Annotated in this window: 47 protein-coding genes (1 of these 47 running past the window's edge); 23 read left to right on the top strand and 24 right to left on the bottom strand. The window is 54.0% G+C overall.

All coding sequences use genetic code 11. From position 1 onward, the window contains the following. Together B2R48_RS09055 and B2R48_RS09050 are read left to right on the top strand one after the other, a co-directional pair. A protein-coding gene (locus B2R48_RS09055) for a TetR/AcrR family transcriptional regulator (protein WP_296999456.1) crosses the window boundary here: on the top strand, nt 1–513 show its 3' portion. 129 nt of this gene lie to the left of the window's left edge; 513 of the gene's 642 nt are visible here — the last part of the coding sequence; its start codon lies off the left edge, out of view; it ends in the stop codon at nt 511–513. A gap of 164 nt (nt 514–677) precedes the next feature. After that, on the top strand, nt 678–1,889 hold the full coding sequence (locus B2R48_RS09050; RefSeq protein WP_296999455.1) for a diaminopropionate ammonia-lyase: 1,212 nt from the start codon (nt 678–680) through the stop codon (nt 1,887–1,889). Here B2R48_RS09050 and B2R48_RS09045 read toward each other — a convergent pair. After that, nucleotides 1,886–2,371: an Lrp/AsnC family transcriptional regulator gene (locus B2R48_RS09045; RefSeq protein ID WP_296999454.1), complete on the bottom strand. Its 486-nt coding sequence runs from the start codon at nt 2,369–2,371 to the stop codon at nt 1,886–1,888. The genes B2R48_RS09050 and B2R48_RS09045 overlap by 4 nt on opposite strands. A gap of 238 nt (nt 2,372–2,609) precedes the next feature. Between B2R48_RS09045 and B2R48_RS09040 the strand changes: the two genes are divergently transcribed. The 3 genes from B2R48_RS09040 to B2R48_RS09030 are packed head-to-tail and all read left to right on the top strand — an operon-like array spanning nt 2,610 to nt 5,779. Then, on the top strand, nt 2,610–3,395 hold the full coding sequence (locus B2R48_RS09040; RefSeq protein ID WP_296999453.1) for a maleate cis-trans isomerase family protein: 786 nt from the start codon (nt 2,610–2,612) through the stop codon (nt 3,393–3,395). Between the two features lie 15 nt (nt 3,396–3,410). Beyond that, nucleotides 3,411–4,571, top strand: coding sequence for a M20 aminoacylase family protein (locus tag B2R48_RS09035; RefSeq protein WP_296999452.1), 1,161 nt, complete (start codon nt 3,411–3,413; stop codon nt 4,569–4,571). Between the two features lie 26 nt (nt 4,572–4,597). Further along, nucleotides 4,598–5,779, top strand: coding sequence for a M24 family metallopeptidase (locus B2R48_RS09030; RefSeq protein ID WP_296999451.1), 1,182 nt, complete (start codon nt 4,598–4,600; stop codon nt 5,777–5,779). Nucleotides 5,780–5,873: 94 nt separating this feature from the next. Here B2R48_RS09030 and B2R48_RS09025 read toward each other — a convergent pair whose 3' ends face one another. From B2R48_RS09025 to B2R48_RS09015, 3 genes are all read right to left on the bottom strand, one after another. Beyond that, nucleotides 5,874–7,049, bottom strand: coding sequence for a CmpA/NrtA family ABC transporter substrate-binding protein (locus B2R48_RS09025; RefSeq protein ID WP_296999450.1), 1,176 nt, complete (start codon nt 7,047–7,049; stop codon nt 5,874–5,876). Between the two features lie 3 nt (nt 7,050–7,052). After that, a complete protein-coding gene (locus tag B2R48_RS09020; protein WP_062956321.1) occupies nt 7,053–7,643 on the bottom strand; it encodes an ANTAR domain-containing response regulator in 591 nt (196 codons plus the stop codon). Nucleotides 7,644–7,784: 141 nt separating this feature from the next. Next, a complete protein-coding gene (locus B2R48_RS09015) occupies nt 7,785–9,092 on the bottom strand; it encodes a NarK family nitrate/nitrite MFS transporter (RefSeq protein ID WP_232310658.1) in 1,308 nt (435 codons plus the stop codon). A gap of 136 nt (nt 9,093–9,228) precedes the next feature. Between B2R48_RS09015 and B2R48_RS09010 the strand changes: the two genes are divergently transcribed. The 5 genes from B2R48_RS09010 (at nt 9,229) to B2R48_RS08990 (ending at nt 16,346) form a co-directional block, all read left to right on the top strand. Next, nucleotides 9,229–9,564, top strand: a complete 336-nt coding sequence (locus B2R48_RS09010; protein WP_213473817.1) for a hypothetical protein — start codon at nt 9,229–9,231, stop codon at nt 9,562–9,564. Between the two features lie 304 nt (nt 9,565–9,868). Continuing rightward, nucleotides 9,869–12,340 carry a nitrite reductase large subunit NirB gene (nirB, locus tag B2R48_RS09005; protein WP_296999449.1) on the top strand — a complete coding sequence of 824 codons (2,472 nt, stop codon included), beginning with the start codon at nt 9,869–9,871 and terminating at the stop codon, nt 12,338–12,340. Nucleotides 12,341–12,345: 5 nt separating this feature from the next. Continuing rightward, complete coding sequence (gene nirD, locus B2R48_RS09000) at nt 12,346–12,696, top strand: nitrite reductase small subunit NirD (protein WP_008889535.1); 351 nt, start codon at nt 12,346–12,348, stop codon at nt 12,694–12,696. Then, a complete protein-coding gene (locus B2R48_RS08995; protein ID WP_296999448.1) occupies nt 12,686–15,394 on the top strand; it encodes a nitrate reductase in 2,709 nt (902 codons plus the stop codon). Before nirD ends, B2R48_RS08995 begins: the two co-directional genes overlap by 11 nt. Further along, complete coding sequence (locus tag B2R48_RS08990; protein WP_296999447.1) at nt 15,366–16,346, top strand: precorrin-2 dehydrogenase/sirohydrochlorin ferrochelatase family protein; 981 nt, start codon at nt 15,366–15,368, stop codon at nt 16,344–16,346. The genes B2R48_RS08995 and B2R48_RS08990 overlap by 29 nt, the downstream gene beginning before the upstream one ends. A 75-nt stretch (nt 16,347–16,421) precedes the next feature. Here the strand turns inward: B2R48_RS08990 and B2R48_RS08985 are convergent, their stop codons facing one another. The 13 genes from B2R48_RS08985 to B2R48_RS08925 form a co-directional block, all read right to left on the bottom strand. Further along, nucleotides 16,422–19,895 carry a tectonin domain-containing protein gene (locus B2R48_RS08985; protein ID WP_296999446.1) on the bottom strand — a complete coding sequence of 1,158 codons (3,474 nt, stop codon included), beginning with the start codon at nt 19,893–19,895 and terminating at the stop codon, nt 16,422–16,424. 10 nt (nt 19,896–19,905) lie between these two features. Next, a complete protein-coding gene (locus tag B2R48_RS08980) occupies nt 19,906–22,512 on the bottom strand; it encodes a tectonin domain-containing protein (RefSeq protein WP_296999445.1) in 2,607 nt (868 codons plus the stop codon). Nucleotides 22,513–22,541: 29 nt separating this feature from the next. Continuing rightward, nucleotides 22,542–24,461, bottom strand: a complete 1,920-nt coding sequence (locus B2R48_RS08975) for a hypothetical protein (protein WP_296999444.1) — start codon at nt 24,459–24,461, stop codon at nt 22,542–22,544. A 227-nt stretch (nt 24,462–24,688) separates the two neighbouring features. Then, nucleotides 24,689–25,744 carry a helix-turn-helix domain-containing protein gene (locus B2R48_RS08970; RefSeq protein ID WP_296999443.1) on the bottom strand — a complete coding sequence of 352 codons (1,056 nt, stop codon included), beginning with the start codon at nt 25,742–25,744 and terminating at the stop codon, nt 24,689–24,691. Nucleotides 25,745–26,031: 287 nt separating this feature from the next. Continuing rightward, a complete protein-coding gene (locus tag B2R48_RS08965) occupies nt 26,032–26,550 on the bottom strand; it encodes a DUF2478 domain-containing protein (RefSeq protein ID WP_296999442.1) in 519 nt (172 codons plus the stop codon). Nucleotides 26,551–26,578: 28 nt separating this feature from the next. Beyond that, nucleotides 26,579–27,220, bottom strand: coding sequence for a carbonic anhydrase (locus B2R48_RS08960; RefSeq protein ID WP_062956332.1), 642 nt, complete (start codon nt 27,218–27,220; stop codon nt 26,579–26,581). 46 nt (nt 27,221–27,266) lie between these two features. Continuing rightward, nucleotides 27,267–28,082, bottom strand: coding sequence for a peptidylprolyl isomerase (locus B2R48_RS08955; RefSeq protein WP_296999441.1), 816 nt, complete (start codon nt 28,080–28,082; stop codon nt 27,267–27,269). 57 nt (nt 28,083–28,139) lie between these two features. Next, on the bottom strand, nt 28,140–28,835 hold the full coding sequence (gene narI, locus B2R48_RS08950) for a respiratory nitrate reductase subunit gamma (protein WP_296999440.1): 696 nt from the start codon (nt 28,833–28,835) through the stop codon (nt 28,140–28,142). A gap of 11 nt (nt 28,836–28,846) precedes the next feature. Continuing rightward, entirely contained in the window at nt 28,847–29,551 is a 705-nt protein-coding gene (gene narJ / locus B2R48_RS08945; RefSeq protein ID WP_296999439.1) for a nitrate reductase molybdenum cofactor assembly chaperone, read from the bottom strand. Next, on the bottom strand, nt 29,551–31,074 hold the full coding sequence (narH, locus tag B2R48_RS08940) for a nitrate reductase subunit beta (protein WP_296999438.1): 1,524 nt from the start codon (nt 31,072–31,074) through the stop codon (nt 29,551–29,553). The genes narJ and narH overlap by 1 nt, the downstream gene beginning before the upstream one ends. Further along, a complete protein-coding gene (locus B2R48_RS08935) occupies nt 31,071–34,811 on the bottom strand; it encodes a nitrate reductase subunit alpha (protein ID WP_296999437.1) in 3,741 nt (1,246 codons plus the stop codon). Before B2R48_RS08935 ends, narH begins: the two co-directional genes overlap by 4 nt. 68 nt (nt 34,812–34,879) lie before the next feature. Further along, nucleotides 34,880–36,274, bottom strand: a complete 1,395-nt coding sequence (locus B2R48_RS08930; RefSeq protein ID WP_296999436.1) for a NarK family nitrate/nitrite MFS transporter — start codon at nt 36,272–36,274, stop codon at nt 34,880–34,882. Nucleotides 36,275–36,336: 62 nt separating this feature from the next. Next, nucleotides 36,337–37,698, bottom strand: coding sequence for an MFS transporter (locus B2R48_RS08925; protein WP_062956339.1), 1,362 nt, complete (start codon nt 37,696–37,698; stop codon nt 36,337–36,339). Between the two features lie 257 nt (nt 37,699–37,955). Here B2R48_RS08925 and B2R48_RS08920 point away from each other — a divergent pair, with 257 nt between their 5' ends. The 9 genes from B2R48_RS08920 (at nt 37,956) to B2R48_RS08880 (ending at nt 48,129) form a co-directional block, all read left to right on the top strand. After that, nucleotides 37,956–38,654, top strand: coding sequence for a helix-turn-helix domain-containing protein (locus tag B2R48_RS08920; RefSeq protein ID WP_062957248.1), 699 nt, complete (start codon nt 37,956–37,958; stop codon nt 38,652–38,654). A gap of 354 nt (nt 38,655–39,008) precedes the next feature. Next, the gene (locus tag B2R48_RS08915; protein ID WP_296999435.1) at nt 39,009–39,362 is read left to right on the top strand and encodes a hypothetical protein; all 354 of its coding nucleotides are present in this window, start codon (nt 39,009–39,011) and stop codon (nt 39,360–39,362) included. 4 nt (nt 39,363–39,366) lie between these two features. Beyond that, entirely contained in the window at nt 39,367–41,634 is a 2,268-nt protein-coding gene (locus tag B2R48_RS08910; protein WP_296999434.1) for a NosR/NirI family protein, read from the top strand. Beyond that, entirely contained in the window at nt 41,634–43,580 is a 1,947-nt protein-coding gene (gene nosZ / locus B2R48_RS08905; protein ID WP_296999433.1) for a TAT-dependent nitrous-oxide reductase, read from the top strand. The genes B2R48_RS08910 and nosZ overlap by 1 nt, the downstream gene beginning before the upstream one ends. 6 nt (nt 43,581–43,586) lie before the next feature. Next, nucleotides 43,587–44,924, top strand: coding sequence for a nitrous oxide reductase family maturation protein NosD (locus B2R48_RS08900; protein ID WP_296999465.1), 1,338 nt, complete (start codon nt 43,587–43,589; stop codon nt 44,922–44,924). Beyond that, nucleotides 44,896–45,786 (top strand): ABC transporter ATP-binding protein, encoded by an 891-nt coding sequence (locus B2R48_RS08895; protein ID WP_296999432.1) that lies wholly within the window; start codon nt 44,896–44,898, stop codon nt 45,784–45,786. Before B2R48_RS08900 ends, B2R48_RS08895 begins: the two co-directional genes overlap by 29 nt. Continuing rightward, nucleotides 45,783–46,604, top strand: a complete 822-nt coding sequence (locus B2R48_RS08890) for an ABC transporter permease (protein ID WP_296999431.1) — start codon at nt 45,783–45,785, stop codon at nt 46,602–46,604. Before B2R48_RS08895 ends, B2R48_RS08890 begins: the two co-directional genes overlap by 4 nt. Continuing rightward, on the top strand, nt 46,601–47,194 hold the full coding sequence (locus B2R48_RS08885) for a nitrous oxide reductase accessory protein NosL (RefSeq protein ID WP_296999430.1): 594 nt from the start codon (nt 46,601–46,603) through the stop codon (nt 47,192–47,194). The genes B2R48_RS08890 and B2R48_RS08885 overlap by 4 nt, the downstream gene beginning before the upstream one ends. 8 nt (nt 47,195–47,202) lie before the next feature. Further along, on the top strand, nt 47,203–48,129 hold the full coding sequence (locus B2R48_RS08880) for an FAD:protein FMN transferase (RefSeq protein WP_296999429.1): 927 nt from the start codon (nt 47,203–47,205) through the stop codon (nt 48,127–48,129). 54 nt (nt 48,130–48,183) lie between these two features. On the opposite strand, the gene B2R48_RS08875 is transcribed toward B2R48_RS08880, so the two are convergent. From B2R48_RS08875 to B2R48_RS08865, 3 genes are all read right to left on the bottom strand, one after another. Next, entirely contained in the window at nt 48,184–48,879 is a 696-nt protein-coding gene (locus B2R48_RS08875) for a Crp/Fnr family transcriptional regulator (protein WP_064779667.1), read from the bottom strand. After that, nucleotides 48,857–49,651 (bottom strand): Crp/Fnr family transcriptional regulator, encoded by a 795-nt coding sequence (locus tag B2R48_RS08870; protein WP_296999428.1) that lies wholly within the window; start codon nt 49,649–49,651, stop codon nt 48,857–48,859. Before B2R48_RS08870 ends, B2R48_RS08875 begins: the two co-directional genes overlap by 23 nt. Before the next feature lie 148 nt (nt 49,652–49,799). After that, nucleotides 49,800–50,540, bottom strand: a complete 741-nt coding sequence (locus B2R48_RS08865) for a DUF542 domain-containing protein (protein WP_296999427.1) — start codon at nt 50,538–50,540, stop codon at nt 49,800–49,802. Between the two features lie 239 nt (nt 50,541–50,779). Here B2R48_RS08865 and ubiT point away from each other — a divergent pair, with 239 nt between their 5' ends. From ubiT to ubiV, 3 genes are read left to right on the top strand one after another with little or no spacing between them, the layout of a single operon-like run. Continuing rightward, the gene (gene ubiT, locus B2R48_RS08860; RefSeq protein WP_296999426.1) at nt 50,780–51,490 is read left to right on the top strand and encodes a ubiquinone anaerobic biosynthesis accessory factor UbiT; all 711 of its coding nucleotides are present in this window, start codon (nt 50,780–50,782) and stop codon (nt 51,488–51,490) included. Between the two features lie 24 nt (nt 51,491–51,514). Next, on the top strand, nt 51,515–52,492 hold the full coding sequence (gene ubiU / locus B2R48_RS08855; RefSeq protein WP_120224410.1) for a ubiquinone anaerobic biosynthesis protein UbiU: 978 nt from the start codon (nt 51,515–51,517) through the stop codon (nt 52,490–52,492). Beyond that, on the top strand, nt 52,489–53,406 hold the full coding sequence (ubiV, locus tag B2R48_RS08850) for a ubiquinone anaerobic biosynthesis protein UbiV (RefSeq protein ID WP_296999425.1): 918 nt from the start codon (nt 52,489–52,491) through the stop codon (nt 53,404–53,406). Before ubiU ends, ubiV begins: the two co-directional genes overlap by 4 nt. Nucleotides 53,407–53,691: 285 nt before the next feature. Here ubiV and B2R48_RS08845 read toward each other — a convergent pair whose 3' ends face one another. After that, nucleotides 53,692–54,426 (bottom strand): Crp/Fnr family transcriptional regulator, encoded by a 735-nt coding sequence (locus tag B2R48_RS08845; protein ID WP_296999424.1) that lies wholly within the window; start codon nt 54,424–54,426, stop codon nt 53,692–53,694. 171 nt (nt 54,427–54,597) lie between these two features. Between B2R48_RS08845 and B2R48_RS08840 the strand changes: the two genes are divergently transcribed. Then, the gene (locus tag B2R48_RS08840; RefSeq protein WP_296999423.1) at nt 54,598–54,834 is read left to right on the top strand and encodes a hypothetical protein; all 237 of its coding nucleotides are present in this window, start codon (nt 54,598–54,600) and stop codon (nt 54,832–54,834) included. Nucleotides 54,835–54,922: 88 nt separating this feature from the next. Here B2R48_RS08840 and B2R48_RS08835 read toward each other — a convergent pair whose 3' ends face one another. From B2R48_RS08835 to B2R48_RS08825, 3 genes are all read right to left on the bottom strand, one after another. Further along, entirely contained in the window at nt 54,923–55,789 is an 867-nt protein-coding gene (locus tag B2R48_RS08835) for a transglutaminase family protein (protein ID WP_213473788.1), read from the bottom strand. A gap of 54 nt (nt 55,790–55,843) precedes the next feature. Further along, nucleotides 55,844–56,647, bottom strand: coding sequence for a transglutaminase-like domain-containing protein (locus B2R48_RS08830; protein ID WP_296999422.1), 804 nt, complete (start codon nt 56,645–56,647; stop codon nt 55,844–55,846). Between the two features lie 314 nt (nt 56,648–56,961). Beyond that, nucleotides 56,962–57,312 (bottom strand): hypothetical protein, encoded by a 351-nt coding sequence (locus B2R48_RS08825; protein ID WP_062956355.1) that lies wholly within the window; start codon nt 57,310–57,312, stop codon nt 56,962–56,964. Nucleotides 57,313–57,671 lie beyond the last annotated feature (359 nt).

Here is a 57,671-nt window from a genome sequence, read left to right as displayed (position 1 = left end):
GCAAAGCGCCTGAACCTGTCGCGCACCAGCTTCTATTGGTTCTTCAAGGACCGGAGGGAGTTGCTTGGTGCCCTGCTTGATCTGTGGCGCGAAAAAAACACCGGCAACCTGATCAAACAGACAGAGGCCTATGCCGAAAGCGTCTCGGAAGCGATGCTGAACATCATCGATTGCTGGCTGATGCCCGACCTGTTTGACGCGCGCCTTGAATTCGCCGTGCGCAGCTGGTCGGTGCAGTCCGACGATGTCATGGCCGAGATTGAAAAGGCCGATCAGCAACGTCTTGATGCGCTCGCAAAACTATTCATCCGCTTCGGGCAGGATGAACGCATGGCCGATGTCCGTGCACGCACCATCTATCTGGTGCAGATCGGCTATATTTCCATGCAATCAAACGAAGACCTTGCCGTCCGCATGGCGCGCATTCCGGGCTATGTCGAAACATTCTGTGGACAGGCACCCACGCCAAATGAACTCAACCGGTTCTATGCGCGACACAATTTCGAACCCTGATCCTGCACCACCCTTTTGATGGCTTGCCTCAGATTCACCCGAAATCTGATGGCGCGCGTCGGATTTGATCGCAATTCAAAGGAAAATCCGCATGCCGAGCCAATAAAATGTCACGTATCGGGCCATCGGTGATGGTTGCGTGTCTTGAACATTTAAGGGCAGTGATGAGCATGATTAACGCCAAAGGGTCGATGACCCATTTTGCAAATCCGTTGGCAAACCGGGAAACCGCCTATTCCGACGCCCAAAAGGCTGTCATCAGCGTTGCAAGATCACGTGAAGCCATTGCGAATATCACCGCGTGGCCGTCTTATCAGCCAACCCCGCTTCACAGCCTTACCAACCTTGCGCGCGACTGCGGGCTTGGTAAGATCTGGTACAAGGACGAAGCAACCCGGTTCGGCCTGAAAAGCTTCAAGGCACTTGGCGGCGCCTATGCCGTTGCAAGGCAACTTCAGGCCATCATCGAAGATAAAGCCGGCATCCACCCCAGCGTCTCGGACATTATTGCGGGCAAACACAAGGACACAGTCTCAGAAATCGTTGTTACCTGCGCCACCGATGGCAATCACGGGCGCTCTGTTGCCTGGGGTGCACAGATGTTTGGCTGCGGCTGTGTAATCTACATTCATCGCGATGTTTCCGAAGGCCGCAAACAAGCCATGGAGGCCTTTGGCGCCGAAGTCATCCGCATTACTGGCAACTATGACGAATCTGTCCGGCTCGCCGATAGCGAAGCCAAGGCCAAGGGACGCATCATCGTTTCGGACACCAGTTATGAAGGCTACATGGAGGTCCCCAAGGACGTCGCCCTTGGCTATACCGTCATGCTGGCTGAGGCGGTCGAGCAGCTTCACGGCGACATCCCGACCCATGTCTTCATTCAGGGCGGTGTTGGCGGATTGGCCTCGGCCGTAACGGGCTATTTCTGGGACCTCTGGGGCGAAAAGCGGCCACGCATCGTCGTGGTCGAACCCGAACAGGCCAACTGCCTGCAGCAAAGTGCGAAGGTCGGTCATCCGGTCGCGGTTGAGGGCGATCTTGAAACCCTGATGGCGGGCCTGGCCTGTGGCGAGGTATCCCTTCTCGGCTGGCAGATCCTGTCAAACGGGGCGGATGACTTCATGACGCTGAGCGAGGACATGGTCGCACCAGTAATGCAACTTCTTGCCCGGGGCTACGAAACTGACCCCAAGGCAGAGGCAGGAGAATCCGCTGTTGCCGGTCTGGGGGCAGCCATTCTGGCATCACAAAACCCGACCTTTGCCAAGGCATTGGGCCTTGACCCAACCAGCAAGGTTTTCGTCATCGGGACAGAGGGGGCGACGGATCCGGAAATGTATGACCGCCTCGTTGGACAAACAGCGCAGGATTAATCGACATCAACCGGCACCGACAGGCCGACCTTCACATTGTCCATGACAATGCTGGTCTGGAAGCCTTTAACATTGTTGTTTTCAAAGAAGACCTCACGGGTGAAGTCTTCATACTCGTCCATGTCGCGTGCCGTCACGACAAGCACGAAATCGGCACTGCCTGTTACGTAATAGCATTGCTGAACAGACGGGTGGTTCTTTGCCGTTTTCTTGAATTCATCAAGGAGATGAAGCTGTTCGCGCTCCATCGTCACCTGCACGATGGCGGTGACATTGCGATCAACCGCCTTGGCATTTACTACGGCGACTTCGGCGCTGATGATATTCTGTTCTCGCATTTTCTTGATGCGCCGCTGAACGGCCGCCGGGGACAGGCACACCTGCTCGGCGACCTGATCGGAGGTTGCCCGGCTTGATTTCTGGATGATCTCAAGGATTTTCGCATCAAAGCCGTCGATCTTGCCAATGGGGGCGTTGCTCATTGAAAACACCTGAAAAATCGGGCCGGTCGATCCGGCACATTGTACTCAGTGTGCGGGCTTTGATTGCAATGTAAACCCCTTTTGCCGATCATATTCCGGCAAATAATGCGGCGTTTCGACGCCATGGATGCCCGAATGTCGGAATTCCCGCATCAGATTGCGCTACGCTTTTCGTTCTGCATCCATGTCAGGGGCGCTCATTACATCTTGGCATCCCTTTTTGGGGTTTTCATCAGCAATGACCAGTTTTGCGACGATCAATCCTTTGAAACCACTGGACCATCTGGCCCCGGCTGGACGGGTTGGCTTGATATCGTTGGCGACTGATTTCAATATCGAAACCGATCTCAAACAGCTCTATCCATCAGATGTCAGCTTCTTTACCAGTCGGGTACGCAATCACAATCCGCTGACAATTGAAAATCTTCGCCGCATGACGCCGGGCATCCGCGATGCTGCCGATAAAATCCTGCCTGGCACCGGTCTTGATGCGGTGATTTATGCCTGCACATCGGGTGCCATTGCCATTGGTGTTGATGAAGTCACCCGCCTTGTTCAAGACGTGCATCCGGGTGTGCCGGTGACGAACCCCGCCACCGCCGCCATAACGGCGTTTAAAACCCTATCGGCCAAACAAATCTCGATCCTCACCCCGTATACCGAACCGGTAAACCGCGATGTTGCGGCCCTTTTTGAATCCTTTGGGGTAGAGGTCATCAACATGACCGGCTTCGGGTTTGAAGACGACACCGCCATGACCTTCATCGCGCCCGAAGACATCAAAACCGCAGCCCTTCAAACCTGCGCCAAACAGGCTGATCTTTTGTTCATTTCCTGCACCGCCCTTCGGGCCTCTGGCCTGATCGCGGATCTCGAAGACCAACTGAATATCCCGGTCATCAGTTCCAATCAGGCTCTTGCGTGGCACAGCCTGAAACTGATGAACTATCCGAACCCGATATCGGGTTTCGGCACCCTGATGCGTGATCATCTGGGGACCGCAGCACTCCAATCGCGCGCCTGAAACAAAGGACATTAAATGCCCCTTGATATGCCCCTGATCAAAGACATGACCGCATGGCGTCAGCACCTTCATCGCCATCCGGAATGCGGTTTTGACTTGCCCATGACATCAAACTTCATTGCCGAAAAGCTTGAAAGCTTCGGGATTGAGACCGTGCGCGGCGTCGGGCAAAGCGGTATTGTCGGCATTCTGCGCAATGGCAGCTCAGACCGATCCGTGGGTCTGCGTGCCGATATGGATGCGCTTTTCATTGCCGAGGAAAACACAACACCCTACCGCTCCGCACATGATGGCAAGATGCATGCCTGCGGCCATGACGGCCATTCGGCGATGCTTTTGGGGGCGGCCGCCCATTTGGCAAAAACCAGAAACTTTGATGGTACGGTGCATTTCATTTTCCAGCCTGACGAAGAACATGGTGCTGGCGCGCAGGCAATGATTGATGATGGCCTGTTTGAACGCTTTGCCATTGATGAAGTTTATGGCCTGCACAACATGCCCGGTTTGGCAGAGGGCACCTTCACCGTCCGGCCCGGTTCCCTTATGGCGAGTGAAAGCAGCTTTGAAATCAGGATCAAGGGCATTGGCGGTCATGCCGCCATGCCCCATCGCGGTGTCGACCCGATCGTGGTGGGCTCGCAGATCATCATGGCCCTTCAAACCATTACGTCACGCAATCTCAGCGCGGTCGAGGAAACTGCTGTTGTCTCTGCAACCGAATTCATCACCAATGGCACAGTCAATGTGATCCCGTCCGAAGTCACCATCAAGGGTGATTGCCGCTGCTTTACCGATGCCAGCCTGAACAAAATCAAAACCGCCATGGAACGCATCGTTGCCGGTACTTGTCAGGCGGCTGGTGCCAGCTATGAATTCAGTTTCAAAAACACCTTTCATTCCACCATCAACAATCCCGACCAAACCACCAAGGCGATCAAGGCGGCACAGGCTGTCTTTGGGGCCGAAAATGTTGTTGCCGATTGTGTTCCCCTGACAATTTCCGAAGATTTTTCCAGCATGCTACGCGTCAAACCCGGTTGTTACGCCCTGATCGGTAACGGCACCGGGACGGTTGGTGGCTGTGCGCTTCATAATCCGAAGTACGATTTCAATGACCGCATCCTCTCCAAAGGCGCAGAGTACTGGGTGCAATTGGCCGAAGACATTCTGGGCTGATCGCCCATCGCAGGAGCCCCGCAAAGATGGAAACCGTTAAATTGATTCCCCCTTCCCGCGGGTTTGCAACCGCCGAATTTGAAAACCGCACCAATCGCCTTCAGGCACTCATGGCTGCGCAGGATATAGGCGCGCTCTTTGTCACGACCGAACCGGAATTTCGTTACTTCAGCGGATTCAAGTCGCAATTCTGGGAAAGCCCAACGCGGCCATGGTTTCTGGTGATCCCGGCAAACGGCAAACCAATTGCCGTTGTGCCCGAAATCGGTGTCGTCGGGTTTGACCAAACATGGATTGAAAATGTCCGAAGCTGGCCCTCGCCCCGCCCGGAAGATGATGGCATCAGTCTTCTGACTGACACGCTTAAAATTGCGGCTGGCAGCCGTCAGAAAATCGGCATCATGATGGGGCCGGAAACCCATTTACGTATGCCCGCCGCCAATTTCAGGCAGCTCTGTGAAAACCTGAACAATCATGAAATTGTTGATATCAGCCCCCTTTTGCGCAGCATTCGTGCAGTGAAATCGGCAGCCGAAATCGCCAAAATCCGTTTTGCCTGCGAAGTCACCGCCGCCGGGTTCGATTTCCTGCGCAATACCATTCAACCCGGCATAACCGAACGCGAAGCCTGCAAGGCCATGCAGATCGAAATGTTGCGTTTGGGTGCAGACAGTTGCCCTTATCTGATCGCGGCATCCGGTCCGGGCGGCTATGACAACATCATCATGGGGCCGACAGATCGGGCGTTAGGTGATGGCGACGTTTTGATTATCGATGCCGGTGCCAATTTCGACGGATATTTCAGTGACTTCGACCGAAACTTCGCCTTTGGCGAAGTCGATCCGCAAACCCTGACTGCCTATGACGCTGTCTTTGCAGCCACAGAGGCGGGGCTAAAAGCTGCCAAGCCCGGACATACCACCGGCGACGTATGGCGTGCCATGTCAGACGAATTGACCAAGGCAGGTGCACTTGGCAATTCAGTCGGGCGCATGGGTCATGGCCTTGGCATGCAACTCACCGAATGGCCATCACTTCAGGAAGGCGGTGATGTACCGCTCAAACCCGGGATGGTCATAACCCTCGAACCGGGCATGAGCTTCTTACCGGGTAAGATGATGGTTCATGAAGAAAACATCGTGATCACCGAACAAGGCTGTGAATTCTTGCATGCACGAACATGGCCGACGCTTCCTTCTGTTAGATGACAGAAGGTGGGATCGATTTCTCCTGCGCCAGTCGGCGCGCCTTTGATACCCAGAACAACACCTTGCAGCAAAAGTCTGAGAACGGTATGCGCCCTTAACACTCGACTTCAAAGACACTGTGATCAAGAAACTGATCGCGGCCGACAAGTGCTTGATCCGCTGAATTCGCGGCACCTTCAACACGCCAGTCATCTTGCGGCACCAGAACATCAAGCCCGTCGACCGCTGTCCGATACAGATCCGGGCGATAGACCTCCCGGATGACAGTCTTAAGGTCAGAATCCTCTGGGATTTGCCGCCAGCGTTTCATTTGTTCACCAAGCCAGCGCCCCTGTGAAAGCCAGGGGAAGGTTGCGGTGTAACGATAAAATACGTGGCGGTCGGGCAGATCAAGTGGCGGTTCACCAGGGCGCAAGACCGGTTTGCCACTAAGCGATGCATTGAGCACTTCAAACGGGGCGCCGACATTGGCTTCCTCTGACAGAATGTGCGCAAGTTCAACCCGGTTTCCCGGCTGATCTGCCCATTCTGCCGCACAAACCAATGCACGCACCAGCGATGAAACAAGTTCCGGGTTGGAGTTCGCCCAGTCTTCGCGCAATCCCAAAACTTTTTCAGGGCTGCGGGACCAGATATCGTCCTTCAGGGCGACGATGACGCCATCGCCATGAAAGACAGCGCGCTGGTTCCATGGCTCCCCGACGCAATAGCCGTCAACCCAGCCATTTCGCAGGCTGTCAAACATTCTGGGCGGCGCAATGACACCGATATTCACATCCGCGTCCGGGTCAATTCCGGCAGCTGCCATCCAGTAGCGGAGCTCATAGTTATGGCTTGAAAACGGAAACACCGTGGCAAAGGACATGATCGGACGACCTTCAGCCTTGTCCTCATCAATGACCTTTTTAAGCGCCCTGGCGGACAAGCCACGCGGCCCGTGCATCGCATCAGGATCGGCTTCGAGCATACGTTGATACAGCTTTGTTGAAACCGTAATCGCATTGCCGCCACGGCCCAAGGCCATCGGTACGACAATGTTTTGAACCGGCAGCCCGCCAAGCCCAAGGCGCGCGGCAATCGGGATGCCCGCAAGCAAGTGTGCCGCATCCAGCATGCCAAAAGCCAGTTTATCGCGAATGGCGGCCCATGACATTTCCCGCACAAGTTCCAGTTCGATGTTCTCGCGCGCGGCAAATCCCATCGCGCGCGCCACGACTGGAATGGCACAGTCGACAAGCGGTACAAATCCGAGACGAACCTTATTTGCCATCAATTAAAACTCCAACTGAAACGCCGTGATGACACTTTGCGCAATCTCATAGATCTTGCGGTTCTGCTTCATGGCATTCTTGCGCAAAAGGTTATAGGATTCTTCCTCGGACAAACCTTTTTCTTTCATCAGCAATCCCTTGGCCCGCTCAATCATTTTGCGCTCATTAAGCTTGGCCTGCGCCTCGTCGCGCTCACGGCGCAGCTGATCGAAAACGTTGAAACGTGAAATCGCCATCTCGACAATCGGGCGAATGCGGTCCTGACGTAAACCGTCAACGACATACGCACTGACACCGGCTGAAACAGCCTCCTGAATCATCGAGGCATCGCTCTGGTCGACAAACATGGCAATCGGGCGCGCGATCGCGCGTGACACTTGAAACATCTGTTCAAGAGTATCACGGTCCGGATTCTCAAGATCAATAATGATAATGTCCGGGGCAAGCGCCTGAATGCGTTCAACCAAATTGTGTGACGTCCCAATTCGCGAAACGCGCGCATAACCGCTTTCGACCAGACCACGTTCGACAATAGCCGCGCGGTCGGGATCTTCGTCGATCACCAGAATATTGTATTCTTCCAGCCTTACCAAATTACCCCTTAACTCCCTTGCAGCCTCTTTTGGCCTGATCTCTCATAACTCTTTTTATCTTTCCGCCCGTTATCGGATACGGATTAATGGTTCGGGATGCGACACTGGCCGCATCCCGAATAGATTTTGTCAAACGCGCGGTTATTCAGCCGGAACCGGCTGCGTTGAGCCGGAAGTACCCATACGTTCCGCCTGAGCAGATTCAAACCGTGCTTTTTCTTCGGCCTGCGTTTCCACCGAGAACCGCACAGCCAGTGCTGCGAACGAGCAAATTAGCACTGCAACACCAAGATAAAGAAGACCCTCTTCATAGGTAAGCGCTTCGGACTTGAACAGGAAGCCCGCAGCAACCGCACCGGCGTTACCACCCGCACCGACAATGCCCGCAACCGAGCCAAGCGCCTTGCGGTTAACAAACGGAACAATCCCGAAGGTTGCCCCTTCTGACATCTGAACGAACAGCGAGAAGACGATCATCACGGCAACCGCAACAACCAGTGCTTCCATCTGCGAGAAGGCAATCAGGGCGATGCCTTCGATGAACAGTGCCATGAACAGAAACTTCACGCGACCCGAAAGACCGCCCTTGGCAGCAAACTTGTCAGAAAACACACCGCCCAGCGTACGGGCAAAGATGTTCATCAAGCCAAACAGACCAGCGATCATACCGGCAGTTGCCAAAGACAGGTCAAACTTGTCGAAGAAATAGATTGCAGCAATGTTGTTGATGGTCAGCTCTACACCAAAGCACGCCGCATAAACCAGGAACAATGCCCAGACACGGTAATCCGATACTGCAGCCAACATTCCTTTGGTCGCACCAGCGGTGTCATCTTCAGGTTTCAGCGCACCGCTTTTGCGCAGATCGCTATAGTTGCCATCCGGGCAATCCGTGGTGAAGACCCAGTAAAGCACTGCAACCACCAGCATGATCACGCCCGGAAATACCATCGCCAGACGCCAGCCCATGGTTTCAGCTACACCGAAACCAAGAACCATGGCGAGGATCGCCGGCATGACCATCTGCGTCACGCCACCGCCAAGGTTACCCCAGCCAGCGGTCGTGGCATTTGCCGTCCCAACCACGTTCGGCGCGAACATCATCGACGTGTGATACTGCGTGATCACAAACGATGCCCCGATCGAGCCGATAGCCAAACGGGCAAGCAGGAAGGTTTCATAGCTGTCAGCAAGACCAATCAGCATGACCGGAAGCGAGCCCAGCACCAGAAGACCGGTATAGGTCTTGCGCGGCCCGATCTTGTCGCAAAGCGGCCCGATCAAAAGTCTGACCAGAACCGTGATGGCGACAGAGGCAATGATGGTACTGCCGATTTCGCTTTTGGTAAGCCCCAGGTCATCGCGCACCAGCGGCATCAGCGGTGCAATACCGAACCAACCAAAGAAGCACAGGAAGAATGAAAGCCAGGTAAGGTGGAAAGTACGCATCTGGACAGTCTTGAGACTGAATAGATTTATGCGTGTAGCCTTGTTCTTGATTTCCATGATCAGAAGCCCTTCGTTTAGGCCGCACAGCACTGAATGTCTGTTGTAAGCGACCGACGGTTTTTCCCCATGGGCCTAAATGCTTCATCTGGAAGATGTCTGCAGGCGGCCCGTCATTCGTATCGGAAAGGCTGCGCGGTCATCGCGCTGCAATTCCAAACGTCTGATCGTCCGCCGTTGGACGAAGAACTGTGAGCCACCCGTCATTGGGCCTGCTTTCGTCAAAGCTGCTCACACGAACCCTACATTGCAAACACCGCGCCAATTTTTCCGCGATGCGGGAAAAACGCACCAAACAGCTGATTTATGGGAATTTTATCTCACTGCATCTGCACAGAGAAATTTCGCAGAACTCAAAATACCCGAAAAATGCACAAAAAAAGATCACACTGATTTTGCAGTGTTCATATTTTAATCATTCACGACATTCCCATAGATCACTGATAAAACAGGAAGGTAAAAATATCAGATATTTTTCAAATACTTATCAGATATTTTTCCGAACTATAATTTTTGGCATGCCACTTGAATATAGAGAGGCATGAGCGCGGGCAGTGTCGCCTGCGGCTCCGGAGAAATGCCGATCTCATATATATAGAATCCAACGACGGGTTCACCGGATAATGACGTCCGTTGCGAAATGCCTCTTTTGGGAGCAGGCCGCATCGGGCGTTTTTTTTGTGCCAACTTCGCATCCCGCGACGAGGAGCCAGAGACAAATGAACCACGTCACTGCAGCATTAAGAACCGCAAAATCCCGCCTGGTTGTCATCGGCAACGGTATGGCTGGCATGCGCACCGTCGAAGAAATCCTGTCACGCGCACCAGACAAATACGACATTACGGTTTTCGGTGCCGAACCGCGCGTGAACTATAACCGCATCATGCTCTCGCCATTGCTTTCGGGTGAAAAGGACTTCGACGAAATCGTCATCAACACGCCCGAGTGGTACACGGAAAACAATATCTATCTTTATTCCGGCGACCCGGTGGTCAAGATTGACCGCGACCGCAAGGTGGTAATTTCCAAGAGCGGTACGGAAACCGAATATGACGAACTGCTGCTTGCCACCGGTTCCGATCCGATCATTATCCCGGTTCCGGGCCATAAGCTTGATGGTGTTGTGACATTCCGCGATGTCGATGATGTCGAGACCATGCTTGGTGCCGCGGCAAAAGGCGGCCCGGCGGTTGTGATTGGCGGCGGGCTTTTGGGCCTCGAAGCCGCCGTCGGCCTGCAAGCACAAGGCATGGACGTCACGGTTCTTCATCTGGCAGGGCACGTGATGGAGCGTCAGCTCGATCCATCTGCGGGCTATCTTCTGGCGCAGGAACTCGAACAACGCGGTATCAAGGTCATCACCGAGGCCGATACAGCAGAAATCGTTGGTACAGACCACGTAACCGGCGTCCGCCTTAAGGACGGGCGCATGATCCCGGCTGATCTGGTGGTCATGGCTGTTGGCATCCGACCAAACGGTCGCCTTGCCACAGAAGCAGGCCTCAACGTTGAACGCGGCATCGTCGTTGACGATGTCATGACCACCAGTGATCCGGCAATCTTTGCGGTTGGCGAATGTGTACAGCATCGTGGCCAATGTTACGGCCTTGTCGCGCCGCTATTTGAAATGGCGAAGTCGCTGGCCGATCACATGGCCGAGATCGACACTGATGGCTACACAGGTTCCATCACATCGACCAAACTCAAGGTTACCGGCGTCGATGTGTTTTCTGCCGGTGACTTCAGCGGCGGCAACGAAACAGAGGAAATTGTTTTCCGCGATGCCGGACGTGGTGTCTACAAACGCATCGTTCTTGAAGACGGCAAAATCAAGGGCACGGTCCTGTATGGGGACACGTCCGATGGCGGTTGGTATTTCCAACTGATGAAGGACGGCGAAGACGTCACCGAACTGCGTGACACACTTGCCTTCGGTCAGGCATTCGCCGGAGGTAGCGCCGGAAACCCTCTTGATGCCGTTGCAGCCCTGCCAGACGATGCAGAGATTTGCGGCTGTAACGGCATTTGCAAAGGCTCCATTGTTGCCGCCATCAATGAAAAAGATCTGACCACCCTTGATGAGGTTAAGGGTCACACCAAGGCATCGGCATCCTGCGGATCATGTTCGGGCCTTGTTGAAAACCTTTTGGCAGCAACCCTTGGCGGGGATTATGAGGCGGCAACGGTCAAGCCAATCTGCACCTGCACCGATCATGACCATGACAGTGTCCGTCGCCTGATCGTTGCCAAAAACCTGAAATCCATGCCTGCTGTCATGCAGGAACTGGAATGGAAGTCATCCGATGGCTGCCATGTCTGTCGCCCGGCTTTGAACTATTATCTGCTGGCTGCATGGCCGGGGGAGTATGTTGATCATGGTGCATCGCGTTTTATCAACGAACGTGTACACGCCAACATCCAGAAAGACGGGACTTATTCGGTCATTCCGCGCATGTGGGGTGGCTTGACCAACCCGCGCGAACTGCGCGCCATTGCAGATGTCGCCGATAAATTCGAAATCCCGACCGTCAAGGTCACAGGTGGTCAGCGTATTGACCTTCTTGGGGTCAAGAAAGAAGACCTGCCGGCGGTATGGGCCGACCTGAATTCGGCGGGCATGGTATCGGGTCATGCCTATGGCAAATCGCTTCGAACCGTCAAAAGCTGTGTTGGGCAGGAATGGTGTCGCTTTGGCACCCAGATGTCGATGGGAATGGCTGTCGAGCTGGAAAAAATGACCTGGGGATCATGGATGCCCCACAAGTTCAAAATGGCTGTTTCGGGGTGCCCACGTAACTGCGCGGAAGCCACGATCAAGGATTTTGGTGTTGTGGCAACCGATGGTGGCTGGGACCTTCATGTCGGCGGCAATGGCGGCATTCATGTCCGCGCAACCGACCTTCTGTGCAAGGTAACAACCGACGAAGAGGTCAAGGAATATTGCGGCGCCTTCATCCAGCTATACCGTGAAGAGGCCCGCTATCTTGAACGCACCGCCCCCTGGATCGAGCGAGTTGGCCTGAAACATGTTCAGGAACGGGTTGTCGATGATGAAGCCAATCGCAAAGCATTGTTTGATCGCTTCATGATCAGTCAGAAAACAGCGCAGATTGATCCGTGGGCAGAGCGCGCCTCCGAAGGCGTTGATGCGCATGAATTCAATCCCCTTTCCATGATTGCAGCGGAGTAAGACAGATGAGCGATAATCTGACATGGGTAGAAGTTGGCCCTGCCTCTGCCATCCCGCAGCAGGGGGCCCGAACCTTGCAAACCGAAACCGATCGCATCGCGATTTTCCGAACACTTGATGATCAGGTCTTTGCCCTGCTCGACCGCTGCCCGCACAAACAGGGACCGCTGGCACAGGGCATCGTCCATGGTCATTTCGTGACCTGCCCGCTTCATAACATGGTGTTTTCACTTGAAACGGGTGAAGCCCAGGGCCCCGATGACGGGTGTGCCGCCAAAGTCGAATGTCAGGTCGTGAACGGCGTTGTACGTGTTGGCCTGACAGAACTGCAAGCTGGATTGCGCCATGCAGGATGAGGTCAAAACAACCTGCCCTTATTGCGGTGTTGGCTGTGGCTTGATCATTTCCCCAACCCGCGATGGATGGGCTGTCGGCGGCGATCCGGATCATCCGGCCAACTTTGGGCGGACATGTTCCAAGGGGGCGGCACTTATCGACACCATCATGGCCGAGGAAAAGCGAGACATCCGTCTGCTGGAACCCGAAGTCGATGGCAAGCAGGTCTCGTGGAATGACGCCATTGGCGAAACGGCAAAGCGCCTGCGCGACACCATCGATAAGCACGGCCCCAAATCAGTGGCGTTCTATGTCTCTGGTCAGCTCCTGACCGAGGACTACTATGTCGCCAACAAGCTGATCAAGGGCTTCATCGGGTCCCCCCATATCGATACCAATTCGCGGCTTTGCATGGCATCAACCGTGGTCGGCCACAAGCGTGCCTTTGGTGCCGATGTGGTACCGGGCTGCTATGAAGATCTTGAAATTGCGGATCTGGTGATTCTCACCGGGTCGAACCTGGCATGGTGTCACCCGGTACTCAACCAGCGCCTGCGCACCGCCAAGGAAAAACATGGCACAAAGATCGTTGTTATTGATCCGCGCAGGACTGCAACTTGTGATATCGCGGATCTGCATTTGCCAATCAAACCGGGCAGCGACGTTGCCCTGTTTAACGGCTTGCTGGCGTGGCTGGACCAAACCGGCAATACCGACCTTAAATATGTTGCCCGTCATGTAAGTGGCTATGACGGTGCAGTGGCAGAGGCACGCGCCGACTGCCCTGATATTGAGACAACCGCAGAAAAATGCGGGCTCAACACCCACGAAAGTGCCGATGAAAACGGCTCAGGTCTGGGGAAACTGGAAACGTTGTTTAACTGGTTTGCCGCCTTTGAACGCACCGTAACGGTGTTTTCTCAGGGGGTTAATCAGTCTTCTAGCGGATCGGATAAAGTGAATTCGATCCTTAATTGCCATCTGGCAACCGGGCGGGTCGGAAAACCGGGTTCCAGCCCGTTTTCGGTAACCGGCCAACCCAATGCCATGGGCGGCCGTGAAGTTGGCGGCCTTGCCAACCAGCTTGCTGCCCACATGAATCCCAATGACGCCATTGATGTCGACCGCGTCCGGCGTTTCTGGAAATCAGATGTCCTCGAACCGGGCGAGGGCCACAAGGCAATCGACATGTTCCGCGCGATTGAAAGCGGGGAAATCAAGGCCGTCTGGATCATGGCGACCAATCCCGCGGTCAGTCTACCGGATGCGGACCGTGTGCGCCTTGCGCTGTCGCGATGCCCGCTTGTGATTGTATCGGACACAGTCAAGGACACCGACACTCTGCGTCATGCCAATATAAAACTTCCTGCTGCTGGCTGGGCCGAGAAATCCGGTACCGTTACAAATTCCGAACGCCGAATTTCGCGCCAACGTCCATTCCGCAAAGCCCAGGGCAGCGCCAAGCCCGACTGGTGGATCATGTCCGAAGTCGCCAAAGCCATGGGCTATACCAAGGCGTTCAAATACAAGAACCCAAGCGATATATTCGCCGAACATGCCGCTCTGTCAGAATTTGAAAATGATGGTTTGCGCGCCTTTGATATCGGCATATGGCACAAGGCCCGCAAATCGGCATATGACAACATGGCCCCCTTCCAATGGCCGGCATCGCGTAAACATCAGCCAGCGCATGGCGCAACCCGCCTTTACGGGGATGGCATCTTTACGACCTCAAGTGGACGGGCAAAGATGCTTGGCCTCAGCCATCGTGACCCACAATCGAAAACCAGCCGGGATTACCCGTTAATTGCCAATAGTGGTCGCTATCGCGATCAATGGCACACAATGACCCGGACGGGCACAGCAGCACGACTTAGCGCACATCGCCCGGAACCATTGCTTGAAATTCATCCTGATGATGCCGGGCTGTACAACCTGACTGATGGCGGGATCGCCTGGATCAAAAGTCAAAACGGTACAGCGCTGATGCGTGTTGCAGTCACCGATGCGCAAATGCCCGGACAAGTTTTCATTCCAATGCATTGGAGTGATTCATTTTCGGCCGCGGGTGGGATTGGTCGACTTCTCCCCCCCAATGTTGACCACCACTCCGGCCAACCCGAAAGCAAACATATTCCCATTGCCGTCGAGCCCTTCGTCGCCAAATGGCAGGGACTTCTGTTTTCAAGCACACCTCTTGATTTATCCGGGCTGCCATACTGGGTCAGCGCAACCGGTGTCGGCAGCATGGTCTACGAGATCGCCGGAAATACACCAATGATATTCAAATCCCTGCTGCCGATCGCGGCCAACAAGGATGACGAACAAATCATTGAATATTCGGACGCCAAAAAGGGTATTCATCGCGTCGCCCGCCTTGAGGGTGACCGCATTACAGGGGCGCTTTTTGTCGGCCCTGAACGGCCGGCACTCGGTCGCGACTGGGTTTCAAAACTGTTCGGGGCGGATGCCATTGCACCGATGGAACGCAATGCACTTCTGGCCGGGCGCATGCCCGATGCCGGTGCCATCAATGATCGTTTGATCTGTTCATGCTTCTCGGTCGGTTTGGCTGCGATCACCACTGCCATTTCAGAACAGAAAGCCGTTACTGCAGCCGATATTGGCCGCGTGCTACAGGCCGGAACAGGCTGTGGGTCCTGTTTGCCGGAGATAAAGGAGATTCTCGATGACGTATTACCGCGCGCCGCAGAATAAAGCTCTTGGCTCTCCGGCAATTGCCGATCAGCCGGACGAAAAGTTCGCCTATTTCCCGGCATTTGTGAAAGTGCAGGGCAAGAAGGTTGTTGTGCTTGGGGGTGGCGATGTCGCTGCGGGCAAGCTCCGCCTTCTGATGCGCAGCCACGCCGACATAACAGTCATCGCCCCCGAACTCTGCGATGACATCGCCCGAATGCATGCGAACGGAAAGATCAGGTGGGAAAGCAGCCCGTTTGTCGACACCATGATCAACGGTGCCGCAATGGTGTTCGATGCATCGGACAATCCGCATTTGACCGCACGGGTCGAGGCGGCAGCAAAGCGGCGCAACATTCTGCTAAATGTCGTCGACAAGACAGCGCATTGTGATTTCATCGTGCCTGCCATCCTTGACCGTGCCCCTGTGATGATCACGATCTCCACCGGGGCTTGCGCTCCGGCACTTGCGCGCATCTTGCGTCAACGGCTTGAAACGGCGTTCCCCGCAACCCTGTCAAACATTGCCAAAATTGCCCGCGATGCCCGCGAAACGGTGGCAACACATCTGTCCGACGGGCTATCGCGCCAGCGCTTCTGGACCCGGTTCTTTCAGAAGGCCTTGCGCGCCGATAGCGCCGAAAAAATTACGCAAGACGACCTCAGCCGCGAGCTGCGCAGTTTTGTCCCGCAAGGTAGCAGTGCCACCGTCCCCTCAGGACAATCCTTGCGGCTGGATGTTGACGCAAACAATGCGTACGACATTCCCCATGGCATCGCGCGTCATGTTGAAACCGCCGATATCATTTTTCACAATGATGATATCGCCCCCGACATCCTTGCACTGGCACGCCGTGATGCAACGCTTGTAGACCTCACGGCCGCGACGTTTGACAGCGAAGAAACGCTTGGGAAACAGATACAATTCTTCACACAACAAGGGATGAACGTCTTGCAGCTGTGTCGAACTTGATTGATGCGTCTTGTGCCTTTGACTGAAAACAGTTCGGGTTGGAAGCCGATCTGGGCTTCCAACCCTTTTTGCTTATCAGTCGTAGGCCGTCATTGAGCCATCCGGGCGGGCAACCCAGATTTCTCCAGCAGCACTTACTGACACAGTCTGCGCTTTGGTTTCATCAATGACCTTCCAGCTCTTGGCATTTTCATCCCACTGGTAAAGTGTGTTTCCGTTGGGACCGCCCAGATGCCAGACCGACCCGTCCCGGCCAACAGCAACATCACGTGCCTGCCCCGGAACCTGGTTCCATTGATTGTTTTCCAGTCGATAGATTTCGCCTTGCCTGCCAACAGACCAGACTTTGCCATCGGCACCCGCCGCAATTTTCGCGACATTGCCCGGAACCCTGATCCAGCCACTATCCCCCATGCGATAGACGCTGCCATTACCACCAATATGCCACTGGGTTCCGACATCATCGACGGCGATGTCTGATGCCCAACCCGAAATCGGCGTTTTCTTGCCCAGGGAATCAATATTCCACATTTTGCCGTCCGTGGTCAGAATGAAGGCATTGTTCTTAAGTCGTCCGGCTTCGACCCGTGCAACCCCGGAAGCAAGAACCTGCTTCCAGCCCAGTTGCCCCAGGGGCTGGATATACAGCGAACCACTACCACCGATATGCCAGACATCACCACTCTTACCGATACTGACCTGACTTGCCCGGCCAGCAACATTGCGCCATTTCTTCGGACCAGAAATTACAGCATAGGTAACCGTCGGCTCATCGACCTCGATCTGTGTGATGGTAATTCCGTTATCCTGAACAACGGTTTTTGTCGAATCCACCAAATTGCCGGGATCGGCCATCGCTGGGCGCGGCGTGGATTTGTGGCGATATAGGACAATCGCATTATCCGGACGCAATGCCCACAGCGCACCCGAAGGTCCGGCGTCAATCTGGCTGATCGTGCCACCGCGTCCTTCTTTCCAACTGCCATTGTACGACAGTCGGAAAACTTCATTTTCAAGACTGGTAATCCACACCGCACCATACGGGCTGACGCTGACATCCTTTGCTTTTCGGCCGAAGTCCTTCCATTGGCCATTCAGCAAATAATGCAGTTTGTCATTGGTATCGATGACCCACAGCATGCCCCCCTGCCCTGCAGATATCTTTTTGGCCTTCGGGCCATTGATACGTTGCCAGTTGAAATCATCGGGGTCGGCAACATACAGGCTATTGCTGCCACCAATGTGCCATTTGCGTCCGTCAGGCCCAACGGATACCGCATGGCCAATTCCGGGCACATTACGCCAGGAACGACCATCATACATCTTCATGGCCCCACCCTCTGCCAGCGCGAAGGCCGCTTTTCGACCTGGCATTGCCGCGATATCGACGAAATTGTCACCGCCGCCAATTTCAGACCATTTGTGATCATTTGCCGGATCAGCCCAATAGACCTTGCCGCCGCCAATGTGCCAGACGTCACCGGAAGGACCTGCTGAAATGGCCGTCGCACTACCGTCAAAATTATGCCAGCGACCCTCGTCATACACGAAATAAAGCGGATCCGAGCTGAAGCGGGACTCCTCATAGTGCGCCATCGCCGCTGCTTCGATCTGCTTCAGGTCGCTTGCAGAAGGCCGCACTTCGTTACTTGTTGCCAAGGCCCAGTATGAATAGACCTTTGCCGCCTGATCCTTGTTTTGCAGCCAGACTTTCAGACTGGGCTTGTAGGATTTCGCATGTTCAAGCGCCCGCATCAGAGCCGGACGCGCATCTGCTTTGGCGAGGTTCTTGTTAAGCTCGGCCTCAAAAATGGCAACCGCCAGCTCGATCACGATCTGCGGTCCGCTTATGGAAAGCATCTTTGTGACCAGTTTTTTTGATGCCTTAAAGGCCGTTTTTACCGCGGCACGCGCTGCGTCATCGGCCACGTCACCGATTTCCCGGCCTACTTTTGATGCAACCTTTCCGATATCATCGCTCGACCCCAGTATGTCATCGACGTTATCACCAAGTTCTTGCGAGACGAGCTTCATCTTGTCGTCGATATCGTAAATCTCATCAACGAGATCATCAGCAAGATCAATTTTGGTCCTGTTTGGATAGGCTTTCCGAATAATCGCATCTGCGACCGTTTCATCCTTAAGCGGGATAAGAGCGGTAGAGAACATACCCAGCGTTGGAACAGCTGCCACTGTATTCACCATCGCCGCACGGTTCGTGATCTGCTTAAAGTTTGGCGGCACGGGTAGCTGATCGCTGATCAAAAACTGCAGGTTCGAACGTCCCGCCTTTGAGTCGGCGGTCTGCTTTTCTTTCAGCTTCAAGGTCTGTGCAGCATGCCACACGTCGTATGCTTTGACGGCCTCTGTCGCCAGATAGACACGATACCCGTTGGCGAACTGTTCAATTTCACGGATCAGGCGCCCCTCCGGGCTACTCGAAGAGACTGAACCGCTCATCACTGCATTGACCAGGTGATTAAGCACCGCATACCGCAGAGCAAGGCTTTCTTCGGGATAGTGTGCAATTTCCTGCCAAAGAGCTTCAATCGCACGGGTCCGGTCCACACCTTCGGCACGCCCCATATTGACTGCAATCCGCTCAAGCTCCGCACGTTCCTCGATCACTTTCAGAATGACGCCCGTAGCGCCATCCATCTGCATGAAGCCCTTGCTAGGATAAGGATCCATTTTCCATTCGATACTTGGCGCAAGGCAGCCGCGCGGGGAATCAACTGATTCCTCAGAGCGGGTGTAACCTGCCGGGCAGCTGTAGCAGCTGCCGAAATTCTTCGGGTCCCAGAACGCGTTGCTGCCATATTGCTTGCAACCTGCTTCGCCTTTTTTCTCTGCCGAAGCGGTCTCAAACACGGGACGCCCGCATGCCTGAGCACTTTTTACCGAATTGATGGTGCGAACATACCCATCCGGGCAGGACCAGCAGCTTCCACCGTCGATCAGGTCAAAGACGGCATTATCATCACCACATTCAGGTCCCTTGAATTCGGCGTTGCGCCAACTGAACTGCAAAAGCCCCGCAACCCGTTCACACGCCTTGTCGGAATTGATCGGATCGAACAAAGTGCGGTTATAGCCCGTTGGGCAACGCCAGCAGGTACCGCCATTATACATGTCAAAGAAGCTGCCCGGCGGGCACTGCGATACGCCTTCAAGTAGCTGTGCCGGGACAGCATCATTGAACACATCTTTGCTCGTAATCTTGTGACACGCGGAGTTCGTCGTTACCGCATCACCAGACCGGCTATAACCTGTTGGGCAGGACCAGCACGCTTCAAGATCATAGAACTGACCATCCGGACATGTCGTGGCAGGTTTTCCTTCATATTTTGCCGGCCGCCCCTGGCAGCTTTGTTGCAGCTGGCCGCGTTCATCCAGACCACCGCAAAGCGCCTCGGCCCGGGCTGGCGCGTTGACGATCATCATCCCCGCCAGACCAATCAGCACACCGACAAAAGCAAACATCAGATGTCGAAGCGTTTGATCAACCAAGTGTATTTCCCGGACCCGGGATTGGGTTTCGTCTGTCATGTCCTTGCTCCTAGTCGCGTGCCCGCTTGATGGTCGGTGTGTTGTTCACACTCAGCCACAGACGTCCATCTTCCTCGACGTCAAAATTTTCAGCTGTGGAATTTTTGATGAGATCAAAGCTCTTGTTCGTCGCATTCCAGCGATACACGCCATTATCGGAAGTCAGGATAAAGACCTCGCCGTTGCGTGACACCCGGACTGCTTCGGCCTTTTGCCCTTGACTGGGACGCTTTTCAAATGACGTGCCTGTCCATTGCCGGACATAAAGACTGCGATCAATAATCCAGACGTCGTTACCGGCACCCACCGAAACGTCGTACAAGGAATTGAAGTCGTCAAAGCGCGTAAAGCTGTTGCTGCCCGGACCTTTGGAATACAGCCAGTAATCGCCGCCGGTATAGAATATCGCGTAAACTGTATCGTCTGGTGCAACCGCGACGCCTGCGGGTGTCAGGCCGCTAACCTTGAATTCTTGCTGGCTTCTGTTGCGTTCACGGAAAAGCCCTACAGACGGGGACAAGGTCGAACCCCAGATATCCCCGTTACTTGCGACATCGTAATCCTGAATATTGGCATTCTGGTCGCCAAATGCGGTGGCCTCTGCCACGAACTTTCTGCGCCGTTCGTCATAAACAAACATGGAGCCTGATTGGCTTGGGCTGTTGGTATAGGAATAGCCATAGACAATGCCATCATTGCCGGTAGCAATCTCGATATCAGCCCCGGCAGGTGCCGCATCTGTTTCGACGGTTTCAAAGCTAATATTTTTGGTAAAGGTGAAGCCTTCTACGATGTTCGAGGTGACGGAGGCCGTATCACCGCTGCCCTCCATGTCTTCGGACGTTCGCGCCGCAATGCGCAAGTCCCCACTTTCATCGCGTTCAAAGAACTGACTTGCCAGAACCGTCCCGTCCGAAGCGACTACCCACGGATATCCTTGCGGCCCGGCCGCAACTCTTTTGGGCGTTTTGCGCGCAAGGCGGACGGTTTCAAAATCACCGATATCATCGTTATACCGGCGCAAAACATTGTCGGGTGTCACGATCCAAAGGGTACCGTCAATGCCAGTGGCAAGGCTTGTTGCCTTCTGACGAACGGTTTTGCATCCCGTATCACCGCAATATTGCAAAAAGCCGTTTTCCAGAATGGTCCACGGACTTCCATCGGGCATCAGGGCAATCGAAACGCCTTGTCCATCTATTGGTGTAAAGCCCGTGCCATTGCGATCAATGCGGTAAAGTTGCCCTTGCGCATTTACCGTCACAACATCGCCATTTGCGGCAATGGCGATGTCTGCTGCAGTTTGACCAACAACCTGTTGCCAATCATTCCCGGTGTGGCGAAACACACGGCCAAGCGCAGAAACGCCCCACGGATTGCCATCCGGATCAACTGCAATACGAACCACACTGCCGGGGAAACCGTTAAACCGCCCTTGGCTGTTCGACCAACGCAGGATATCGCCACCTCGAATGGCAAAAACACTGCCATCCCGGCCAATCGCCAAACGGTCGGCACTGTCACGCGTATCGGTAAAAGTCAGGTTGCCGTCATAGGTCCGGCTTGCCGGATCATCGGCAAGATTGTCCGAAAAAGGTCGTTCAGTTTTATCGCCGCTCCCCGCACGAGTATCATCATTTGATACCGTTTGCGTTTCTGACGGCGGCGGCGAAATTGGCTCTGCACGTGACGGGTCCGCACGCGAGACCGGTGCTTTGGGCGGACTTGCGGATGGATAGGCCGACGAAATTTCATCTGCCGTTATCTCGTCGGCCTTTATGTCATCCGGGCGCGCTTCCGGCGCGCTAAGGCCCTCTGCACCAGTTTCCTGATCTTGCGGATCAATACCGGATGACAAGGCAATCCGAACCTTGGCCAGAATGCTATTGTCTCGTAATACGACCCAAGGCGCCCCGGAACGTGTCACCGCAATGTCGGTTGCCGTATCTACCCCCTGAAGAACGAACCAACGCTGGTCGCGCATCCGCCACAGCATCACCCGACCATCCGGGTGGACCATTGCCACACGTTGATTTACACCCGCAGCAATATCACGTGCCAGACCGGGAAGCGTGTGCCATCCCGCATCATCGCGCATGCGAATTTCATTTGTCGGGGTAACCGCCCATAGCCTTCCATCCGGATCGACTGCCAACCGCTTCGCGATACCGGTTATGGTTTCCCAGCTATGGCGCAGTTCCAACCACCGATGAACAGAGCCATCCGTCTTGGCGATATAGATTTCGCCACGTGCGTTGCCTGCTACATCAACGACGTTACTGCCTTTGTGCTCCCACCACAGACCATTATAGCGATAGACATCCCCATCACCGTCAATGACCCAGGGACGGCGTTCAGCCGCCCCCGTGATCCGAGCAAAGGAGCCCGACATGGTGCGCCAGCGTTCTTCCCGTGGATCCCAGCGAAGCGGGGTTCCGTCCACCGAGATGGCATAGGCCTCGCCAATTTCTGTTACCGAAATATCCTGCGCCTGCCCCGGCAAGGTGAACCACACCCCGTCATCAAGCACCTGGGCTGCATGGCTTCCACCGGCCATGGCCTGCAAGGCGCCTGCAAGCAAGATCACCAAAACAATGCGGTATGAAAGTCTTGTCATAATCAAGCCTTTCTGTTGTCGGATCCGGTTCAGGACTGTGCAAGAAGATGTTTGCGAAGGGCCGTCAGGTTTTCTTCGACACTGGTGTCCTCAAACGATGAATTGAGATCCATGTCGCCGCTGCGGAATTCGTCAAAGAACGCCTTGCCTTGCAGCTTGTCCAGAATGCTCTCGAACGTGGGGCGCGGCGTGAACCAGTCACTGTGGCGGCGTTCCAGCCGGGACGTTTCCTTTTCGAGCGCAGACAACTGGCCGATGATCCGGTCGCGATCTTCAGCAGACTGGCGCACATAGTGCGGCCGTCGCGGTGTCAGCAGGATCAGGATCGATTTTTCGAAATTGCGTTCCGTGCGTTCGGAAAACAGATAATTCAGGATCGGCATATCCTTGAGAATCGGCACCCCGTCAGAAACCTTTGATGTCTCACGCTCACTCAATCCACCCAGAATCAGCGTTTCACCAAACTTCATCGTTACGGTCGAATTGACGTTTGTCTTTGTCGTATCAAGACGAAACTCAAAGACGACGGAGTTCGATGGATCGGTCAGGAAGGTCCGTTCGGCAACAACATGCAGTCTGATTTCATCGTTTTGAAGAACCTCTGGCGTGACGGCAAGTTTCACACCGACTTCTTTCTGAACAGAAACACTGTCCCCGTTGCCGCCCGAAACGGCTGCTGCAAGAATTTCCGTGCCAGAGAAAAATTCAGACGTTTTACCACTCTGTGCAACCAAACTGGGTTTGGCCAGAACCTGATTGTCCGCATTCAGTGAGTTGGCAATATTCAGTGAATAGTTGACCGCCGGAATGCTGATCTGCGAGGTGATGGTCTTGGTGCTTTCCTCAAGCCCGGTGCCCAGAAAATCCCGTGTTCTGGTACGCGTAATTCCGGCTGCCGGCGCGCCCGTCAGAGGGTCACCAAACTGAAGCTGCAAACCATTTAAAAGGTTTACCCCGCGCGAATCACGCAAGTCTTCCTGTGTACCGATCAGGACAACATCGACCACAACCATCGATGCGTCCGTCGAATTTGCCCCGACCTCATCGCCATAGGCATTTGCCGGACTGTCACCATACGCATCAAAGGGATCAGAGGACCCGCCGCCATATGGATCGCCATACGGATCGCTTTGATAGGTGGTGCCACCGCCTGCATATGGATCATAGCCGCCCTGCGCCAAAATGATCTTTGCGTCGCTTTCGTAGAACGACCGCCAGTTATCAACACGCCGATGTAAAAATGGCAGTTCACCGTGATCGGCAGCCACATCGGCATATCGCGCCATCAAGCGATCCACACCAGCACGATCATCCATCGCCGCAAGCGCCATCATCCGGGCTTTCAGGATTTCTGGTCGGCTCTCGGCATCGGGATGAATGTTTGAAAGGCGCGAGAGTGCGGCATCAGCTGTTTGCGCATCATGGGAAAAGTAGGATGCCACCGCAAGATTATACAGAACATCCGGACTGTCAGAACGGTAAATCGCGACATATGAGAAATGCTCTTTGGCTTCCTGATAGCGCCGCTGACTTTTATAAAGAAGACCCAAGTGATAGTGCGCAGCAAGATTGCCTGAATCAAACTTCAGAGCCTGACGGTATCCTTGTTCGGCAAGGGTGTATTTGGCCGTATCACCGTCGTCACCAAGTTGATGATAAACATAGCCGTTTAAAAACTGCAGATGCGGATTTGTGATATCAAGCTTCAGCGCAAGGTTGGCTGCACGTGATGCCAATTCCAGCTCGCCACGTCCAAGTGCGTTAAACGCCTCTGTGACCAGAAGCTGTACCTGATTTACACTTCCTGACTTGTTTTCTTGTGACGACGTTGTTAGCTCGCCTGACAGCAATTGCGAAGGTCCACCACTGTCAAGCGTCTGACAGGCGCCCACCGCAAGCAAGGCCGAAAAGGCCACGGCCCGGCTTAGCCGTAACGGGAAATTCTGCATCCAATCCTACTCGATCTGTCCCCGACGCGTCTTTGCGCATCCCCTCCATGTCCGAACTGATTGCTTTTGCGGTACAATCTTCGCAGGCACGAACATGTTTTCGACAGATTACTCAAGCTTTAGGCACAGTTACAGGCAATGGATGTATGGGAAACGGACGAACTTGTATGACCAACGGACCACCAGAACCTGCGCCGCGAAAACGAAATTGCGGCATTGTTTATGGCTTAGGCGTTCTTGACCAGAAGCAAGGTCGTTGATCTGGCGTTTTTGGCGTATTCCGCCGGGGAGACACCATATTTCTGGTTAAAGGCGGTTGAGAAGTTGGTTGAATGGTTATACCCGACTTCCCAGGCGACCTCCTTGATCGCCATGTCGGTGTTTTCAAGAAGGTCTCTGGCCGTTTCAAGACGAATGCCGCGCAAAACCTCAAAAACGGTATCAGAATACAGCTCTCGAAAGGCCTGATTAAGACGCTTTTCGGTTGTTGCAAGCTGCTCTGCAAGGTCCGCAAGACAGGGTGGTTCGCGCAGATTGCTCTGCAACAGCTGATAAGCACGCTGCGCATTATCGACATCAGAGTTCTTCAATACAATGCGCTGGTCTGCACTGTTTGTGCGCAAAGACTCATCAATCAGTGCTAGATACAAAAGTCCGATGCCTTCCATCTTGATTTGCTGCAATGACGGGGCAGCATCAATATTCAGGTTCTTGAGCAATGTATCGCGCATTGCGCTGGTCACAACGAACGTGACGGGTTGGATATCGTTCGTATTGGGCTGGAAAAGCGGTTGCAATGCTTCTGGCACACGATTGTCGAAGTAACGTTTGAAAATATCCGTGGGAAGACTTAACCCCAAAGATTGCACATTCTGTCCCGCTGGCAATTTGAAGGTCGTGCTAAGGCCATCATGTACAAACAGATGTCCTTGCATGGGGGAAAAAACGAATTCAGCGCCATCTTCAGGGCGGATCATCGAATACTCCCCCTCAAGCGCAACCATCGCGATGATAAGCCGTCTTCCCGAGATACTTTCGGCCTTGATGACCATGTCATCATCGACAGGGAACTGTTGAAAATCGACGCTACCGCCGTTCGACAATAAAACACGCTGATGATGACGGTCGATAACCCGGTCCGTCAGGTCACGCTCTTCATCCACCAGAATTTTGTCTTGCTCGCCCGTCGAAAGCTCAAGCGTCATTTCATAACGTGTACCAACAACTGTCGCCCCGGACCCATTGCCCTTGGCAACATCTTCTGTTTCCCGATGCGACGTCATCAACCAATCTCGTTCTGGATAAGGCACTATTCTTGAGCAACTATACTTATGATTACTCCAAGAACACTATGAAACAATAATTGCAGCACTTGCATATGCACTTTGAAGAACAAGAACTAAAGCCGCACTGCAAATCGCTCTTGGGAACGTTTGTCATCTATCCTTATCAGGGCTAAACACAATATGCACCAATGTCTGATGCTTGCGCGTCAGCCAGAGAATATTACCGCCTCCCAAGTTACCATGACATCCAGAAAAAGTAGCTGTTCGCATATAACTCGCTGGTATCAGACCAATTCACCGCAGGAACAGTTGTCTTCCAGCCATTCGAATAGCTTATGCTCCTCGGGCCTCAATTCTGTTTCAAGCCCGCCAGCAAACTCCTTGAACGCAGCAAGGTTTAGCTGGTTAAGTCCCACCAGAACCGGGATGTCATTGACCAGTGCGTCGGCGATGACATCGCGAAAGCCATGCCCCTCGGCCTCGTGTTTGCCAAACTTGTTGATCACCAGCACATCCGCACCTTTGCGGATTTCACGTGTCACATGCCCGACAGCTTCTTCGAGGGCACTTGTGTCCAGTCGGCACCCACGAGAATGGGCGCCCAATGTTTGGGAAATGCGAATGATCGGACCATCTGGCAGAACCTGAACATCCATATCGCAAGGGCCGTCGGTCTCGCGCTCTGAATTGATTTGCACAGTGCCGCAAACGCGCAATCCCATTTTGGCAATGCGCCGCGCCACACGCGAAAGAAGCAAGTCGGTATCTCCCCTGCCAGGCGCCATCGTATAAGCGATTTTCATCTCAATGTTCCTTTGTCTTCCGCTGATGTTACTGCTGCGCTCTGCCTTGGAACGCGGCTTTATCAGATGTCTGAATGTCAGACGGCCGGATCGTGCATTCCAGATCACGCAAAAGCCCGTCTTTAAGGCTATAGATCAGGCCGTGAATCTTGATGTCTGCCCCCGCCCGCCACGCACGTCTCATGATCGGCGTTTCAGCAACCCGTCCAACACCTTCGATGACATTGAGTTCAGCCAGCCTGTCGCGGCGGCCCTCGATATCGTTGTGCCGTGCAAGTTCACTGGCGTGGAAACGGGCCTGGCGTCGGATGGGTTCAAGCCAGTGGTCGGCCAGGCCATGGGGAAGGTCTTCGGTTGCGGCTTTCACCCCGCCACAGCCATAATGACCACAGACAATGATCTCCCGGACTTTCAGGCTTTCGACGGCAAATTCCAGTGCAGAAAGCAGGTTCAAATCCGATGAATGCACCACATTGGCAACATTGCGGTGAACAAAGACTTCCCCGGGATCAAGCCCGGCAACAACATTGGCTGGTACACGGCTGTCCGAACATCCGATCCAGAAAAACTCTGGCGCCTGGTGGCTTGCCAGTCTGGAAAAGTATCCGGGCTCTTCGTCTTGCCGTGATCGCGACCAGACCCTGTTTCGTTCCAAAAGGTTTTCAAGCATGCAAACCTCACACCTTTTGTGGGTTATATGCGCTATAACCGCGCGTCTAATTCGGTTTCGTATTTCTGGCCGTGCCAAGATCGGCGCCGGTAATAGAGGCTGAGGCAATAAGGCCATCGACAAACAGCTTGGCCTTGCGTGCCCACTGTGCTTTTTCCATCGCTTCGGAGATTTTTGGTTTCACGGCCTCGAACGGCAGTGGCTGCCCCTCTGCCAGTGCATCTAGCCGGAGGACGTGATAGCCATATCTGCTCAGCACAGGCTCGGGCGCGATTTCACCCTCAGAAAGCTGACGAAGTGCGGCTTCAAATTCTGGCACCGTATCGCCGGGGCGCAACTGACCAAGCGATCCGCCTTCTGACCGCGATCCACAGTCGCTTTGCGCGCGTGCAATCTTTTCAAACGTTTGGCCACCTTTGCGAAGGTCGCTCAGGATGTCGGTTGCCCGTCGCAGGGCAAGCGCTGTCTCTACGGCATCATTCGGGTCGCATTTGCAAAGAATGTGGGAAACTTCCCACAAAGGCATGGTGCGAAACCGTTCGGGATCCTTCTGCCATTCGGTGCGAATATCTTCCTCAGTCGGGCGCGCGATGTCGATTTCGCTTTCCAAAAGGGCGCGGATCTTGGCCTCGTCCTCTGTTTCGAAGCGGTTTGGCGAGACTTCCTGTGGGGTGGCCTCGATACCGTTTTTACGCGCCTGCTGAAGCAACAGGGTGCGAATAACAAGTGCATTTGCCGCGTTACGCAGGGCGTCTGCAAAATTGTCTTTTGACGCCGTATGGTTCTGCAATTCCGCAGCTACCGCTGTTTGCGGGATGGTTTCGCCATTAATGACGAGATCGGGAAACATTTGCGTATTCATAGCGCTTTGTCCTTTGTTTGCAGGAGGTCGTCGGCGCACGAATGCGCCGACTGTCCATTATCTATGTGACAAAGGTTTGGTGCGGCGTGACCGGACAATCTGATACCCCGGACGCAAGAAATACCTCACTGGCGCCGAGAGCATGTGCACAAGACGCGTGAACGGGAACACAAGGAAGATCGTCAGACCCAGAACAAGATGCAGTTTGAATATCCAGGCCACATCGGCAATGTGGCTGGCCGCATCAGACTGGAAGGTGAAAATCCCCTGTGCCCAGGCCATGAACTTGGTCATTTCATACCCGTCAAGATGTTCAAGCGACACAAAGATCGTGCCGATCCCAAGAACAAGCTGTGCCAGCAGAAGTGCCAGAATGCCAATATCGGCAAAGCTTGACGTTTTGCGGATCCGCGGATCGGTTATCCGGCGATGAAATAGCATCAGACCGCCAACCAGTGCCATGACACCGGCGATACCACCCGCAACAACGGCCAGTGTTTGCTTGGCACCGTGACTGATACCCATGGCATCAAAGATCCAGATCGGTGTCAGCAGTCCGACCAAATGACCAAAGAAGATCACCAGAACGCCAACATGGAACAAAACCGAGCCCACCATCAGTTGCTTGCGCCGCAAAAGCTGGCTTGAGGATGTTTTCCACGTGAACGGATCGCGTTCATATCGGGCGATAGAGCCGATAATCAGGACCGATAGCGCGATATAGGGATAGATCCCGAAAAGGAAGTTATGCATGAGAGCCTCCTTTACTCTGCTGCTTCCGGCGGTACCGGTCCAGCGGGTTGATCAATACGCGACAGGATGTCACGCACCTGCGGGCAACCGGCATTCGGGTCCGGTCCAAACGTGACCTCGCTTTCCTCCCAGACCTCGTCAAGCGCTTCGAGGTCATCGGGATCGTCTTCGGGCTGTTCAAGAAGTTCGGCAACCGCATTGGCATCTGCCGTAACGTTCGACAGCTGCTGCAAGGCGGCAAACACCGCCTGATAGGGACTTTCGCGATTTTCCAGACGCGCGCGAATGGCCTCAAAGATATGTGCGGCATCAGCAAGTGTGTCTTGTGCCTCTGCACGCGGTTGCGTTGCCAAAAATTCCAGCAGGACAGGAAGATGGTCCGGTAGTTCCGTGGTGGCCGGTTCAAACCCGCCAGCCCGGTATGTTTCAAGCAAGCTGACCATGGCGCCACCACGGTCACGGCTTTCACCGTGGACATGCTCGAACAGGTTAAGAGACAGGCTGCGCGAACGATCAAACAGCATGACGAAACGTTCCTGAAGATCGTAAATGTCATCGTTTGACAGCGCCTCGACCAGCGGTCGCAAATCGCGACGTGCCGCCGCCGTAAGGCGGGTGTCCGATGCCAGAACGCCGCCAATTTCGGGCATGGCTTCTTGCAGTTCTGTTGTCGGATAACTCAGCAGAAGCGAGAGCGATTTGAGTGTGCGGTCCATCAGCGTACCTCCTCGGGCATTTTCAGCGGCTTCTTGCTGCCACCAAACAGGGAACCCTGGCTGATGCCAGACGAACAGCCGTTGCAGTTGGTGAACCCTTCGCCGCCACGCAGGTCATAGGCTTCCTCAACCTGTTCGCGATGGGTGGTCGGAATGACGAACCGGTCTTCGTAATCGGCAAGCGCCATGATTTTGTACATGTCCTCGATGGTTGCACCATCAAGACCGACACGCTTGGCGACCGACTCATCAATGACACCTTCGACGGTTTTCGAACGCATATAGGCCCGCATTGCCAACATCCGCTCAAGCGCATGTGCCACAGGCTCTTCGTCGCCAGCCGTCAGCATATTGGCAAGGTATTTCAAAGGAATGCGAAGGTTGCGGACATCGGGCATCGCCCCGTCCATGCCGATTGCACCGGCTTCGGCAGCATTCTGGATCGGGGAAAGCGGCGGGATATACCAGACCATCGGAAGGGTGCGGTATTCCGGATGCAGCGGGAAGGCAACTTTCCACTCCATCGCCATTTTCCAGATCGGGCTGTCCTGGGCTGCCTTGATCCAGTCTTCCGGAATGCCGTCGGCACGTGCCGCCGCGATAACTTCCGGATCTTTGGGATCAAGGAACACACCAAGCTGGGCATCATAAAGATCGGTGGTTTCTTCGGCATTGGCCGCCGCTTCGATCTTGTCGGCATCATAAAGCATGACACCGATATAGCGGATGCGCCCAACACAGGTTTCCGAACAGACCGTCGGATTGCCTGACTCAATGCGCGGATAACACAGCGTGCATTTTTCCGATTTGCCAGTTGACCAGTTGTAATAAACCTTTTTGTACGGGCAGCCCGATACGCACATGCGCCATCCCCGGCATTTTTCCTGATCAATCAGGACAATGCCGTCTTCTTCACGCTTATAAATCGCCCCGGAAGGGCAACTTGCCGCACATGCCGGGTTAAGGCAGTGTTCACACAGACGCGGCAAATACATCATGAATGTATTTTCGTATTCGCCGTAAATGTCTTTCTGGATGCCCTCGAAGTTGTAGTCTTCCGAGCGTTTGGAAAACTCACCGCCAAGAATTTCTTCCCAGTTCGGGCCTTTTTCGATTTTTTCCATCCGTTCGCCAGAAATGCGCGAACGCGGACGCGCCGTTGGAAAGGCTTTCATTTCCGGTGCGGATTTCAGGTGATCGTAATCGAAATCAAATGGCTCGTAATAGTCATCGATTTCCGGCAGATCCGGGTTGGCAAAGATGTTTGCCAAGATACGCCATTTCGATCCCTGTTTGGGCTGCAGCTTGCCCGACTTCGTGCGTTCCCAACCACCATTCCAGCGGTTCTGGTTTTCCCAGTCGGTCGGATAGCCGGTGCCGGGTTTGGTTTCGACGTTGTTGAACCAGGCGTATTCAACACCATCCCGGCTGGTCCAGACGTTTTTGCAGGTTACCGAACAGGTATGGCACCCAATGCATTTGTCGAGGTTCAGCACCATGCCGATTTGTGCGCGGACTCTCATTTCCCGACCTCCTTGTCGTTTGCTTCTTCGTCGAGCCAGTCGACTTTCTGCATTTTGCGGACAATGACGAACTCATCACGGTTGGCACCCACGGTTCCGTAGTAGTTGAAACCGTATGATTGCTGGGCGTAGCCCCCGATCATGTGTGTGGGTTTAAGTGTCGTGCGGGTGACAGAGTTATGAATACCGCCGCGATGGCCAGTCTTTTCGGAACCGGGGGTATTCACGATTTTTTCCTGCGCGTGGTACATGAAGGTCGTACCATCCTTGATGCGCTGGGAAACGACCGCACGTGCCGTCAAAGCACCATTGGTGTTGTACAGCTCCACCCAGTCGTTATCGACGATCCCCGCACGCTGTGCGTCGTTTTCACTGATCCAGATCACCGGACCGCCACGGTTTAGCGTCAGCATCAACAGGTTGTCGCTATAGGTCGAATGGATGCCCCATTTCTGGTGCGGTGTGATGAAGTTCAGCACCACATGCGGCACACCCTCGCGGGCCTCGTCGTTGATTTCCTCTGTCACGGTCTTGAGATCGACCGGCGGACGATAGGAAACAAACCCTTCGCCAAAGGCCCGCATCCACAGGTGATCCTGATAAAGCTGCTGACGTCCTGTCAGGGTACGCCACGGGATCAGCTCGTGAACGTTGGTATAACCCGCGTTGTAACAGACATGCTCGGACTCAAGGCCCGACCAGGTCGGCGAAGAAATGATCTTGCGCGGTTGGGCAGCAATGTCGCGGAAGCGGATTTTTTCATCTTCCTTGGGCAGGGCAAGATGCTTGTGATCACGTCCGGTAATCTTGCCAAGTGCATCCCATGCCTTGACGGCAACCTCACCGTTGGTTTCCGGTGCCAGCATCAGAACCACTTCGGTGGCATCGATATCGGTATCGATCTTCGCACAGCCCTTGGCAGACCCTTCCTGCCACACGCCGTTCAGGTCGCGAAGATGTTGAACCTCGTCCTCGGTTTTCCAATTGATGCCCTTGCCGCCATTGCCGAGCTTGTCAAGCAACGGACCAAGTGCCGTAAAGCGATCATGGATTGCGGTGTAATCACGTTCGACCGCGATATAGTTCGGCGCGGTTTTGCCCGGAATGAGGTCGCATTCACCTTTCTTCCAGTCCTTGACCTGATCCTGGGCGACTTCACCGGGTGTGTCGTGCAGGATCGGCAGGGCAACGATATCGGTTTCCTTGCCCAGATAACCCGGTACGATTTCCTGAAACTTCTTGGCGATCGCCTTGAAGATTTCCCAATCCGATTTGCTTTCATAGGCCGGGTTGACAGCCGCCTGAAGCGGATGGATGAACGGATGCATATCCGACGTGTTCAGGTCGTTCTTTTCATACCAGCTTGCGGTTGGCAGAACGACGTCGGAATAGACCGCCGTGGTGCTCATGCGGAAATCAATACAGACCAAAAGATCAAGTTTTCCGCGCGGGCCTTCCTCATGCCATTTGGCTTCCTTGGGCAATTGTCGGCCTTCTTCGCCGAGGTCCTTGCCCATAACACCATGATCGGTGCCAAGAAGGTGTTTCAGGAAATATTCGTGGCCCTTGCCCGACGACCCCAACAGGTTGGACCGCCAGACAAACAGGTTGCGTGGCCAGTTCTTGGGATCATCCGGATCTTCACACGACATTTCCAGATCGCCAGATTTCAGTTTTTCGGCAACATAGGCCGGGATTTCCTTACCGGCTTCCTTTGCCGCCTTTGCGACATCCAGCGGATTGGTCTTCAGCTGTGGCGCTGATGGCAACCAGCCCATCCGTTCAGCGCGGATGTTGTAGTCGATCATTGAAACATCCCAGTCCCCGTCCGGTGCGGTCGGCGACAGGATTTCATCGGCCCGAAGGGTTTCGTAACGCCACTGATCGGTATGGGCATACCACGCACTGGTAGAATTCATGTGCCGGGGCGGACGTCCCCAATCAAGGCCAAAGGCCAGCGGCAGCCACCCGGTCTGCGGACGGAGCTTTTCCTGCCCGACATAGTGTGCCCAACCGCCGCCAGATTGGCCAACACAGCCACACATGACCAGCATGTTGATCACACCACGATAGTTCATATCCATGTGGTACCAATGGTTCATCGCAGCCCCGATGATGACCATCGACTTGCCTTTGGTCTTCTCGGCGTTCAGGGCAAACTCACGGGCAACATGAATGATCTTGTCGGCCGGAACCCCGGTGATCTTTTCGGCCCATGCCGGGGTGCCCGGCATGCCATCGGCATAGTCACTGGTAACCCATTCGCCACCCAGCCCACGATCCAGACCATAGTTGGCACAAAACAGGTCAAAGACAGTCGCCACCATGATCTCGCCATCGGCGGTCTGGATGCGTTTAACCGGAATGTTGCGGGTCAGGACATCGGGGTGTTGCGCGTCGGTCGCAAAGTGTTCCGAGGCATCCCCCCCGAAATACGGGAAATCGACCCCGGCAATCTCGTCATGATCTTCTTCAAGGACCAAAGACATTTTGAGATTGGTGTCAGCACCAGCAGCACGTTCTTCAAGGTTCCACTCTCCTGCTTCGCCCCAGCGATACCCGATGGATCCGTTCGGTGCGACCATGCTGCCCGACTTTTCGTCAAGTGCGATGGTTTTCCATTCCGGATTGTTTTCTTCACCAAGTTTGTTACTCAGGTCTGCGGCACGCAGGAACCGTCCCGGAATAAGGGAACCGTTCTTTTCATCAAGTTTCACCAGCATCGGGAAGTCCGAATACTTGCGGCAATACTCTTCGAAATAGTCTGTCTGACGGTCGAGATGGAATTCGCGCAGGATCACGTGACCAAAGGCCATTGCCAATGCAGCATCCGTACCCTGCTTGACGTTCAACCAGACATCGCCAAATTTCGCGGCTTCGGAATAATCCGGGCAAATAACGGCCGATTTGGTCCCGCGATAGCGGGCCTCGGTATAGAAATGCGCATCCGGGGTACGGGTTTGCGGGACGTTTGAACCCCACAAGATCAGATAACCAGCATTGTACCAGTCAGCCGATTCCGGGACGTCGGTCTGTTCGCCCCAGGTCATTGGCGATGCCGGTGGCAAATCGCAATACCAGTCATAGAATGACATGCACACGCCGCCCAGAAGGCTGAGATAGCGTGAACCTGCCGCATAACTGATCATCGACATTGCCGGAATTGGCGAGAAACCAAATACCCGGTCCGGACCATATGTTTTTGCGGTAAAGGCGTTTGAAGCTGCAACCAGTTCGGTGGCTTCGTCCCAGGTCGCACGGACAAAGCCGCCCTTACCCCGGCTTGCCACATAGCTTTCCCGAAGAACGGGATCATTTTGAATTGCCGTCCATGCCTCGATCGGGTTCATCGTCGAGCGCATCCGACGCCACAGCTTCAAAAGCTTGCCACGGATCAGCGGATTTTTAACGCGGTTGGCAGAATACAGATACCAGCTATAGCTGGCGCCTCGGGCACAGCCCCGCGGTTCATGGTTTGGCAGTCCGGCACGGGTGCGCGGGTAATCTGTCTGCTGCGTTTCCCAGGTGACAATCCCGGATTTCACATAGATTTTCCAGCTGCATGAACCGGTACAGTTCACACCGTGCGTCGAACGAACGATTTTGTCATGGCGCCAGCGGTTGCGATAGGTGTCTTCCCAGTCGCGGTTTTCGCGGGTGACCTGACCGTGGTTGTTTGAAAACCTTTCCAGTTCTTTGTTCTGAAAAAAGTTCAGTCTGTCTAACAGTTGACTCATGGCGTTTCTCCTGAAGGCTGTAGGCCCTGCCCGAACCGATCAGATCGGGCAGGGAGAATTTTGGGTGATCAGCACGGAACCGGTGCGCTTTTGCGGCTGTAGTAGAACCAGGTGATGGCAACACAGACCGCATAGAAGACTGCAAAGCACCAAAGCGCGCCGGCAGGACCGCCGGTCAGTGCGATGGAGGTGCCATAGGCTTTGGGAATGAAGAATGCCCCATACGCCGCAATCGCACTGGTAAAGGCGATGATGGCTGAACTTTCGAGTTCGGATTGTTTGAGTTGGGCAGCTTGATCTGCATCGGGCATCAGGCGCGGGATTTCCTGACGCATGATTGACGGGATCATCTGGAAGGTCGATGCGTTGCCAACACCGGTCAGGAAGAACAGCGCCATAAAGCAGGCAAAGAAGCCCCAGAAATGACCGCTCGTTCCGCCAAGCGGCAGGAATTGAAGCACACCAACAACCGCGGCAATCATGCCGATAAAGGTCCAGAAGGTAACCCGGCCCCCACCAAGCCTGTCAGAAATCCAGCCCGTGCCGGCACGGCTCAGCGCACCGACCAGCGGGCCGAGAAACGCATATTGCAATGCATCGACTTCCGGGAACTGCGTCTTCATCAGCAGCGGGAACCCTGCGGAATAACCGATAAAGCTGCCAAATGTGCCGGTATAAAGGATGCACATGATCCAGTTGTGTTTGCGGCTAAAGATGATGGACTGCTTTTTGAAGCTGGCTTTGGCATCAGCGATGCTGTTCATGCCAAACCAGGCTGCAATGGTCGAAACCACGATAAACGGTACCCAGATGAAACCGGCATTTTGCAAGAATATCTCGCCACCACCTGCGACGCTCTGGGCTTCTCCACCAAAGGCGCCAAAGACACCGGCAGTGATCACAAGCGGCACGACAAATTGCATGACCGAAACCCCAAGATTGCCAAGTCCGGCATTCAGGGCCAGGGCATTGCCTTTGGCTCTTTTCGGGTAGAAATAAGCGATGTTTGCCATCGATGAGGCAAAGTTGCCGCCCCCGAACCCGCACAACAGTGCAAGAATAAGGAACCAGCTATAGGACGTATTGGGGTCCTGTACGGCAAAGCCGATCCCAAGGGCTGGCAGCAACAGGGATGCTGTGCTCAGCGTCGTCCAGACGCGGCCGCCAAAGATTGGCACCATAAAGCTATAGAAAATACGAAGCGTTGCCCCCGACAGGCCCGGAAGTGCGGCCAGCCAGAACAGTTCCCCGGTGGTGTAGGTAAAGCCGATAACCGGCAGTTTGGCGACAACAACCGACCAAACCATCCAGACCGAAAACGCCAACAAAAGGCACGGAATGGAGATCCAGAGATTGCGGGTGGCAATTGCGCTGCCCTTGTTTGACCAGAACTCTGTGTCTTCTGGTCGCCATTCGGTCAGGACAGCGCCTTTTTGACCATTGTTTGCATGCGTGGTTTCCAAGGGAACCTCCCGATGAAACTGTATGGGAGGCAGAGCGCAACCTTGCGCTCTGCCGGCTTGTATTACTGAGCAGGTTTGGTAACGCCCGATGTCTTGCCAGCTTCAGGTGCTGGCTTTTCCAGTGGTTTCTCGGGCACATCCGAAAGGTATCTCTCGTCGGCCAGTGCCGGATGACGTGCACGTTCCATGCGACGGATCACGACATGCATCCAGATGGTGGAGACCGCGACCAGAATGAACAGCAGCATGAAAGGCGCGGTCCAGACATTGGTCAGGTCCAGAAGCATTCCGAATGCAATTGGCAGGAAGAAGCCCCCGAGGCCGCCAATCATGCCGACCAGACCGCCGACAGAACCGACATGATGGGGATAATAGACCGGGATATGTTTATAGACGGCGGCCTTGCCGAGGCTCATGACGAACCCAAGAACAACCGTCAGCGCCACAAACATGCCAAGCGACACACCGAAATTAAATTCGATCGGGCCGTTGATACCCGCGACCTGATAGGTTGTTTGCGGGTAGCTCATGATAAACAGGACGATCAGGGAGACGATGAAGGTCAGATACATGACCGCACGTGCGCCCCATTTATCCGACATCCAGCCCCCCAGTGCCCGAAAGACCGAGCCGGGCAGCGAATAGAGTCCGGCAAACACGCCCGCCGTCGTCAGTTCCAGCCCATAGGCGCCGACATAGTAGCGTGGCAAGAAGCTTGCGAGTGCAACAAAGGCGCCGAAGACAAAGAAGTAGTAGGTGGCAAACCGCCAGACCTGCATGTTCTTGAGAGGCTCCAGCTGCGAACTGGCTGATACCGGACCTTCGCCCGATTCCTTGCGGTGTTGCTGGACAGGGTCGGTTTTCGCCAGCAGATAAAACAGGATCGCAGTTGCGACAAGAACGACGGCGTAAACACGCGCTGTGCCTTCCCAGCCAAGAGCAACCACAAGAAACGGTGCGGCAAAGTTCGTGACAGCCGCGCCAACGTTACCTGCGCCGAAAATGCCAAGTGCTGTGCCCTGGCGGTCCTTTTCAAACCAGCGGGATGTATAGGCGACACCAACGATGAAGGATCCGCCGGCAAGACCAAGACCAAGGGCAGCAACAAGAAAGATTTCGTAGGTGTGGACAGATGTCAGGAGCCAAACACAAACGGCTGTGATCAGCATCTGCAGCGGAAACATGATCCGGCCGCCAAATTGCTCTGTCCATACGCCGAGAAAGATACGGCTGACAGAACCGGTCAGAACCGGTGTCGCAACCAAAAGCCCGAATTGCGTATCACTCAGCCCGAGTTCCTGTTTGATCTTGACCCCGATAATGGAAAAAATTGTCCATACCGCGAAACATACCGTGAAGGCGAAAGTACTCAGGCCAAGTGCACGATACTGATCAGTTTGAGAAACCCCTTTTAACGTGTGCATGGTAAATCCCCTCAAGCATCTGTCGTTACGTTGGAGCGCGTTCGAAGTGCCTGATCATTGGTTGAGGGGGTGCGCGTCAGGCTTGATCTAAATCAGAAAACGTGGAACGCTTTGGTGAAATAAACGGGCTCGTAAAGTATTTCATGCGGCGAATTGCCGAACTTGTCACCAGAGAGAGAACTAAGACAAATACCCACTTGATAAATATCAAGTGATGACAAGACATGAATCTGCGCGAGTTAAGAAGTGAGGAAGAAATGCCCGATTCGACCTTCCCGGAGGTGCGTAGTCTGGATCTCTTCGCTGATATGAGCGACGAGAACTATGCCAAGCTCATGCGTGGCGCTTATTTGCAGACATTTCCGCCGCACGTCGATCTCATTGGCGAAGGAGAAGATGCCGATTTTCTCCATGTCCTGGTATCGGGCGCAGTTGATCTGTTTTCCAGTTGGAGCAACCGGGAGACAAGCGTCATGATCGTCAAGCCGGTCTCAACATTCATTCTTGCCGCCACCATTCGCGATGCGCGCTATCTGATGTCGGCCAGGACAATGGAAAAAAGCCGGATTGTCATGATCCCCAGTCAGGATGTCCGCGCGATCTTTGATCTTGATGCAGGCTTTGCCCGTGCGGTTGTTGTTGAATTGGCCGCTTGTTACCGGTCCGTGATCAAAACCACCAAAAATCTCAAATTGCGCACAGCACTTGAACGGTTGGCAAACTATCTGCTCAGTCGCTCCCAGGATCACGATGGTGCACTGAATTTCGTGCTGGATCTTGAGAAACGGCAGCTGGCATCCGTTCTGGGAATGACACCCGAAAACCTGAGCCGGGCTTTCAAGGCTTTGCAAGCATATGGCGTGCAGGTTAATGGCGAAAATGTCGTCATTAATAATATGGATGACCTCCAGACCTTCGCCAAACCAACATCACTTATTGATGATAACCGGACCTAAAGGGCGAACTCATATGAATCGGGGTGCCCCCTCATTCGTAATGAACTGTCACTTCGTTTCCTGATTGCCAAGCAGTCTGAAACCAGCTCACGTCTTGAATGACAAAGACTTTAACTGTTGCCACATACGCTTGCGTTTATGTGAAAGCTTAAATTTGTCTGGCCTGCTTCGCACGTCACTTGAACGACATATGTTAGATATCCCGTCGTCGTGCTTCAGCTGACTGCTTAGTCATCTATCGATCAGCTCATTCGGGTGACGACCAAGCCCCCTTCCACTTGACCACTGTCAATAATCAGGAATCTGCGATGGAATATGAGAAGCATTATGGAAAAAATGCTTCGCACATTTCTGTTGTTTCTGATCGCACTCTCCCTGACCGGAACCGGTGTTGCTCAGGCTATTGCTCAGGTGACGAAGCAAACTGCAGCTGCTGACCTTGTTCAAATCACGATCTGCAGCACAGACCAGACTCCCGTGACAATATTGATCGACCGGAACGGCAACAAAGCACCCGCACCCGTCGAATGCGATTACCCAAATTGCATGAACTGCCTGAGCGGATCTGCATTCCAGCTTTCAGACCCAATTGGCGTGCCCGAACATGACCGCAAAGTCGTTCTGACGATCTTCCCCATGTCGTTTGACCACGCCAGTGCAACACCGACTGCACCGGCGACCGCACGCGCGCCTCCGTACAAGGTTTGAATTCATGAACATCCCATTTGCCCCACGTCATCTTCAGACCAAATACCAGGCACCCGGCGCATTGATGCTCCTGCAATGTCTTCTGGTCATTGCTGTTGTTTGTCTTCTTTCTTCAGTGCTGTGGGTTTCCAAGGCAAACGCGCAAAACAAACCTGTTCTGGCGCAGTTCATTGAAAAAGTTCCCGCAGCATCTCTGGTCGAGGGTGCTGATGGTTATGGTCCGGTTCAAAAAGACGTGCCGGTCGCACCGGTTCTCAAGAACGGTGAGCAGATCGGCTGGGCTTTTATTACCTCTGATTTTGTTGGCACCACCGGCTATTCCGGCAAACCGATCCATGTGATGGTCGCTGTTGACTCACAGGCCCGGATCATCGGTGTCAAACTGGTCAAGCATTCAGAACCGATTGTTCTTATTGGCATTCCAGAAGAGCGGATCGCGTCACTCACCGAGGGATATGTTGGCTTTGACCTGGTTGCCGCAACAAAAGATGCAGACCATGAGCTGAATATTATTTCCGGTGCAACGGTGACCATTATGGTCATTGATGACTCGATCCTGCGCTCGGGCATCAAGGTTGCGCGCATGCTCGAATTGGGTGGATTGAGTGCCCCCGAGCAATCCAATGCAGCACAATTCAAGATCAGATCGGATGCGACCGCCCCGGAAGACTGGTTCACACTGGTTGGTGACGGGACTATTCGTCGCATGTCACTTGATGTCGGTCAGGTAAACGATGCCTTTGCCACGATGGATGATCCAAGGGCGCTTGAGCGGCCAATCGAAGCCCCGGCCGAAGAAACCTTCATCGACATGTATGTCTCGCTTGTCAGCATCCCGGCCATTGGCAAGGCAACACTTGGCGAGCGCGGCTACAACAATCTGAAAACCTGGCTCAAGGATGGCGAAGAAGCCATTCTTGTTACCGCCCGGGGACAATACTCCTTCAAGGGTTCGGGATATGTCCGCGGCGGCTTGTTTGACCGTATCCAGCTTATTCAGGGCGATATGTCGGTACGTTTCCGCGACCGCAACCATCGCCGTGTTGGTGACATCATGACCGATGGCGCACCGCAATTCAAAGAGATGGATCTGTTCAAGATCCCGGCAAGCAGCAACTTTGACCCGACACAACCCTGGCGTCTGGAACTTCTTGTCCATCGTGATGTCGGCGCAATTGAACGTCTCTACACAACCTTTGACATCGGCTGGCAGCCGCCAGCCAACTACCTGACCAAGCTAGTTCCGCGGACGCCAGAGGCAGACAACTCAACCGGGGCCGGTTTCGCGACCGACGAACAGGCTGCCAAAACCGCCCTTTGGCAACGGATATGGCGTGACAAGACGGTCGAAATCGTCGTGCTCAGCATCATGCTGATTGTTCTGACGGCTGCATTCTTCTTCCAGGGCTTCCTGACACGTTCTGCAAAATTTACCTTCTGGTTCCGCATCTGCTTCCTGACGGTCACGCTGGTGTTCCTTGGCTGGTATGCCAACGCTCAGCTTTCCGTTGTCAATCTTATGGCGCTGACCAACTCGCTTGTGACGGGCTTTACCTGGGAAGCGTTCCTGCTTGATCCACTGACCTTTATCCTGTGGTTCTCGGTTGCTGCGGCGCTGATCTTCTGGGGGCGCGGTGCCTATTGCGGCTGGTTGTGCCCGTTTGGCGCGCTTCAGGAACTGACCAACCGGATTGCCAAGTTCTTCCATGTCCCGCAATGGACGCTTCCGTGGGGGCTGCATGAACGGCTCTGGGCGGTGAAATACATCATCTTCCTTGGCCTGTTTGGCACCATACTGGCCTCCATTGATCAGGCGGAGAAACTGGCCGAGGTCGAACCTTTCAAGACCGCCATCATCCTCAAATTTGATCGGGCATGGCCGTTTGTTCTTTACGCCCTTGTCCTTCTTGGCGCCGGGCTTTTCGTCGAACGGTTCTATTGCCGGTATCTGTGCCCATTGGGCGCAGCCCTCGCGATCCCGGCGCGTATGCGCATGTTTGACTGGCTCAAACGCTACAAGGAATGCGGCAGCCCCTGCCAGAGCTGCGCGCATGAATGCATGGTTCAAGCCATCCACCCCACAGGAGAAATCAACCCCAACGAGTGTCACAACTGCCTTCACTGTCAGGTGCTGTATCAAAGCGAAAAAATCTGTCCGGTCGTGATCAAGAAACTCAAGCGGCAGGAAAGCCTCTTGGCAAGCACGGAAGGCGCACAAAAAGCGCTGAACCGGACCCGGACGACCAAGCAAAATCTCAAGGAGAAGTCATGATGTCTGACAAAACATCCAAACCCGGAATCAGCCGACGCGATCTATTTGGCGTAGCCGCTGGCGGTGCTGCCTTTGCCGGTGCGGCAGGTGCTGCACGCTTGGCAGCAGTCGGTGGCGCAACCGGTGCTGCAACAGCCCTTTCGATTGGCAGCGCCCAGGCTTCAACCGGCGCAGAGGCAAGCCTCGCCCCCGGTCAGCTTGATGAGTATTACGGTTTCTGGTCGTCGGGCCAGACGGGCGAAATGCGCATTCTGGGTATCCCGTCCATGCGTGAATTGATGCGCGTCCCTGTTTTCAACCGTTGCTCGGCAACGGGTTGGGGGCAGACCAATGAAAGCCTGAATGTTCTTACCGAGAACATGTTGCCCAAAACCAAGGAATTTCTCGCTGCCAACGGCAAGAAGATCCATGATAACGGCGACTTGCACCACGTCCATATGTCCTTCACCGAAGGCAAGTATGACGGCCGTTTCCTGTTCATGAATGACAAGGCGAATACGCGTGTGGCGCGTGTGCGTTGCGATGTCATGAAGGCTGACAAGGTCCTGGAAATCCCGAACGCAAAGGCCATTCACGGCCTGCGTCCGCAAAAATGGCCGCGTACCAACTATGTCTTTGCCAATGGCGAGGACGAGACGCCGATGGTCAATGACGGCAAGGTGCTTGATGATCCGTCGCAATACGTAAACTTCTACACTGCAATCGACGCAGACGAGATGCAGGTAGCATGGCAGGTCATGGTATCGGGCAACCTTGATAACACCGACGCCGACTATGACGGCAAATATGCCTTTTCAACCAGCTATAACTCGGAAATGGGGATGAACCTTGCGGAAATGACCGCGTCCGAGCTTGATCACGTTGTTGTCTTTAACATCAAGGAAATCGAAAAAGGCATCGCAGCAGGCGATTACATCGAACTCAATGGTGTAAAAGTTATCGACGGCCGCAAAGGCAAGAACAAGAACTACACCCGATACATCCCGATCCCCAACAGCCCGCATGGCTGTAACATGGCACCGGACAAGAAGCACCTTTGCATCGCCGGCAAGCTTTCCCCGACTGTATCGGTGATTGATGTCACCAAGCTGGATGCCGTGTTCTATGACGGCGCAGAACCGCGTTCCGCCGTTGTTGCCGAACCGGAACTGGGACTTGGCCCGCTACATACCGCATTTGACGGTAAGGGTAACGCACTGACCACCCTGTTCCTCGACAGTCAGGTGGTCAAATGGAACATTGAAAAAGCCGTGCGTGCCTACGCTGGTGAAAATGTCGATCCGATCATCAAAAAGGTCGATGTCCATTACCAGCCGGGCCACAACTCCACCTCGATGGGGGAAACTCTGGAAGCTGACGGGAAATGGTTCATTTCAATGAACAAGTTCTCCAAGGACCGCTTCCTGAATGTCGGCCCGCTTAAGCCAGAAAACGAACAGCTGTTCTCGATGCAGGGCGATGATCTGGTTCTTATGCATGATGGTCCGACATTCGCCGAACCCCATGATTCGATCATTGTTCACCGGTCGGTGGTCACCCCGGCCAGTGTTTGGAATCGTCAGGATCCGATGTGGGCCAAAACCCGCGAACAAGCCGAGGCAGATGGCGTCGACATTGACGACTGGACCGAAACCGTTGTCCGCGATGGCAACAAGGTCCGTGTCTATATGAGTTCTTCAGCACCGACCTTCAGCCTTGAGTCCTTCAAGGTCAAGGAAGGCGATGAAGTAACCGTCATCATCACCAACATGGACGACATCGATGACCTGACACACGGTTTCACCATGGGGGACCATGGCGTTGCATTCGAGGTCGGCCCACAAGCAACCGCATCGGCAACCTTTGTCGCCTCCAAACCGGGTGTCTACTGGTACTATTGCCAGTGGTTCTGTCATGCCCTGCACATGGAAATGCGTGGCCGTATGTTCGTTGAACCGCGGAGTTAACCTGTGATGTTGCGCCCCGTCATGATGATCTTGGCCATGGCTGTCTTGCCGCTGCAGGTTCTTGCGGCTACGCAATCTGTGCCGTCAACTGACGGGGCGCTGATCTCTGCCATCGCCGGGGCTGCCCCCGGCGATGTGCTGCTGCTTGATCCGGGGCCCCATCAGGGTCCCATAGAACTCGATAGGCCCATCACCATTGATGGTCAGGGCAAAGCAAAAATTTATGGAAACAAGACCGGAAGCGTCATTTCTGTAACCGGAACGGATATCACCATCCGTGGGCTTGAGATCGCGGGTTCGGGTTCAGCACATGAAACAATTGATTCCGGCATCCAGCTCCATCGGACAGCCGCACGTATTCTGGTCGAGGATAACCGCATCCTCGGAAACCTCTATGGGGTTGATATTCACGGCGCCAAACAAGCCACGGTGCGCGAAAATGTCATTATCGGACGCCGCGATCACAGACTGAATTCACGTGGCAACGGCATATATGTCTGGAACGCGCCCGGCACACTGGTCGAAAACAACGAGATCCAGTTCGGGCGCGACGGCATTTTCGTGAACACCTCCAATCGCGGCGTCTTCCGTGGCAATCTGATGCGCGATCTGCGATTTGCGGTGCATTACATGTATGCCCATGATTCAGAAATCTCGGGCAATGTGTCGATTGGCAATCACCTTGGTTTTGCCCTGATGTATTCGAACCGCATCACGGTGCGCGATAATCTGTCTCTTGCTGATCGTGACCAGGGCTTGATGCTGAACTATACCAACAAGTCTGATCTGGTCGGAAATCTGGTACGCGGCGCAGGCGGGAAATGCCTGTTTATCTATAACGCGCATCACAATCTGATCGGGGACAACCGGTTCGAGGGCTGCCAGACCGGCATACATTTCACCGCTGGTTCCGAAAGCAATGCCCTGACAGGCAATGCCTTTATCGCCAACAAAACCCAGGTCAAGTATGTCGGGACCCGTGACGTCGAATGGAGTTTCGATGGCCGGGGAAATTTCTGGTCCGATCATCCGGTATTCGATCTTGATGGCAACGGCATTGCTGACAGCCGGTTCCGGCCCAACGATCTTGTCGATCATATTTTATGGTCCCAACCCGCAGCCGGAATGCTTTTGGGATCACCCGCCGTTCAATTGATCCGCTGGAGCCAGGCACACTTCCCCGCAACCTTGCCGGGCGGGGTCGTCGACAGCTTCCCGCTCATGAAACCGATCGAAATTCCGGTTCCCGAAGAAATCGTCTCCCTTGAAATGGCTGCTCGCGCCAATCCTGTCTGGCTGCGTGAAAGGACTGAAAATGTGTCTGACCCTCTCGCAAGTCACTAAACGCTATGATGACCATACCGTTCTTGATGCGGTTGGCTTTGATGTTGCCGCAGGTGAACGCGTTGCCTTGCTCGGCCATAATGGTGCCGGCAAGTCGACACTGATGAAGATCATTCTCGGCCTTGTCACTGCCGACGGGGGAACGGTTTCTGTCCATGGTCTTGCGCCCGGAAGTTACCGGGCCCGCATGCAAACAGCCTATCTCGCGGAAAACGCGTCCTTTCATCCGTCGCTGACCGGACAAGAACAGCTTCGGTATTATCTTCGACTTCGCGGCGAAGATCCCCGAAAGGCCGCATCGCTTCTTGAACGCGTCGGATTGGGGGCAGCAGCAAACCGCCGCATTGGAACCTATTCCAAGGGAATGCGCCAACGTGTCGGCATGGCTCAGGCGCTTATTGGTGAACCGAAACTCCTGATCCTTGATGAACCGACAAGCGGTCTCGACCCGGTATCACGGCGCGAGTTCTATGTCATTCTTGATGAACTGGCAGCACAAGGCACCGCAATTCTTTTGTCTTCTCATGCCCTGACTGAGGTTGAAGCCAGAACTGATAGGATCGTGATTCTTTCGTCAGGCGTAATGGTCGCAAACGATACCCTGGCAAACCTGCGTCAACAGGCATCGCTGCCTATCCGCCTTCAGGTATCCGCCCAACGCGGCAAGGCGGACGAGGTCGCCCAAAAGCTTTCCGGGGAACGCAGCAACGGCGTGATGGTCGATCTGGTGTGCAATTCTCAGGAAAAGCTCGCACGTCTTGGCGATATCTCGGCACTGGGGCCATTGGTCGATGATGTCGATGTCATTCCGCCAAGTCTGGAAGATATCTATAGCCATTTCAGCAAACGGGGGAACGCATGAACAAGGTTCTGGCAACAGCCCATGGCGAATTCATCATTGCGCTTCGTAACCGCTGGGTCGCGATCTCTGTCGCGATGATGGTGTTGTTTTCACTTGTGTTATCTGCTGCGGGCAGTGCCCCGACCGGCGCAGTTGGTGTGGATAAACTGTCCGTCACCACCGCAAGCCTGACATCCCTTGCGGTGTATCTTGTGCCGTTGGTTGCACTGTTGATGTCATTTGACGCAATCGCAGGCGAAATCGAACGCGGCACCTTGTCCCTTGTTCTGACCTATCCCGTCGCGCGCGGGGAACTGGTCCTTGGGAAATTCATCGCCCATCTGGCGATCCTGAGTATCGCCGTCTCGGCCGGCTACGGAATTGCCGCCGTCGCTGCGATTGCAACGGACCCCAATGCCCTTGTTGGCATCCCTGCACTGTTTCGCCTGTTCTGGTCGTCGCTTCTTCTTGGCGCGACATTCCTTGGCATAGGTTATGGCATATCGGCATTCGCACGCAGACCCGGCGCAGCAGCAGGATTGGTGATCGGGCTCTGGCTGGTTCTGATCGTTTTATATGATCTTGGCCTCTTGGCGGCCATCGTCGCCGATGATGGCGGAACCTTCACAACGCATTATTTTCCGTGGCTGTTAATCGGCAATCCGGCAGATGCTTTTCGGATCTACAACCTTGCCGTTTCGGATGCGACCGCTGCGGCCTCCGGCCTGACGGGGGCTGCTAATAGCATCCCCGCTGTTCATGCCCTGATATCCATTCTGATCTGGCCAGTGATTGCCGCGGTCCTCGCCTGGCAGATTTTCAGGAGGGTGACACCATGATTACCCGACTTGCGCTATCTCCAGTCACAATCGGCCTGCTTATTCTTGCCGGATGTCAGCAGCAACCGAAAGATACCATGCCGCCACCGGTCGCCATGACCGAAGGAGCTGTCGGACATTTCTGCCAGATGAACATTCTTGAGCATGCAGGCCCGAAGGCACAAATTCATCTTGAAGGTTTGCCCTACCCCCTGTTTTTCAGCCAGGTTCGCGATGGCATTGCCTATGAACGCATGCCCGAACAAAACTATAAAATCCGTGCGATTTACGTCACCGACATGTCCAGGGCCCATGACTGGGAAAATGTCGGACAAGAAAACTGGATACCGGCAACCAGCGCGCATTATGTCGTCGCCTCTGCCAAGACCGGGGGTATGGGGGCACCGGAACTTGTTCCCTTCTCTGATCAGGACGATGCCAAGAATTTCGTCAGTCACCATGGCGGCCAGATAATGCGCCTTGAAGACATTGATGACGTGCTGGTTCTGAACATTGCGCCCGTCACTCCATCCGCCGAGACACACGAAACGGCGATCGTGCCAGATGACGACGATTATCGTGCGCGTCTTGAAAAACTTCGCAAAGAATGAGGTCCACCATGCCCGACTTTTCACGACGCCGGTTTCTGACCATATTTGCCGCCGCTGGCGCACTCTCGGCTGCACCGTTTGCATTAAAGGCACAGCATCCGGTCCGCACTTGGAAGGGCGTTGCAATGGGGTCTGCTGCATCGATCAGCCTGTCGCACCCCAACGCTGATGACATCCTTTTGCGTGCAACCCGCGAACTTGAACGACTGGAAAATATCTTCAGTCTCTATCGGGAAAATTCCACGCTCGCACAATTGAACCGCGATGGTGTGGTTAACACTCCGCCTTTCGAACTTTTGGAATGCCTGGGACTGTGCGGGACCATAAACCGGGCAAGTGGCGGGCTTTTTGATCCAACGGTTCAATCGCTTTGGCAACTCTATGCGCAAAGCTATTCAGAAGGCCGGGCGCCCGAGAATGCATTGATCCGTAAAACGCTTTCAAGAACAGGCTGGGACAAGGTTGTTATCAATCAGAGCCAGGTCAGCTTCAAAAAACAAGACATGGCAATGACCCTGAATGGAATTGCCCAGGGCTACGTTGCAGACCGTATCGCCAAGTTGCTTCGTGATGACGGATTGAACAACGTCCTGATCAATACCGGCGAGTTCGCGGCACTGGGCGGCCACCCTGAAGGTGAAGACTGGCCTGTTTCAATCAATACCGGATCAGAAATTCGAAAAGGAAAGGTAATGTTGCGCGACAACGCCGTGGCAACATCACTGCCGAACGGCACTTTCTTTGATCAGGCGGGCCTTGTTGGTCACATTCTTGATCCGCGTACCGGCCGTCCCGCACAAGCACGCCCAACGGCGGTTAGTGTAACGGCAACAAAGGCAGCTGTGGCAGATGGGCTCAGCACGGCAATTTGCCTTATGAATAAAGGCGAAGCAGACAAATTGCTCGCACAGTTCCCAAGCGCAAAACTGGTCTAGCTTTGCCTCCCATACTGGATGACATTTCCGGCAAACGTTTGGAACGCCGCTGACCTAGTGGGCCAGTTCCAGAAGTGCCTCACGATCAAGTATCTGCAGTTTCGGCCCCGCCGATATGGCGCCGGATGCTTCAAGTTTGCGCAAGGACCGGGAAAACGTTTCTGGTGTAATACCGATCCGGCTGGCAATCTGGCGCTTATCGGGAAAGTTTTTGCCACTTGTGCCGTCGATGGCCGCGCCATTTCGGTCTTCAAAATCGATCAGAAACGCAGCAATTCGTTGGATCGGACGCGTATGGCGCAGTTTATAGATTTCCTCAAGGAAGAACCGTTCCCACCGCAACAGGCTTGCCAGTACATCTCCGACAACGTCAGGCGCGCTTTTGAGGATGCCAAGATAGGCCGTGCGCGGAATGGCCACGATTTCACAATTCTCGACGACCTGGCATTCAACCGGATAGGACCGGCCCGCAAAGGAAACTGCCTCCGCAAAGGAACCGGCCTCGGTCAGGAAATGCATCACTGTTTCATCCCCCTGCGAGGAGGTTTTCACAAGCCGCAAATGACCGGACAAAAGAATGTAGAAATATTCGGCCACATCACCGGCCCGAAAAAGATGTTCCCCCCGCGCATGGCTTTCGACCTTGCATGTTCCCAGCAGAGTCTTAAGCCGTTCTTCCCCAAGTGCCGCCAACAGCGGCACCTGAAAGATTACATCGTGATCTGCGCTAGACAGCGACCTTGAAACCATCAGACTGTTCCTCCCTGGCTTCACTGCTTGATAAACCACACCACTCGGCCAGCATCTCGGTATCTGCAATACGGATGATGTACCCGTTGGAATGTTGGGAAACGCCATGTTCCGACAACTTTTTAAGCGCCCGGGAAAATGTCTCGCTTGTCATGCCAATCTTGCGCGCCAACGCAGACTTTTCCACGGTAAGCGGCGTTTCATGCGCATCCCCGACAGGAACGGCATCTGCAAGCAAATATATCCCCAAACGTTGGGCCGCTGACCGGCATTTCAGTTCCTCGGTCTGGCGCAACATTTGACATAGTCTTTCTGTTACAACTGACATCATGGTTAATGCCCGATCAAAGTGCGCCGAGAGAAAATCGGCAAAGGCGGCGCCGTCAATCCGGATGGCGGTCGTCGCGTCCAGCGTTTTGATTGAAACGGCGTAACAGGCTTCCGGTGCGAGCGCACACTCACCCACAAGCTGTCCGTCACCCAGCAAATCAATAACACCGTCCTTGCCCTCCCCGTCCGTGTAGGACAACTCAACATGCCCATTCACAATCAGAAAAAGGGCCGATGCTGGGTCTCCGGCATGGATGATTACCGTATCTGGATCATACCGAACCCACGTACACAATGACGCCAGTTCCAGAATGTCGTCTTTCGGCCAGTTTTTGAAATAGCGCCCAGACTGGAGAACACCCGAGATTCGATCAATATCTCTCATTATGAAGTTTCCATGGAAAAACGCGGTTGTAGTTAAGCATTGGAACAACTCTAACATTCAACCGGCCGGGGTGGATTGTTCCATGTCAAACAAGTCCGTCAGGCCCATAATACAAAGTGCACCGTCCAGCAAAAAAGCCCTACCAGTCAGCAGGGCTTTGTCACAGAAAACACGCGACGACATCGCTGTCACATTTTGCAGCAGACTATTCGAAACGCGGGAACAGGATCGAATTTTCCAGATACATATGTGCAACAAGATCTTCGATCAGCTTACCGATCGCGCTGTACAACCTGCGCCACGAACCGCATACCCCGTCAGGCAAGGTGCAATTGTTTGTCAATTTCTGCAGTTTGTGGATGGCTTGGCCGTGATCGTCATGCTCTTCGCGCATACAATGGATAGGCATGGCAAGTGCTGACGTAATCGAGGTATTCCTGCTCATTTCACGCATCGCCGGGAAAAGAATATTTTCCTCTTTGGTCATGTGCATATCAAGTTGCTCTGCCATTTCCATCAATGCATCTGCCAGCCCTACCGGCGCGTCCGGATGGTCACCATGCACAATTTCAATTTCGCGAGACAGCGCAATCAGCTCGATCAACTCTTCGCGGTGAACATCGTGATAGCGCGTAAGGATGAAATCGATAAACCCATCAACATCCCCCACATCGGGCATGGTCAAAGGTCCCTTGGGAAGCTTGCAGAGTTCCCCGGCAATCATTTGGGGATCAAGTTCCTTGCGCTTTGCAGCTTCTTGAAGTGTCTGGTCAGGATGACAACAAAACCCGATGCGATGACGACGAAAAACCAGCGTTGCGCCGGGGAAACATGAAATCAAGCCCCCCAGACTCTGATCAAGCAGTTCGGCGGGCTTAACGTCCAATGTTGCCGTGTTCAACGCATCTTGCATAAAGGTGTCCTCCCTAAGATCGGCATCCAGCAAACGAAAGGGAGTTTAAACCAGCGATAATTTGGCAGGTTGACCATGGTCAAATGGATTTATGCCAAAAAATGTTGCGGTCGGCTCTGTTTGATTATTACGTCAAAGTAACATCCTGTCGGGTTGTTCCAACTAAGCGTAATTCCAATCTCACGGTGATTTGACAAACATCAAACGCCAACCCGCCCGGGCCAGTGATACTTCGCCATGCAAAACGCCGGAGTATGCCGTGGGAGTATGCCGTGACAGAAAGCTATCCATCCTTTACGCCATTTTTGCTGGCAAACCCGTTCATACGCAATGCGCCAACCCTTCTGGTCGAGCCCATATGCCGTCACGCCATGGCGACGATGCATCATCGCTACAGACCGGTATTTGAACGGGTGGCAGAGCAAGAATCCTTCGCCCTTCTGATTTCACCGACCGATCTGGATGTGCAATTCTATCTGAAAATAGATGCCGATCATCCTGAACTCCGCCCCGCAAGACGTATCGAAGCAGAAACTGTCGCAGCACAGATATCAGGACCGTTACCCGCACTGCTGGAGCTTCTTCAGGGGACATCAGATGGTGATGCACTGTTCTTTTCGCGCACATTGCGGATCGAGGGACGCACCGAACTTGTTGTCGCACTTCGCAATGCCCTGGATGGAGAATCAATTGATCTGCGATCCGCTGTGACTGAAAGCTTTGGCGTGATGGGCCCTGCAGCCGGGGCAGCACTTGGCCTTGCCGAAAAGATTTATCGGCAACTTCAGCACGACATGAACCGGACGGCAGATGCATTGACGTCCCCCACCGCCAAACGTTTGCTCGGCGTGGAAAAACGCACATCCGCGCAAGCGGCCACACTGGCTGAGATCGAGAAAACAATACAAAGGCGGAACCGCCAACGGCGCCCCAAACCGTCCGGTGCGGCCAAGGATGATTTCGCGCTGCCCGCCAATCCCTGATCCACAACTATTCACAGGTTCAATATGGAACTCGTTTGTCCTGCAGGAACACCTGCCAGCCTGCATGCCGCCGTCGCGGCGGGTGCTGATGTTGTATATTGCGGTTTTCGGGACGCAACGAATGCCCGAAACTTTCCGGGATTGAACTTTTCACGTGCTGAATTACGCGATGCCGTCAAACACGCGCACAAGCACGGAGTTCATGTCTATCTTGCCTGCAATACCTATCCGCAAGCCGGGGCGGAAGAAATCTGGCATAAGGCAGTTGATGATGCCGTGGCAATTGGTGTCGATGCCATCATCCTTGCTGATATCGGTTTGCTGCGATATGCGCGCGATCATCATCCTGACGCACGTTTGCATTTATCCGTGCAGGCATCTGCCTCGAACGAAGAAGCCATTCGATTTTATCATCAGGAATTCGGTGTACGACGCGTTGTGCTGCCCCGTGTTTTGTCGCTTGATGAGATACGCACCCTTAATCAGCGCATACAGGTCGAAACAGAAGTATTCGCATTTGGCGGGATGTGCGTGATGGCCGAAGGTCGTTGTTCACTGTCTTCATACGCGACGGGCGAAAGTCCGAATATGAACGGCGTCTGTTCGCCGGCAGCACATGTTCACTATGAAGAACGCGGCGACACGACAGTTTCCCGACTGGGGAACTTCACCATCAACATCTATGACAGCGATGAAAAGGTCGGCTATCCGACGCTGTGCAAAGGCCGGTTTCGTGCCATGGACAAATCCGGCTATCTGTTTGAAGAACCCACCAGCCTTGATGTCACCGCCATGCTGCCGGAACTGGCAGATGCAGGCGTTTCCGCGCTCAAGATCGAAGGGCGGCAACGCGGGAAGGCCTATATATCGCAGGTCGTCGGCGCTTTTCGCACATCACTGGACAAGATCGCCGAGGGACAACTCAACGCGCGATCAAAACTCAGCACGCTGAGTGAAGGTCAAAGCGATACCACAGGTGCATACCGGAGGAGCTGGCAATGAAAAGATCGCGACTTGTTATGGGCCCGGTTCTTTTTCACTGGGACGAGGACCGCAAAAAGGATTTCTACAGCCGCATTGCAGATGAAACCGACGTCGATACCGTCCATGTTGGCGAAGTTGTCTGCGCAAAACGGATGCCCTTCTTTGACAAGCACCTCCCAGACGTTATCGAACGACTTCAGCGCAGCGGTAAGGAAGTTGTTCTTTCGACACTCGCACTGGTGATGAATGAGCGCGAAGTTAGTCAAATACGCGACATTGCGCAGATGCCCGACATTATGATTGAGGCCAACGATATTTCGGTTGTGCGCCTACTCGCAGGTCAGCCGCACATGATTGGGCCCTACATCAACACCTATAATGAAGGGACGCTGTCCTACTTTGCCGAAAAAGGCGCTAAACGGATCGCCCTGCCATGGGAACTACCGATGTCCTCTATCGCAGCATTATGTGGCGCGCAGACCGCAGCCGAGATTGAAGTACAGGTATTTGGCCGAATGCCCTTGGCCATTTCGGCCCGCTGCTATTCAGCACGGGCGCAGGGCCTGCACAAGGATGGGTGTCGGTACGTTTGCGGGGACCACATTGATGGCATGGATGTCGAAACACTCGACGATACGCCGTTTCTGGCGGTCAACGGGTTGCAAACCCTGTCCAGCCACTATGTTGAAATGTCGGACAATATCGCACAGATGCAAAACGCCGGTGTGACAGCGTTCCGCCTGTCGCCACATAGTCTGGACATGACCAAGGTTTCGGATCTCTATCGTCAGGTTCTCGCGCGTAAAACCGATCCGGAAGAACTCAGGCACCGCCTGAAGGAAATGCGTTTCCCGATGGACTTTGCCAACGGCTTCTTGCACGAAGCCCCGGGCGCCGAGTTTCGTCAGACGCACGCTCAGCAGGCAGAATAAGAACCACGCCAGAACCTACCAAGAAAGAAAGGGCTGCAATCTGACGGATCGCAGCCCTTCAATACATTCACAATTCGGGGAGTTAGCACGGCATAACATTGTGAACACCAATCAGCATAATGCTTTGATCGTGGACACCCTTGACAATGATCAACTGGAAGCTGCCTTGCGTGGCGCAACATCAAAGTACGTAGCACCATCTCCGGGGAAAATGCTTTTGCTGACATTGAAAAATGGTTGGCTGGCAAAAATTTCTCTTAACCCGGCGTATCGCACCCAGTTACTTCATTTTACAAGGATCGGACCAACTTGATCCAGATAACCCATTTCGAATTCGGCAAGTTCGATCAGCTTCTCCAGATCATCGAAGCGAACATGTCCCTTTTGGAAAGTCAGTAACTTCTGTTCGCGCAACTGGCGCAAGACGCGATTGATGTGAATGGCACTCAGCCCGAGCGTATCGGCAAGTTGATATTGCGACAATGGACACGGATAACCCTGCGCATTGCCGACACCAATCAATCTGAGCCGCGCACCAAGTTCCAAAATAAAATGCGCGGTTCGTTCGATCGCTGAACGCCTTCCGATATTGACAAGATGCTCCACAACCATCGCCTCGTCGCAGGAAACAGCCCACAGGATCGCCATCGCCAGTCGTGGCGAAGATGAGAATGCCGATAGCATGTCCTGTGCCTTGACTTCTGCGACCCGAACATCTGTGACCGCCTCAAAGCTGTGATCGGACGTACGCAACAGCAAACTCCGCAATCCCAGAAAGTCACCTGGCACCTGAAAATCAATGACCTGTCGTGCACCTTCGGGAAGCAACTTGTAGGACATCACCCAACCGTCCTGCAGAATAAAAGCACGGTGTCCACTTTGACCTTCGTGGACGATGTCCTCACCAGCAGAAATCACAAGCGACCTTCCCGGTATTCTTGCAAGCGTATCAAGCTCTTGGTCCGTCAGATCGATATAGTTTTTCAGCTTCTTTGAAACGGCTTCGGTCGGGGAAAGCATCAAACTCGTTCTCCTCATCAAATATCGGAGCCCCTCAGTGTCGCACTGATATGAGAATACCCTCGCCAAACTAACCTGTGTTTGCAGCGCCGGGACGAGGGGATGGTATGAACATACTGCTTCTGACGCGCAGTTTTTTTTCAAACCAAAACCTAGAAGAGAGCAAAAACCATGAATTATGCAATGGATATCCAGGGATCCGCCGCGCTCTCGATATGCGAGTCTACTCTAATATGCTTGGGGGATCTCGGAATTCTCGGTGCAGGAGATATTGCTGGCATTCTTGAAGACGCGAAAAATGCGCATATCGCGGTACCGGAACAAGTTTCAACTCAAACAGATCATCAGGCGGTTCACAACCTGATAGACCGAATTATCAAGGGTGGAAACGCGCTGAAACTGGGCTAGCCAAGTTCACGCTCGACCAAGATGCAACACAAAACCAACCTACCCGGCCGCAAGTGTTTGCCGTTGCACTGCAGACGTCCAAGGAGGCCTAGGTTTCCGTAATTCGTACCGCAACGCTCATTTCAAGCAGATCGTCTTTATCACCGATGAATTGCCCCGAGACAGGAACCGCCTGGGACATTTCCCGGACCACGGCAACCGAAATCAGGTTACCAGAACCAATACTGCGATTTGTTGGATCAAAAGCAACCCAGCCTGCACCGGGAAGAAACACCTCAGCCCACGCATGTGTGGACCCTGAACCATCAGATCCGCTCAGCAAGCCATCCGTGTTCACCAGATACCCTGACACGACACGCGCACCAAGCCCCAAACACCGGGCGGCGGCAACGAACAGAACAGCAAAATCACGACACGACCCTTCCTGTTTGTCGAGCGTTTCAAGCGGCGTCTGTGTTCCCTCGCTTTCACGTATCTGATAGGTCGTCCTTTGTGCAATCCCGGCGCTGATATCCTTGAGCAACGAAAGCGTATCGGTCGGACGGCTGAAAATGAAACTGTTCACCCACTCAGATAACTGCCCATTCTGGTCAGGATAATGTTGAGCCGTCAGCGCGCCAAGATCGATCCATTCATCATCTGAATATGAGAACGGAAAGTTGCACGCCGATGCCGAAATCGCAAAGACCGGCCATCGCGTCGTATTCATCTCGATCCTGGAGCGGCTTACAATTTCAAGATAGTCGGTCTTCTCCTTGAAATTTGCCGTTGCGATTGCATTGTCCGCAACATCATGTGTCCAGATTAACTCCGTCTGCGGGTTCATCGTGACGTCAAAGGAGACCAGACGGATGTCACGCACTTCTCGCGGGCGAAGCATCAATTTGTGCGGCCCAAGCAAAACGGGCCGACGATAGCGATAGATCGTCGAATGGATCAGCTCAAGAGACGACATAAGGCTGCCTTACCACCGCATATGCGATTTGTGCGGGTTCAGATTGGCGGAAAATCATATTTCTTCTGTCCACACCCGGAAATCGCGCAACGTGCTCTCGCCAAAGGTTTGCAATAGCGGCACATCCGCCGCATCCCGTCCTCTGGCAATCAGGACACGCCCGATCCGCGGGGAATTGTTTCTGGGATCGAAAACCCACCATCGGCCGGAAAGATAAACTTCCATCCATGCAGCAAAATCACCGCTTGGATGCGGAAGAGGTTCACCAATATCACTGAGATACCCGGTGCAATATCGCGCCGGTATGTTCATGCAGCGACACAATGCAATCGCAAGATGCGTGAAGTCGCGACAAACACCACGTTGTTCATATAGCGCTTCAGATGCGGTACGCGTCGCGCGCGCATCCAAATATCCAAACGCGATATGCCCATGAACGAAATCGCATATCGCCTGAACCCTGGCGGATCCGGGTGGCGTGTTTTCAAAAAGCCGCCAGGCTTCATTTGACAGAAGATCTGTATCACAATATCGGCTGCCCAGCAGGTAAACCAGTACCTCAGAAGGCAAGTCTTCCACCGCATGCTGTTCTGCATCCCGGCATTGCTCATCCTCCGATCCGTCGTCAAAAATCATCCCGTCTGACTTCAGGACAAAAGTACCGACCGGCGCAATCAAACGGGTACAGACATTTCCGAACCCGTCGATATAGGGCGTTTGCGCCACTTCCGGCACTGTCTGCAGGCGATCTTCGCCCTCCAGATCATCCACACGGGAATGATGCACATTCAGAAGGGCAATCATTGGTGTGATCTGCTGCAGCTCGTACTCAAAATGGCAACCGATGCTCAAGCGCATTTGCTTTGTCCTGACAGTCCATAGTGCGGCAACGAAGCAACCGTGCGACTGGCGCTCATGACAATGACAGCTTCGCAAGAGCCTCGGCGGCAAGGGCGTGATCCCGGTCATGGTAGTGCGCCCGAAAAACGCCATCCACACTGAGTTCCCAGATGCTGTTCTTTTTTACCATCCTTACACGCTCAACCCGCCCGCAGCTTTCAATACGCTCTGCATAGGGGGCACGCGCCGCTCCAAGGCAGTCACCTCTGGCGGCAACGGAAAGGTATTCCTCTGTTCTGACACTGTGTTCATTTCCTTGATTTCGGCGGCTATCACAACTCTGGTTCAAGCGCATCGAAACAGGCTTGAGCAAGATCACGGTTTGGAATTTCTGTGCCCGGCATTGTCGCCCAGCCAGCATCCATCAGGGCTTCTCGTTGCTGATAGCGTGAGGTGTCGCGAATTGTTTCAAGTTTTGCTTCACGACTTGAATCCGCGTTTGCCTTGGCAACACAGATCGGCACCAATGCCGCAATCACATTGTCATGGGACATCGTCTTTGACATCTGACGCGCATCGCTGCCCGTCATCCAGCCTCCCCATGTAAAACCGACCACCATTGCAAGCGCCGCACCGGAAGCCGCGCCAAGAACATAGGGTTTCAACCAATCGGGATAGTTCATATCGTGTCCTCCAAAAGGGCAGATGAATAGTTCGAATGTCCGGGATTTTTCGCGTGCAAACAGCGATCAACAAATCACCGCTCTTTTGCCTTTTGAGGCGTTCGCAATCTCGAAGGCGAACAGACCTCTCAATTTTCAAATGGGTGGAGAATTGCTGGTTAATACAGCGCTCAAAAAGGCCCCCTGCTTGATACCTGCAGAAAGAGACCTTTTCTTGATCTGAATTCGAGGCGACATTTTGCCGCCTGCGATCCAACATCGCAGAACATTCAATGAAGACTGTTCTTTTACACCGATTGGGCCCCGGACGAACTAATACAGGTTAGTTTTAAGAAAATCGTCCTCAGGCATCCGGACGC

The organism is Thalassospira sp. UBA848, assembly GCF_002295455.1.
Lineage (GTDB): Bacteria > Pseudomonadota > Alphaproteobacteria > Rhodospirillales > Thalassospiraceae > Thalassospira.
Note: the sequence above shows the minus strand (reverse complement) of the source record. Positions and strands in the feature narration are given on the sequence as shown.

Coding starts and splice junctions, on each gene's coding strand:
- nosZ (WP_296999433.1), top strand. CDS start 41,634: ATGTCTGACAAAACATCCAAACCCGGAATCAGCCGACGCGATCTATTT.
- B2R48_RS09035 (WP_296999452.1), top strand. CDS start 3,411: ATGCCCCTTGATATGCCCCTGATCAAAGACATGACCGCATGGCGTCAG.
- B2R48_RS09045 (WP_296999454.1), bottom strand. CDS start 2,371: ATGAGCAACGCCCCCATTGGCAAGATCGACGGCTTTGATGCGAAAATC.
- narJ (WP_296999439.1), bottom strand. CDS start 29,551: ATGGACCGCACACTCAAATCGCTCTCGCTTCTGCTGAGTTATCCGACA.
- B2R48_RS08885 (WP_296999430.1), top strand. CDS start 46,601: ATGATTACCCGACTTGCGCTATCTCCAGTCACAATCGGCCTGCTTATT.
- B2R48_RS09030 (WP_296999451.1), top strand. CDS start 4,598: ATGGAAACCGTTAAATTGATTCCCCCTTCCCGCGGGTTTGCAACCGCC.
- B2R48_RS08980 (WP_296999445.1), bottom strand. CDS start 22,512: ATGACAAGACTTTCATACCGCATTGTTTTGGTGATCTTGCTTGCAGGC.
- B2R48_RS08900 (WP_296999465.1), top strand. CDS start 43,587: ATGTTGCGCCCCGTCATGATGATCTTGGCCATGGCTGTCTTGCCGCTG.
- B2R48_RS08960 (WP_062956332.1), bottom strand. CDS start 27,220: ATGCTTGAAAACCTTTTGGAACGAAACAGGGTCTGGTCGCGATCACGG.
- B2R48_RS08845 (WP_296999424.1), bottom strand. CDS start 54,426: ATGCTTTCCCCGACCGAAGCCGTTTCAAAGAAGCTGAAAAACTATATC.
- B2R48_RS08910 (WP_296999434.1), top strand. CDS start 39,367: ATGAACATCCCATTTGCCCCACGTCATCTTCAGACCAAATACCAGGCA.
- B2R48_RS08995 (WP_296999448.1), top strand. CDS start 12,686: ATGCAGGATGAGGTCAAAACAACCTGCCCTTATTGCGGTGTTGGCTGT.
- B2R48_RS09010 (WP_213473817.1), top strand. CDS start 9,229: ATGCTTCATCTGGAAGATGTCTGCAGGCGGCCCGTCATTCGTATCGGA.
- B2R48_RS08880 (WP_296999429.1), top strand. CDS start 47,203: ATGCCCGACTTTTCACGACGCCGGTTTCTGACCATATTTGCCGCCGCT.
- B2R48_RS08895 (WP_296999432.1), top strand. CDS start 44,896: ATGTGTCTGACCCTCTCGCAAGTCACTAAACGCTATGATGACCATACC.
- ubiV (WP_296999425.1), top strand. CDS start 52,489: ATGAAAAGATCGCGACTTGTTATGGGCCCGGTTCTTTTTCACTGGGAC.
- B2R48_RS08985 (WP_296999446.1), bottom strand. CDS start 19,895: ATGACAGACGAAACCCAATCCCGGGTCCGGGAAATACACTTGGTTGAT.
- B2R48_RS08920 (WP_062957248.1), top strand. CDS start 37,956: ATGCCCGATTCGACCTTCCCGGAGGTGCGTAGTCTGGATCTCTTCGCT.
- B2R48_RS08825 (WP_062956355.1), bottom strand. CDS start 57,312: ATGAACTATCCCGATTGGTTGAAACCCTATGTTCTTGGCGCGGCTTCC.
- B2R48_RS08965 (WP_296999442.1), bottom strand. CDS start 26,550: ATGAAAATCGCTTATACGATGGCGCCTGGCAGGGGAGATACCGACTTG.
- B2R48_RS08970 (WP_296999443.1), bottom strand. CDS start 25,744: ATGACGTCGCATCGGGAAACAGAAGATGTTGCCAAGGGCAATGGGTCC.
- narH (WP_296999438.1), bottom strand. CDS start 31,074: ATGAGAGTCCGCGCACAAATCGGCATGGTGCTGAACCTCGACAAATGC.
- nirB (WP_296999449.1), top strand. CDS start 9,869: ATGAACCACGTCACTGCAGCATTAAGAACCGCAAAATCCCGCCTGGTT.
- B2R48_RS08955 (WP_296999441.1), bottom strand. CDS start 28,082: ATGAATACGCAAATGTTTCCCGATCTCGTCATTAATGGCGAAACCATC.
- ubiU (WP_120224410.1), top strand. CDS start 51,515: ATGGAACTCGTTTGTCCTGCAGGAACACCTGCCAGCCTGCATGCCGCC.
- B2R48_RS08890 (WP_296999431.1), top strand. CDS start 45,783: ATGAACAAGGTTCTGGCAACAGCCCATGGCGAATTCATCATTGCGCTT.
- B2R48_RS08830 (WP_296999422.1), bottom strand. CDS start 56,647: ATGCGCTTGAGCATCGGTTGCCATTTTGAGTACGAGCTGCAGCAGATC.
- B2R48_RS08875 (WP_064779667.1), bottom strand. CDS start 48,879: ATGGTTTCAAGGTCGCTGTCTAGCGCAGATCACGATGTAATCTTTCAG.
- B2R48_RS08975 (WP_296999444.1), bottom strand. CDS start 24,461: ATGCAGAATTTCCCGTTACGGCTAAGCCGGGCCGTGGCCTTTTCGGCC.
- B2R48_RS08935 (WP_296999437.1), bottom strand. CDS start 34,811: ATGAGTCAACTGTTAGACAGACTGAACTTTTTTCAGAACAAAGAACTG.
- B2R48_RS09050 (WP_296999455.1), top strand. CDS start 678: ATGAGCATGATTAACGCCAAAGGGTCGATGACCCATTTTGCAAATCCG.
- B2R48_RS08840 (WP_296999423.1), top strand. CDS start 54,598: ATGAATTATGCAATGGATATCCAGGGATCCGCCGCGCTCTCGATATGC.
- nirD (WP_008889535.1), top strand. CDS start 12,346: ATGAGCGATAATCTGACATGGGTAGAAGTTGGCCCTGCCTCTGCCATC.
- B2R48_RS09040 (WP_296999453.1), top strand. CDS start 2,610: ATGACCAGTTTTGCGACGATCAATCCTTTGAAACCACTGGACCATCTG.
- narI (WP_296999440.1), bottom strand. CDS start 28,835: ATGCATAACTTCCTTTTCGGGATCTATCCCTATATCGCGCTATCGGTC.
- B2R48_RS08925 (WP_062956339.1), bottom strand. CDS start 37,698: ATGCACACGTTAAAAGGGGTTTCTCAAACTGATCAGTATCGTGCACTT.
- B2R48_RS08835 (WP_213473788.1), bottom strand. CDS start 55,789: ATGTCGTCTCTTGAGCTGATCCATTCGACGATCTATCGCTATCGTCGG.
- B2R48_RS08990 (WP_296999447.1), top strand. CDS start 15,366: ATGACGTATTACCGCGCGCCGCAGAATAAAGCTCTTGGCTCTCCGGCA.
- B2R48_RS08870 (WP_296999428.1), bottom strand. CDS start 49,651: ATGTTAGAGTTGTTCCAATGCTTAACTACAACCGCGTTTTTCCATGGA.
- B2R48_RS09025 (WP_296999450.1), bottom strand. CDS start 7,049: ATGGCAAATAAGGTTCGTCTCGGATTTGTACCGCTTGTCGACTGTGCC.
- B2R48_RS09015 (WP_232310658.1), bottom strand. CDS start 9,092: ATGCGTACTTTCCACCTTACCTGGCTTTCATTCTTCCTGTGCTTCTTT.